This is a genomic window from Streptomyces sp. cg40 (assembly GCF_050320165.1).
Taxonomy (GTDB): Bacteria; Actinomycetota; Actinomycetes; order Streptomycetales; family Streptomycetaceae; genus Streptomyces; species Streptomyces hokutonensis.
Map to the genome: position 1 here is coordinate 4804283 of NZ_CP190128.1, position 55897 is coordinate 4860179.

Genomic DNA, 55897 nt, shown 5'->3' on the forward strand with positions numbered 1-55897 from the left:
CAGGACGCGCAGGAGGGCGTGGCGAGCTTCGTGGAGCGACGGAGTCCGGAGTACCAGGGACGCTGACGCCCGCGCCGCGCACCTTGGTCTCTACGCTGTGTCGATGCTGTCGTACGAGGAAATGACCCCGCCCGAACGGGAGTTGTGGAACGCCTTCCCCGAAGGCCGCCTGGTGGACCTGCGCGTGGGCGCACCGGACGAGAACGATCCGGCGGAGGGGGCGGGCTGGGGGCCCGAGCGCACGCTTCGGGCCGCCGTCGTGACGGCACTGGCGCGGGGAGCCAACGCCGCACCGCCTGGGGCGGTCACCGCGCTGCGGGTCATCGGCGCGCGCATCACCGGCCAACTCGACCTGGCCGACGCGGAGATCGGGCACACGCTGCGGTTCGAGGGCTGCTGGTTCGAGGAGGGGCCGAGTCTCTACGGGGCCGCCACCCGGTCGATCGGGATCGTCGGCTGCCAAGTGCCCGGCATCGACGCCGCGTTGGCCTCCGTCGAGGGCACCCTCGACCTGAGGCGTTCGGTCGTGCACGGCAGGCTCTCGCTCATGCGGGCGCGGATCGCGGGTGAACTTCAGCTGGGCGGGGCGGTGTTGTCGGACCCGGAGGGCTGGGCGCTGTTCGCCGGCGGTCTGGTCATGGAGGGCGGGGTCTTCTGCCGCCGGGGATTCACCGCCCACGGGGGGATCCGTCTGCTGGGAGCCCACCTGCCCGGCGGTCTCTTCATGGAGGGCGCCCGGCTGGACAATCCCGACGGCCCCGCGCTCGTCGCGGACAACGCGGTGGGCCAGACCCTGGTCTTCTCGGAGGGGTTCACCGCCACGGGGACCGTCCAGTTGCGCGGCGCGCAGATATCCGACCGACTCACCTTCGACGGCGCCTTCTTGAGCGGCAACGACGTGGCGCTGGACTGCTCGCGGATGCAGGCGGGGGAACTCCATCTCACACCCGCCGTACCCCCTTCCGGCGCGGTGGACCTGCGCGGGGCGCACGTCTCGGTGCTGCACGACGGCGAGGACAGCTGGCCGGACGTCGTACGACTCCAGGGGTTCGGCTACGCCTCCATCCAGTCCGAGGACGGTCTGCGCGGCTACGACGTGGCCCGCCGCGTCGAGTGGGTCCGCCGCGAGCCCGGCTACGCCCCGCAGCCGTACGAGCAGTTGGCGGGCTGGTACCGGCAGGTCGGCCACGAGGACGACGCGCGCAGGGTGCTGCTGGCCAAGCAGCGCCACCGGCGCGGCACTCTGCATCCGGTGGGCCGGCTGTGGGGGCACCTGCTCGACGCCCTGGTCGGCTACGGCTACCGCCCCTGGCTGGCCGGGGTGTGGATCCTGGCGCTGACCGTCCTCGGCACGGTCGTCTTCCGCGGCGAGTCGCCGAAACCGGTCCAGGCCGGCCAGGGCCCGCGGTTCAACGCCTTCGTCTACACCCTCGACCTGCTGATCCCGATCGGCGGCCTCGGTCAGCGCTCCGCCTGGTACTGGCCGGACGGAAGCCTCGCGCAATGGCTCTCCTACGCCCTGATCGCGGCCGGCTGGGTGCTGACGACGGCGGTGGTCGCGGGCGTCACCCGGTCACTGAACAAGAGCTGACCAGGACCGGGCGAGCCTCGGCGCTCGTCAGTCCAACAGACCGTCGTAGTCCGGGAGCTTGTACGTCGTGTCGGCGTAACCGCCCGTCAGGTCGGTCGTGTTGTTGCCGATGTTGGCGATGATGTCGTAGCCGTTCGCCTCGATCGCCTCGCGCTGGGAGGTCTTGAAGTCGGCGACGGACTCGGTCACCAACTGCGCGACGGTGCGGGCGTAGAGGCCGTCGACCGTGTAGCCGACCTTCTTCAGGTTGTACTTGGTGACCACGTTGAACAGGTTGCTGCGGGCACTGATGAAGAAGACGCTGATCCCCTTGGCGTGGGCGTCCTGCGCCAGGGCGAGCACCGGCGGGGTGGCGGGGGTGCTGGTGCCGGCGCCCTCGAAGTAGGTCTCCAGCGAGGTGTTGTCGATGTCGAGGACGATCGCCTGCTTGGCACCCGTGGTGTTGGCGGCGGCACGGGAGTCGATGTAGGACTGCGCCGGGCCGGTGACGGCGGCGACGTCGGTCAGCCACTGGGACTCGGTGACGGTCGAGTCGGCGGCCTGCGCGGGCAGGGCCGCGGCGAACGTCAGCGCGACGCCGGCCACTACGGCCACGGCGCCGGCGCGTGCGGTGAGACGGTTCATCGTGTGGGTGCTCCTCAGATCACGGCAGCCAGCAGTGAGGTACCGGTGGCAGTCGTTCCGCAACACTGCTGAGGGCGGGTGTGCCGGAGGTGACTCCAAGGGGTCCGTTCGGCGACATATCTCCCATGATCCGCCCGGGAGTCTGTGAATGAGCCGTGAGAACCCGCACGCCCCGTCCCCGTTCCCGACGGCCTGCACCCCTTCCTATCTGATGACCCGTCAGCTTCAATGGGTGTGTGATGGGACACGCAGGGGCGGCTGCCGCCGCCGTCCGCTACCTCAGGTCGTCCGGAAGCGCTCCGGCCGCGCAGCCTGTCGAGGCGCTGCCGCGGCCGGAGCTCCGCTGCGTCGCGGACGACGAGCGCGCACCGGTCGACCACGGCGAATTCCGGCGCGTGCTGGGCCACTTCGCGACCGGCGTGACGGTGATCACCGCCCCCGCGGCGACCGGCGAGCCCGGTCCCGCCGGCTTCGCCTGCCAGTCGTTCTCCGCGCTCTCCCTCGACCCGCCGCTCGTCGTCTTCATGGTCGGCCGTACGTCCACGACCTGGCCCCGCATCGCCCGCGCCGGCGTCTTCTGCGTCAACGTACTCGGCGCCCGCCAGGGCGAGTTGTGCCGCGGCTTCGCGATCAGCGGCACGGACAAGTTCGCGGGCGTGCCGTACGACGCGTCCCCCGTCTCCGGCTCCCCGCGCCTGACCGGCGCCGCCGCCTGGATCGACTGCACGATCCACGCGGTGCACACCGGGGGCGACCATCTGATCGTGGTGGGCCGGGTGGACGCGCTGGGCACCGAGGTCCCCGACGAAGCACCGTTGCTGTTCCACCGGGGCCGGTTCGTCTGAGTTCCCCTGAGTAACCCGTGCTCCGATTCTGAGTCGGCGTACTCATGAAGGTCCCTCTCCCCTCCGGCAGCCTTGCTCTCGGAACGATTCGAGCATTCGACCGGGGGGACCCAACCATGAGCAAGCGCACGCGCGTCGCCGTTCTCACCGCCGCCGTGATATCCACCGCCGGACTGCTGTCCGCCTGTTCGTTCAGCACGGCGGACGCCATGTGCAGTTCGGGCGAGTACCCGGTGCTGGTCCCGGGCAGCACCATGCGCGGCGCCTGCGTGACGAACGGCGACGCCCCGCCGAGCGGCTACGTGCGGTACCCGAAGGGCAAGGTGCCCCAGCACGTCGACGACAAGTGGGACACGTACTGGCAGACCCACACCGTGGACACGAAGGGGCACATCACCGCCGCCCCGTAGCCGTCACGCGAGGGCCACCCGTACCGGCCCCGCGACCGGCCGCCGCCGGATCACCAGCGCCATCAGCGCCGCCACCGCGCACAGCGCCCCGGACACGTACCAGACCATGTCGTACGAGCCGAACGCGTCCCGTGCGACCCCGCCCAGGAAGGCCACCAGCGCCGCGCCGATCTGGTGCGAGGCGAGGACCCAGCCGAAGACGATCGCGCTGTCCTCGCCGTACTGCTCGCGGCACAGGGCGAGGGTCGGGGGGACCGTGGCGACCCAGTCGAGGCCGTAGAAGACGATGAAGAAGATCATGGGCGGGTGGACCGTGGGGGCCAGCAGCATGGGGAGGAAGAGGAGGGAGATGCCGCGCAGGGCGTAGTAGACGGCGAGCAGGCGGCGGGGTTCGAAGCGGTCGGTGAACCAGCCGGAGGCGATCGTGCCGACGACGTCGAAGACGCCGATCACCGCGAGCAGCGAGGCCGCGGCCGTGATGGGCATGCCGTGGTCGTGGGCCGCGGGCACGAAGTGGGTCTGGATCAGGCCGTTGGTGGAGGCTCCGCAGATCGCGAAGGTGCCGGCCAGCAGCCAGAAGGGTCCGGTGCGGACCGCCTTGAAGAGCACGGAGACCGTACGGCGGGCCGCGCCCGTCACCGGTTCCGGCTTGGGCACGAACTCGACCGCGCCGTACGGCTTCGCACCCACGTCCGCCGGGTGGTCGCGCAGGAGCAGCCAGACGAACGGGACGACGGCGAGGGCCGCGAGGGAGACGGTCACGGCCGCCGGGCGCCAGCTGTGCTCCTCGACGATCCAGGACAGCAGCGGCAGGAAGATCAGCTGGCCGGAGGCCGAGGCGGCGGTGAGGATGCCGGTGACCAGGCCCTTGCGTGCGGTGAACCAGCGGTTGGTGACCGTCGCGGCGAACGCCAGCGCCATCGAACCGCTGCCCAGACCCACCAACAGGCCCCAGCACAGCAGGAGTTGCCAGGGGGCGGTCATCCACACCGTCAGACCGGAGCCGAGCGCGATCACGGTCAGCGCGACCGCGACGACGCGCCGGATGCCGAAGCGGTCCATCAGCGCCGCCGCGAAGGGGGCCGTCAGCCCGTACAGCGCGAGGTTGATGGAGGCCGCGGCCCCGATCGTCCCGCGCGACCAGCCGAACTCCTGGTGCAGCGGATCGATCAGCAGCCCCGGCAGCGACCGGAAGGCCGCCGCGCCGATGATCGTCACGAAGGTGACGGCCGCGACGAACCAGGCGCGGTGGATGCGGACACGTGAGGTGGGCCGGGCTTCGGTCGGAGCGACGGTCGGTTCGGTTGTCTGGGTCACGCCATACAGCTTCCGGCCTGCGGCCCATCCGGGCGACTGGCCCGAAGGACAGCATTCGCTAGGATCGGGCCATCACCAACGGGCGGCACGAACAAGCATCGTGCCCACGGCCCTGCCCTCCGGCGGGTCGATCAGAGAGACGCGCACGTCGGAGAAACCGTGCCCCGTCAGGATGCGATCCCAGTCGTCCGGGGTGCGGTCGTACCGAAGCCCGGTTTTGGCGGGTTTGAGGCCTTCGCCGCCGGGAGGCAGGTGCGAGAAGGCCAGAGTGCCGCCCGGCGTCATGCGCGAGTGGACCAATGGAAGCAGGGCATCCGGATCGACGAACCACACAGCACCGAAGATCGAGAGCACCACATCGAACGTCTCGGCCGTCTCGTTCAGGAACGCCGCCGCCTCCGCCGTACGGAACTCAATGCCCGGCAGATCACCCCAGCGCTCTCGCGCGACCGGCTTGCGTGCGGGGGCGACGTCCACCCCGAGACCAGTTGCGCCCAGGGTCACCAGATGGGCCAGATTGCTGCCGCTCCCCGACCCGAGTTCCAGTACACGGCGTCCGGCCACGGAACCCAGAACGCTCTCGTCCGGCCCGTGATCGGCGTACTGCGTCCAGTTCAGCCAGGTCGTCTCACCCCTGGCGTTCACGGTCCTGCGCGGCACACTCCCGACCGCGTATTTGTCCCAGGACTCGGCCAATGACATGCGGTGATCCTTCCTGACAAGAGGGGCCCACCCCCAACGTACGAGGGCAGGCCCCAACTCACCCGCGGCTCACTGCTACTTGGGCGAGTCGTGACACCCGGCGTGACACTGGTTGCAGTCGGCCGCATCCTCCATGCCCCACAGGTCCGGGTCGATCTCGAACCCGGCCGCCCTGATGGCCTTGATCGTCTGCCCAAGGACGAGCGGGCCGCCGGTCTCGGGGTCGCGCCCGTCCCGTGTCGTCCTGTCGTCGCTGACGCGCTGGACCTCGGTCCTCGCCCCCGGATGCTCCGGGACATGGTGGATGTACCGGCCGAAGTGCCGGTCGGTGAAGTGGTGGTAAGGGATCGAGTCGAGCATGAACGAGTGCCAGGCCTCGTCAACTTGCTCGGAGGGACCCAGGAGAAGGTCCGGGTTCTCACCGCACGTGACCAGGTAGGCGATGGCCTGTCCGAACTTGGCCTCTGCCAGTTCACGCGTATTCTCCGGGTTGCGGAGAAGGAGGGCCACCTCCCGCTCCCACACGTCCGGGGTGACGTACGCCTTCGGGTCTCGGATCACTACTGCCGTACTCATGCTCGCTTGCCTCCACGTAGTTGGGGTTCCGTGGTGCTCCGGTTGCGCCGGCCGCCCGCACATCGGGAACACAGGCACGGCGGCATGAGGCCGGTTGTGAGAGGTTCCCCGCCCTCACCCTCGTACAGGGTTCGTGACTTGGTCCGAGTGCCGTCGGCCTGCACCGTGTAAGCGCTGATGCGGATGGACATGCCGACCATGTTCCGGATCGGGCGCGACCATCGCGGCGACGTTCGAGGCGCCCCTCGGGCGTTGCGTCGACGTCACCTCCAGGGCGTCAAACCGGTGTCATTGGAGGCATGACGTGGCTACCCTCGGATCATGACGACTACGGCAGAGCGTGTGCGAATCCCCAACGACGTGCTGGCTTCCGTACGCAAGTCGATGAACCTGAGCCAAGACGAGTTCGCCCAGGGCCTGCGCGGTGCGGGCGAAGAACTGGGAGAACCGAACGACGCCTCCAAGCGACTGGTGCAACGCTGGGAGTCGGGTGAGACCAGGACGTGCCGCCCGCTGTACGCACGGGCACTGAAGCAGTTCACCGGTCGCACCCCTGAGTCGCTGGGGTTCGCGATCCCGATGGCACGCGTCCACTCGGACAAGGCAGGAGGCCACGACATGGAGGCTGGTGAAGTCGGCACGGTCGGCGACGTCGGCACGGGCTCGGAGCCGGAGCCGCAGAGCGAGTACTCGGGCATCTGGTTGTCCCGTTACGAGTTCTACTCGTCCAGCCGAGACGAGACGTTCGACTGCAAGCATCACGTCGTGATCGTCCAGCACGGCAACCGGCTGACAGCCCAGAGCCTGCCCGGAGCGTCGACCAACCCGGACAGCCCGTTGTCTCTGGATCTCACCGTTGACCGGAACGTCGTCACCGGCACGTGGACCGAGCAGACAGCGGCCAACGGGTACTACCAGGGCGCCAGGTACCACGGCGCCGTTCAACTGCTCACCGAGCCCACGGGACGGCGCATGACAGGCAAGTGGGTCGGGTTCGGCAAGGACTTCGACGTGAACACGGGCCCGTGGGAGCTGCGCCTGCTCGACCGATCGACGGGCCGCGCGAGTATCGAGCGGTATTCGACGACACCGCAGTGAGCAGTGCACCACCCTGGCCCGAACGACAGCATTCGCTAGGATCGGGCCATACAATCGGGTCATGGCCACAGTCACCGCGACCGCCGCAGCCACCGCCACCGACGGTTTCCGCCCGCACCGTGTCGTCGTGCTCGCGCTCGACGGGCTGCTCCCCTTCGAGCTGGGCATTCCGCACCGGATCTTCGGCCGCCCCAGGGACGCCGAGGGGCGGCTGCTGTACGAGGTCGTGACGTGTTCGGTCCGGCCGCCCGGCCCCGTCGACACCGACGCCGACTTCGCCATCCAGGTCCCGAACGGGCCGGAGGCGCTGGCCACCGCCGACACGGTGATCGTCCCGGCGTCGTACGAACTCGGCCCGGTCTTCGAGGAGGGCGTCCTCACCCCCGAACTCGCCGCCGCCTTCGCCCACATCCGCCCCGGCACCCGGCTCGCGTCGATCTGCACGGGCGTCTACGTCCTCGCCGCCGCGGGTCTCCTCGACGGGCGCCCGGCGACCACGCACTGGGCGGACGCCGAGCGGTTCCAGCAGCTCTTCCCGCGGATCGAGGTCGACGCGGACGTGCTGTTCATCGACGACGGCGACGTGCTGACCTCGGCGGGTGTCGCGGCCGGGATCGATCTGTGCCTGCACATGGTCCGCCGGGACTTCGGCACGGCGGTCGCCAACGACGTGGCCCGCCGCACCGTCGTACCGCCGCACCGCGACGGCGGGCAGGCGCAGTACATCCACCGGCCGGTCCCCGACCCGCAGTTGGCGACCACGACCGCCGCCCGCGCCTGGGCGCTGGGCCGGCTGCACGAGCCGATCCAGCTGCGCGACATGGCGGAGCAGGAGGCGATGTCCGTGCGCACCTTCACCCGCCGCTTCCGCGAGGAGGTCGGGGTCAGCCCGGGCCAGTGGCTCACCCAGCAGCGCGTCGAACGCGCCCGGCACCTCCTGGAGTCCACCGACCTGTCCATGGACCAGGTGGCCACGGACGCGGGCTTCGGCACCGCCCAGTCGATGCGCCAGCACTTGCAGACGGCGCTCGGGGTGACCCCTACGACGTACCGCCGGACGTTTCGCACCGGCGGCGGTGGTGGTGGCCGGGGCAGCGGGTCCGAGAGGTACGGCGGTGTCGGCGCCGCGCCCTGAACCCGTGCGCCGACTCCGCCGAAGCGCTTCACGAACCCTGCCAACTCCCCTTCGCAACAAGCGACTTCAGGGACCGAGCGGTCTGGCCCGGTCCCCGCCGTCGGCCACCGTCCCGCCGCCGGCACCCCCGTCCGCCACGGCGACATCGGCTCCCTCCGACACCCGGCCCGCCCGGCCCTCCCCCGCCACCCGGCCCGCGCGCCGCGTCTCGCCCCACCACCCGGTCACCGTGAGCAGTCCGGTGAGGCCCACACCCGCCAGGATCGCCGTCGACGGCGCCGTCACCCTGAGCAGCGCCCCGGCCAGCGACCCCGTCGCCGCGTAACCCGCCCCCGCCGCCGCGTACATGACCGAGTAACCGGCGGCCAGGGCGCCGGGCGGCAGCACCTCGCGCAGGGACAGGTTGCGGGTGATCATCGCGCCCGACTGGAGCGTGCCGCCCACCACGAGCGCGACCGCGATCCCGGGCGTGCCCGGTATCAGCGCGGCGAGGGTCACACACGCCGAGGTCCCGGCCATCAGCACGAGGCTGCGGGTGCGCAACAGCCCCGGCCAGCGGCGAAGGCCGTAGAGGAAGGCGCCGAGGCCGCCGCCCACCGCCATCCCGGCCAGCAGCGGACCGGACCAGCCGACACCGATGCCGCGCTGTTCGAGCAGGGCGGGCAGGACGAGTTCGGACAGGCCGAGCAGGGTCATGCTGGCCGCGCCCGTGACATAGACCGGCCAGGCACCGGCCAGCACCCGGAGCGGCGGAGCGCCGGTCCCGCCGGCCGCGCCCGCCCCGTCCGTGCCGCCCGCGCCCCATCCCGTCGGCAGCAGCCACAGCCCCGCGACCGAGGACGCCATCAGACCGGCCGCGAGCAGCAGCGGAACGCGCGGCGCGACGCCGAGCGCCAGCCCGGCCACGGCGGCCGGGGACAGCGCCCAGACCCCCGCCGTGAGTATCGACTCGACGGACAGCGCCTGGGCCACGGACCGCTCCGGCACCAGGGAGCTGAGCAGGGTGCGCAGCGCACCGGTCGCTGCGGACGGGGCTGCCCCGGCGAGACACGCGAACCCGGCGAGGACGACGGGATGCGCGCCCGGAAACGACCCGAGGCCCAGGAAGCCCGCCGCGCCGAGCCCGAGCCCGACCGCCAGTTGCCCCCGGGCCCGCTCGGGCCGCAGCCGCATCCCGAGCACCGGGGCGCCGACGATCTCCCCGAGCACGTACGCCGCCGCGATGATCGCGCCCAGCGAGTAACCGCCCGGCCGCTCGCGCACCAGGAAGACCAGGGCGAGCGGGGCCATGGCCACGGGCATACGGGCGCCGACGGCGGTGCAGGCCCAGGTCAGGACCCGTCGGGAGACAACGTCGCGGTAGGTCATGCCAGCACGCTACGGGCCGTCACCGACAACGCCCCACGGGATTTTCCCCACCTGTGGACAACTCCCGCCATGCCACCGTCGAACGCGGGCACGTACGGTCGTCAGAACGTCAGAACCCCGCGCGCGACCCGCCCCGCCTCCAGGTCCCCCACCGCCTTCTCGAAGTCCTCCACCGGATACGTCCTGGTGACCAACTCGTCGAGCAGCAGCCGCCCTTGGCGGTAGAGCTGGGTGTACAGCGGGATGTCCCGCTGGGGTCGTGACGATCCGTACCGGCAGCCGAGGATCGACTTGTCCAGGAACATCGACGAGACGAGGAAGGACGCCTCGGCCGTCGCGGGTGCCGTGCCGAGCAGGATCGCCTGGCCGTGGCGGTCGAGGAGGTCGACGGCCTGCCGGACCAGTTCGACCCGCCCGACGCACTCGAAGACGTGGTCCGCTCCCGTGGGCAGCAGATCCCGCACCCCTTCCGTGGACCTCAGGAAGTCGGTCGCGCCGAACGTCCGCGCCGTCTCCTCCTTCGCCGGGTTCGCGTCGACCGCGACGATCCGCGACGCCCCCGCGATCCGGGCCCCTTGGATGACATTGAGCCCGATCCCTCCGGTCCCGATGACGACGACACTCTCCCCCCGATCGACCCGCGCCCGGTTCAGCACGGCGCCGACCCCCGTCAGCACCCCGCACCCGATGAGCGCGGCGGACGGCATCGGGATGTCCTTGGGTATCCGCACGGCCTGCACGGCTTTGACCACGGTCCGTTCGGCGAAGGCGGAGTTGGAGGCGAACTGGTGGACCGGCTGCCCGCCCCGCGTGAACGGTTTCCCCGGCCGCCCGATGGCCTGCCGGCACATGGTCGGCCGCCCCCGGTCGCACTCGGCGCAGGTCCCGCAGTTGGCGAGCGTGGACAGAGCCACATGATCTCCGGGCGCCACATGGGTGACGCCCACACCCACGGCCTCCACCACTCCCGCACCCTCATGCCCCAACACCACAGGAACGGGGAAAGGGATGGTCCCGTCCACCACAGACAGATCGCTGTGACACAGCCCGGCCGCCGAGATGGCGACCAACACTTCCCCCGCCCCGGGCTCCCGCACCTCCAAGTCGTCCACGACCTGGATCTGCTTGCCGTCGAAGACCACACCGCGCATCAGACGACCCCCTTGGGTTCCCTGGGCAGACCGAGCACCCGCTCGGCGATGATCGTGCGCTGAACCTGGTCCGAGCCGCCGTAGATGGTGTCGGCCCGCGAGAAGAGGAACAGGTGCTGAAGCACGTCGAGTTCGTACGAGACGCTCGGCGACCAGTCGACCGGCCCCACCGCCGCCGCGGCCCCCCGCACCGACATCGCCAGCTCCCCGAGCCGCTGGTGCCACCCGCCCCACAGCAGCTTGGCCACACTGGGCGCCCCGGCGTCCCCGGCCCGCCCCAGCGTCCGCAGGGCGTTCCACCGCATGGTCCGCAACTCGGCCCACTGCCGCACGAGTCGATCACGTACGACGGGATCGAGCACGGCACCGGAAGCGACAGCGGCTTCAACGACCCGCCCCAACTCCCGTGCGAACCCGACCTGTTGGGCAAGGGTGGACACCCCCCGCTCGAACCCGAGCAGACTCATGGCAACGCTCCAGCCGCCCCCCTCACCCCCCACAAGATGCTCGCCCCGCGCCAACGCCCCGTCGAAGAACACCTCGTTGAACTCACTGGTCCCGGTCAACTGCCGGATGGGCCGCACCTCGACCCGCCCCGGCTGATCCATGGGCACCAGCAGAAAACTCAGCCCGTGATGCCGCCGCGACCCCGCCTCGGTCCGCGCCAGCACAAAACACCAGTCGGCCTCATGCGCGAGCGAGGTCCAGATCTTCTGCCCGGTGATCCGATACCCGTCCGCCTCCCGTACGGCCGCGGTCCGCACCCCGGCCAGATCGGACCCCGCCCCCGGCTCGCTGTACCCCTGACACCACAACTCGTCCCCGGCGGCGATGGCAGGCAGAAAACGTGATTTCTGCGCGTCACTGCCGTGCGCGATGAGGGTGGGCGCGAGCAGGTTCTCACCTATGTGCCCGGAACGCGGAGGAGCGGAAGACCGGGCGTATTCCTCGGCCCAGGCGACCTGTTGAGTGAGCGTGGCACTGCGATTCCCGTACCCGGACTCGGGCCAACCCAGCCCGATCCAGCCGCTTTTGCCGAGAGTGCGTTCCCAAGTCCGACGGTCCTGGCCGCAATCGGCGTGCGAATGGAGCCATTCCCTGGCCTCCCCGCGAAACACCTCATCGACGGCACTGAATCCATAATCCACAGGGCTCCCCTAAGAACACCGTCCAGGCCAACTCCCTGAAGGGGCGCGGGGAACTGCGCGACCAGCCCCCACGCACCCGCACCCGCCACACAACGCACCGCCCCCACCCCCTTAGGCGTTGGGCCGACTCCCTTCCCGCGCAGCCCTCTCCATCTCCTGCAACCGAGACAGCATCGGCATCGGGTCCACCCCCACAGACCCCGGCAAGAACTCCGCGATCTTGTCAACGGTCCACCCACCGGACGCGTACGCCGACCGCAGTTCCCGAGGCTGAGCCCACACTGCGATCTTCGGCCCGGCAACGGTATAGACCTGCCCGGTGATACCGACCTCGCGAGCGGCATCCGACAGCAAATACACCACCAGCGCGGCAACATCCTCCGGCGACCCGATCTCCGCCAACTCCATGGGAACGTTCGCCGACATCCGCGTACGAGCAACAGGCGCCACCGCGTTGGCGGTCACCCCGTACTTGTTCAGGCCCAGCGCGGCGCTCCGCACGAGCGAGATGATCCCGCCCTTCGCCGCGCTGTAATTCGCCTGCGAAACGGACCCTTGATGATTTCCACTGGTGAACCCGATCAACGTCCCGCCCCGCTGCTTCCGCATGACGGCCGACGCAGCCCGAAAAACAGTGAACGTCCCCTTCAGGTGCGTGGCTAGAACGGGATCCCACTCCTCCTCGGACATGTTGAAGAGCATCCGCTCCCTCAGAATCCCGGCAACGCACACCACACCGTCGAGCCGCCCGTACGAGGACAGCGCCACATCAACAACCCGCTGCCCACCAGCCATGGTCGAGATGTCGTCGGCAACGGCGACGGCCTCCCCGCCCACCGCCAGGATCTCCTTGACGACCCCCTCGGCGATCTCGCTCGTCGGCGACGCGCCGTCCATCGAGACGCCGTAGTCGTTCACGACGACCCGCGCCCCCTCGGCCGCCGCGGCGAGCGCGACCGCACGGCCGATGCCCCGGCCCGCGCCCGTGACGGCGACGACCTTGCCTGCCAAGAAGTTCCCCATGTCCGGCCCCTCCCGCAGTTTCTGACGGTCCGTTAGATTCGACTCAGATTCTACGACCCGTCAGATGCCTGAGGACAAGCCCCGGGGAGCCCCCGATGTCACTGCCGCCGTCACCGACGTCACCGCCGTCACTTGGTCCGGAGTTCCACGACATCGCCAAGCGCGTGAACAGCTGGGGCCGTTGGGGACCGGACGACGAGATCGGCACGCTGAACCTGATCACCGACGAGGTGGTCCGCGAGGCGGCCGCCGAGATCCGGACCGGCCGCCGTATCCCGCTGGCCCTCCCCCTCCAGGCCGACGGCGTGCAGACGGGGATGATCCCGGGCCGGGTCAACCCGCTGCACGCGATGGTGCAGATCAACCAGGAGCTGTTCGGCCCGGGCACGGTGGCGTGCAGCGACGACGTGGTGACGATGGGGCTCCAGGCGGGCACGCACTGGGACGCGCTGACCCATGTCTCGCACTCGGGGAAGCTCTACAACGGCCGCCCGGCCGGCACCGTGACGCCGCACGGGGGCGCCGAGTTCAGCGGGATCGACAAGGCGCGGCACATCGTCTCGCGCGGGGTCCTGCTGGACGTGGCACGGGCACGCGGCGTCGACCGTCTCGAAGGCGGGCACGCGGTGACCCCGGAGGACCTGGAGGCCGCCGAGCAACTCGCCGGCACCCAGGTCCGCGCGGGAGACATCGTGCTCGTACGGACCGGGCAGGTGCAGGTGTACCTGTCCGGCGACAAGCACGGGTACGGCTACCCCTCGCCCGGTCTCTCGATCCGTACGCCGGAGTGGTTCCACACGCGGGATGTCGCGGCGGTCGCCAACGACACCCTGACCTTCGAGATATTTCCGCCGGAGATCGAGGACCTGTGGCTGCCGGTGCACGCCCTCGACCTGGTCGAGATGGGGATGCTGCAAGGCCAGAACTGGAATCTCGAAGAGTTGTCCACAGCTTGTGGACAAGAGAACCGCTTCACGTTCTTCCTGTCCGCGATGCCCGAACCTTTCGTGGGCGCCACGGGAACCCCGGTGGCCCCGATCGCCATCCTCTAGGGCAGTCCGGTTTTGACGAGGGCCGGACTTACGGTCGGATGGCGGCGCGCTGCTGCCCGCCCCGAGCACGGCACCGCGCTGCCGCCATCCGACTCCGGCGCACCCGTCCCGGCCCCCGGCCCCGAGGGAACCCACGCCGAACACGACCCACACTCGCCGAGGGCCCCCGTCACCGAAGCCCTCGTCGTCCCCTCGCGGCGAATCGCTGCCCACAAGCGTGACCAAACGGTCACGTCGCGTCAACGCCCATTCGGGGATATGTTCCTTAAGTGCCATTTTGCCGCAGGGCGCGCACGGAAGCACAGCCCGGCGCATCTCCGCCGGGCACTTGCAGACAGCACCTACACGGCTTCGTACGCGAAGCCTTCGAAACCGTCGAAGCCCCCGTACGCCGTCACACCGCCCCCGAACGCGGCGGCCGCGTCCCGGGGTTGGCTGCCCCGGTCCAGCTCGCACCAGATGCGCTTGCCGGTGCCCTCGGCGCTCCAGCCCCAGCGGTCGGCGAGGCCGTCCACCAGCGCCAGTCCGCGACCGCCGGTCTCGTCACCGTCCGCGCAACGCGGCACGGGAGCCGTACAGCTGGTGTCGGCGACCTCGAGGCGGACCGTGGCTGACTCGTCCGCCTCGTCCGGCAGGGAGAGCCGCAGCACGGCCGGACAACCGGTGTGCACCACCGCGTTGGTGACGAGCTCGGAGACCAGCAGGATCAGCGTCTCCGCGAGCGGTTCGTCTGCTTCTATCCCGGACCCGGCGAGCCGGGAGCGCGCCCATCTCCTGGCCCGCCCCACCTCTGCGGGGTCGGGCCGGATCTCCAGCTGCACTTGAAGCACCTGCACCGCTCACACCATCCGAACCGGCGGACACATAGCCTCGCGCCTCACGAGGGCCACGATCGTAGCCATTTTCTGCATGGCCAGAACAACGACCGCAGCCAGGGTCACGGAACGTGAATCCCTTGCGAGACAGCATGATTGACGTTCCGTCACCCCAACAAGCGCTTCGGGCATATTCCAGCGCGAAGGAGTACGCGTGCGGGATACTGTGCGACGCTCATTGCGGGGAGTCGAACAGGCAGGGGTGAAAGCCCGTTCTGCCATACGAACTGCGGAGCGCACCGCCCGATCCGGAGCCGCCCCACGGGCAACTCCGGCATGGCTCGTACCTTGAACCACTCGCATCCCACACAAGGTACCGGAGCCCCGAGGCGACTCCGGGCCGTGACGAGTCACGCATAGGACACAACCCGATATCAACGCTGCGTGATTCCGACATGCCACGATCCGTGACACCGTTGTCGGAGCCGTTCCGATCTCCGCAGGCAGGCGCCCCATTACACCGCTCCGCCCACCAGGTCGGCCGCGAGCAGCTCCTCACTCTCCGTAGCACCGCCACCACGCTGGGCCCGCACCCACGCCCGTTTCAGATGCAGATGCACCTCGGACTCCCAGGTGAAGCCCATGCCGCCATGCACCTGAAGACAGTCCCGGGCCCCGCGCACGGCAGCCTCGTCGGCCAGCAACCTGGCCGCAGCGATGTCCACCGGATCCCCGGTCACAGCCGCCGCGTACACGGCGGCCCGCGCCACCTCGGCCCGCACCAGCAGCTGCGCGCACAGATGCTTGACGGCCTGAAACGCCCCGATCGGCTGCCCGAACTGCTCCCGCGTCCGGGCGTGTTGCACCGCGAGCCCACACACCCGCCCGGCCGTACCGAGCTGCTCGGCAGCGGTAAGAAGCACGGCGACAGGCTCGACACGCGCAGGCGCCGGCACCCGGTGCAACGGCGTCAACGGATCAACGGACCGCAGCGCTACGGCCCCCTCGGCCCCCGGCAACACGACATCGGCCTCGTCCAGCCACTCCACGAGCCGACCGTCGGCAGCGGCGACCACGGTCTCCCCGGTGGCGGCCCCCGGAACCACCCCGGCCGCAAGATGCGTAGCGACCAACGGCCCCGGCACCAGCGCCGCCCCGACCTCTTCGAACGCCAACACGGCTTCGGGCAGGCCGAGTCCGGCACCTCCGTCAGCTTCGGCCAACCGCAGGGAAAAGAGCCCAAGATCACCGAGGACCCGCCACAAACCCCGGTCCAGCGGAGGAGCGCCCCTTAGGGGCGCGGGGAACTGCGCGACCAGCCCCCACACACCCGCAGACGAAACACGACCAATCACATCCCTCATAGCCGCCTGCAAGGCCCTTTGATCATCCGTAAGTTGAAAGCGCATCAGCGACCCTTCGGCAACCCGAGAATCCGCTCGGCCACGATGTTCTGCTGAATCTGCGAGGTCCCCGCAGCGATGGTGTACGACAGCGACGACAACCGGTCGAGAACCCAAGGCCGTTCAAGGTCGAGAGAGTCAGGACCAAGCACATCCGCCGCCACGTCATACAGCTCCTGACGGGCATGCGAGTACCGGAGTTTGAAGACCGACCCACCCACACCCGGAACGCCCCCGGAGGCCTCCGCCTCGCTCACGTTCCACTGAGTCAGCCGCCACAACGCCCGGAACTCAGCGTTCAACCGCCCCAGTTGCCGCCGGAGCACGGGATCGTCCCACCGCCCGTTCCGCCGCGCCTCGCGAGCCAGCTCGCCCAACACCCGCCGACAGGCGACGACCTCACCCACAAAAGCCGTACCGCGCTCGAAGGACAGCGTCACCATCGTCACGCGCCAACCGTCGTTCTCGTCCCCCACCCGGTTGCCGACAGGCACCCGCACCTCGTCGAGGAACACCTCGGCGAACTCCGCGGTCCCGGCGAGCGTCCGCAGCGGCCGTACGGTGATGCCGGGCGCGTCCATCGGCATGGCGAGCCAACTGATCCCCCGGTGCTTCGGGGCATCCGCATCCGTCCGCACCAACAGCTCGCACCAGTCGGCGACTTCGGCGTGCGAGGTCCAGATCTTGGAACCGGTCACCACATAGTCGTCGCCGTCCCGCCACGCGCGCGTGCGCAACGACGCGAGGTCGGAACCGGCCTCGGGTTCACTGAACCCCTGGCACCACACCTCGTCACCACGCAGCACGGGCGGCAGCCACCGCTCCCGCTGCTCAGCACTCCCCTCCGCGGCTATCGTCGGCCCCGCGTGCAACAGCCCCACGAAATTGGCCCCCACGTAGGGCGCGCCCGCCTCCTCCGTCTCCTCCAGGAAGATCAGCCGGGTGGTCGGAGACGCGTCCCAGTGCACATCGCCGTACCCGGCGTCGTACAACATCCGCTGCCAGCCGAGGTCGTAGACGCGCCTGCCCGGCCAGTCGTCCGGAGACGGCTTCGGAGGCAGCGTGGGAAGGACCTTGGCCAGCCACTCCCGCAGTCGGGCCCGGTACTCGTCCTGTTCGGCCGTGTACGAGAGGTCCATTACCGGTCGAGGTCCAGGCCCAGCATGCGGATCGCGTTGCCCCGCATGAGCTTGTAGACCGTCTCGTCGTCGAGGCCCTTGACGTGGTCGAGGGCGACTTCCTTGGTGTGCGGGAAGGTCGAGTCGACGTGCGGGTAGTCGGTCTCGAAGGTCGCGTTGTCCCGGCCGACCACGTCCAGCGAGGCGACCCCGTGCTTGTCGCGGAAGAAGCAGCAGAACATCTGGCGGTAGTAGTACGTGGACGGCGGGTCGGGGATGAGGTCCCGCACCCCGCCCCACGCGCGGTGTTCCTCCCACACGTCGTCGGCGCGCTCCAGGGCGTACGGGATCCAGCCCATCTGCCCTTCGCTGTAGGCGAGTTTGAGGGTCGGGAACTTCACCAGGACCCCGCTGAAGAGGAAGTCCATCATCGAGGCCATGGCGTTGTTGAACGAGAGGGAGGCCTGTACGGCGGGGGGTGCGTCCGGCGATGCGGCGGGCATCTGGGAGCTGCTGCCGATGTGCATGTTGACGACCGTCCCCGTCTCCTGGCAGGCCGCGAAGAACGGGTCCCAGTAGCCGGAGTGGATGGACGGCAGCCCGAGGTAGGTGGGGATCTCGGAGAAGGTGACCGCGCGGACGCCCCGTGCCGCGTTGCGCCTGATCTCCTCGACCGCCAACTCGACGTCCCACAAAGGGATCAGGCACAGCGGGATGAGCCGGCCTCCGCTGTCGCCGCACCACTCCTCGACCATCCAGTCGTTGTAGGCGCGCACGCAGGCGAGCGCGACCTCCTTGTCGTGCGCCTCGGCGAAGGTCTGGCCGCAGAAGCGCGGGAAGGTCGGGAAGCAGAGCGAGCCCTCGACATGGTTGAGGTCCATGTCCGCGAGCCGCGCCTTGGGGTCCCAGCAGCCGCGGCGCATCTGCTCGCGGGTGATGCCCTCCAGGGTCATCTCGTCGCGGTCGAAGCCGACGGCGGCGATGTTGCGCTTGTACGGGAACTTGAGGTCCTCGTAGATCCACCAGTCGGTGGGCGGGCCGTCCGGGTCCATCGTGATCTGGTACTTGCCCGCCACGTAGGCGAGTTCACCGATCCCGGCGGTGAGCGGCTGGGGGCCGCGCTCGCGGTACTTCGCCGGCAGCCAGGTCTCGAAGAGGTGCGCGGGTTCGATCACGTGGTCGTCGACGCTGATGATGCGGGGCAGTTCGGTGGTCATGGGTTCCCCTCCGCCGGACGGTACTTATCTGATGACCCGTCAGATAGCATGTCACCTGACGAGTCGTCAGCCAAGGAGGGGGCACCATGAACGAGACGCCGCACTCCCTGAGTTCCGCCCGCACGCTGTGGGAACTGGTCGTCCGCCGCGCCAAGTCGACCCCTGACCGGCCGGTTTTCCTCCAGGACGACCGCGCCCTGACCTTCGGCGAGTTGCACGACCGCTCGGAGCGGGTGGCGGCGGGCCTGTACGGCATGGGTGTGCGCCCCGGCACGGTCGTCGCGTGGCAACTGCCCACCCGGATCGAGACCGCCCTGCTCTCCTTCGCGCTGGCCCGCCTGGGCGCGGTACAGACGCCGGTGATCCCCTTCTACCGCGACCGCGAAGTCGGCTTCGCGCTGCGGGAGTCGAAGGCGGAGTACTTCGCCGTACCGGGCACCTGGCGCGGCTTCGACCACACGGAGATGGCCCGGCGGCTCGGCGCGCGGGGGATCTTCGAGGCGTACGACGACGCTCAACTCCCGGACGGGGAGCCGTCCTTGCTCCCCGCGCCGCCCACCGACGGCACCTCGGTGCGCTGGATCTACTGGACCTCCGGCACCACCTCCGACCCCAAGGGCGTGCTGCACACCGACCGTTCGCTGATCGCGGGCGGCTCGTGCCTCGCGCACGCCCTGCGGCTGACGGCGGAGGACGTGGGCTCGATGGCCTTCCCGTACGCGCACATCGCGGGGCCCGACTACACGGTGATGCTGCTGCTGTACGGCTTCCCGGCGGTGATGTTCGAGCAGTTCGCGCTGCCGGACGCGCTGGAGGGCTATCGCAAGCACGGGGTGACGGTGGCCGGCGGGTCGACCGCCTTCTATTCCATGTTCCTTGCCGAGCAGCGCAAGCAGCCCGACCGGAAGGTGATTCCCTCGCTACGGCTGCTCGCGGGCGGCGGGGCGCCCAAGCCGCCGGAGGTGTACCACTCCGTCGTACGGGAGATGGGGGTCCAGCTCACCCACGGCTACGGCATGACCGAGGTGCCGATGATCACCATGGGCGACCCGGAGGACACCACCGAGAACCTCGCCACGACCGAGGGACGGCCCCCCGAGGGGATGGAGATACGGATCGCCGAGGGCGGGGAGGTGCGGCTGCGCGGGGAGGCCGTGTGCCAGGGGTACTTGGACCCGGCGCAGACGGCGGAGGCCTTCGACGCGGAGGGGTTTCTGCGCACCGGGGACCTGGGGGTCGTCACCGACAGCGGGCATCTCATCCTCACCGGGCGGCTCAAGGACGTGATCATCCGCAAGGGCGAGAACATCTCCGCGAAGGAGATCGAGGATCTGCTCGCCGCGCATCCGGACGTCGGTGACGTGGCCGTCGTAGGACTGCCGGACGCGGAGCGCGGGGAGCGGGTGTGCGCGGTGGTCGAACAGCCGCCGGGGGCCGGTGAGTTGACGTTGTCGGCGGTCACGGACTACCTGCGCGCGGAAGGGCTGTCCGTGCACAAACTGCCGGAGCAGCTGGAGATCGTGGACGCCCTTCCGCGCAACGAGACGCTGCGCAAGGTGCTCAAGTACAGGCTGCGGGAGCGCTATTCGGATCCCGGGACGGATCCCGGGACTACTCGGGCACCGTGAAGTAGCGGGCGAAGGCGGAGACGATCTCCGCCTCGCCGACCTTGCCGTCGCTGTCCGTGTCGAGGGCGTCGGCCGCCATGGCGGCGATGTCGTCGGGCACCCCGAGGGCCTTGAGGACGCGCACGGTGTCCGCGATGGTGGCCGAGCCGTCGCCGTCCGGGTCCGCGACGTCGAGGGCGGCGTGCAGGAAGGGGCGGCCGATCTCGGCGAAGCGCTCCGGGTTGTCGCGCAGCCGCTTGACCGCGCCGCCCACGAACTCCTCCCGGCTGACCCGCTGGTCGCCGTCCCGGTCCGCGATGCCCGCCATGCCCTGCCAGAACGCCTCCGCGCCGATGTACAGGGCCTGGCCCTTGTCGGAGCGGGCCGCCGTGCCGAACTCCGCGAGGAGCGCCTTGGCCGCCGAGTTGAAGTCCTCGCGGTCGATGAAGCCGTTGCCGTCCTGGTCGAAGGTGGCGAACCGGGCGGCGATGCGTCGCTCGTACTCGGTGCTGACCATGTCTTTCGGGCCGCCTTACTCATGTGGGGTGCGCTTGGCTGGAGCGTACGACGCCGGGACGGGTCCGGGAGCCGAAAACGTCGCTTGTACCAAGACCGGGGAAATTCCGAAACAACGGCGTCACCCCGGAAACCGACGCGTCACGCCGAGAGGGGGTCCGCCTCCTCTTCGGGGTCCTCTTCTGTGGCCGTCATCACATCGGGGTAGACGTCGAAGAGGCGGCGCACTCCGAGGGCGCCGAGAACCCGGTTGACGTGCGAGCCGTCGACGGCGCCCTGGGCCGGCAGGATCAGCCGCAGCTGCCCCTGGCAGGAGCGGATCAGCCGGCGGGCGGCGATCAGCACGCCGACTCCGCTGGAGTCGCAGAACAGGACCTCGGAGAGGTCCACGACCAGGCTGTGGTGACCGTCCGCCACCACGTCGTGCACCCGCTGGCGCAGCACCGGCGAGGTCACCAGGTCCAGTTCGCCGGACACGAGGAGCACGGACCAGCCGCCGCGCTCGCCGTCGTTCACTTTGAAGGCCACCATCGCGCCTTTCGCTAGCCGGAACTCCCGGAAACCGTCCGGAAACGGAAGCCGTACCTACGCTTCCTTGCAGCGCGGCTGCCCAGCGGCCGTTCCCTGAAACACGGCAACAGAAACGGAAACCGGTCCGAAGAGGCTTGTTTTAGTCGCCTTCGATCCTGTTCGATCAGTTGTGGACCGGGTAGGCGCACGTCCGCTACCACCCGCGCCCCCTCGGGGGCGTGCGATTGCACGAAGGGGCGTGCGCTGTCCGAGGTGCCGACTACATTCGAAGAGAAGGTGGGCGCACGCTTGACTCGGGCACGGACACGGTGAGGGGGCCGCATGGCGACGAAGGACGCACCGCCCCGATGGGACCGCAAGATGCAGCAGCGGCTGGCCCGCGGCGAGGCAGCGGCCCTCGGTGAGCTCTACGACCGCTTCGCCTCCCTCGTGCACGCCCTCGCCCACCGCGTCCTCGGCGACGAGCGCGCCGCCGACGGCATCACCCGCGAGGTCTTCGCCCACGTGTGGGAACACCCCGACGCCTACGACCCCAAGCAGGGCCCGCTGCGCTCCTGGGTGGCCGCGCTGACCGCCCGCCTCGCCGTGCAGCGGCTGCGCGCCACCGAGACCGCCGCCCTCGCCCAGGGCGGCCAGGGCTCCACCGAGGAACTGGAGCGCAAGGTCCGCCGCGCCTCCGTCGCCGCCCGCGCGGACTACATCGTCACGTCCATGCCCGCCCCGCTGCGGGCCGCCCTGGAGCTGGCGTACTTCCAGCGCCGCGACTACCGCCAGACCGCCGTCGACCTCGGCGTCACCGAGGACGAGGCCCGCCGCCGGCTGCGCCTGGGCCTCCAACTCCTGTCCACCGCCCACGACACCGGCGCACCGCCGGAACCAGCGGGACCCGGGGGTGCGGTGTGAGCGACGCGAACGACGAGCACGAGGCGTACGAGGGCGCTGCGGTGCCGCCGCGCATTCCCATGCCCCGGGCCTCCGTGGAGGACGGCGGGCAGCCGTTGCCCGAGCTCGACGAGTCCGCGTCCCGGCCCGCGCCGCTGGTACTGGAGCACCCGGTACTGAAGGCGCTGCTCGGCGCGTGGGCGCTGGCCGCGTGCTCGGCGGCCGAGACGGCGGCAGTGGAGGAGCACCTCGGCGAGTGCGGCGCCTGCGCGGACGAGGCGCTGCGGCTGCGCGGCGCGGTCGGCCTCCTCCACCCCGTCGAACCCCTCGACCTCGACCCCGGCCTGCGCACCCGCGTCCTCACCGGCTCCTTCGACCGCCGGCCGCCACGCATCCCGGTACCCGAGTGGGCGACGCCGTACGACGCCGAGACCGCGCGCCTGGACGCCCTGCTCCAGGACATAGGCGACGCCGAGTGGCACGCGCCCGTGCGGCTGCGCTGGTTCGACGGCCAGGCCCCGACGAGCCGTCGTACGACCGTCGCCGGGGTCATCGCGCACCTGCTGACCGTCGACGGCCTGGTCGCCACGGCGCTGGGCCTCGACGACCCGCTGACCGGCGAGACGGCCGACAAGGCCGCGAACCCCGCCGCGCGCACCGAGGCGTACTGGCGCGCCTCGTACTTCCCGCCCACCCGCTCCATCCGCGCACCCTGGCGCGAACAGAGCCACACCATCGTCCGCACGGTCTCCTTCACCGGCACCACCACCGGCAAACGGGCCGTCTCCTACGGCGACTTCGAGCTCCCCCTGCACGACGCGATGCTCGACCGGGCCTTCGAGTGCTGGGTCCACGCGGAGGACATCGCGGACGCGGTCGACTATCCCTACGAGCCGCCGGCCCCGCGCAGCCTCAACCGGATGATCGACCTCGCGGCCCGCATGCTCCCCGCGGTGCTGGCGGAGCGCCGGCGCCACGGGTTGGCCGCACCGGCCGAGGGCCGGCACCTGGTCCCGGCCGGAGACCCCGGCCGCAGCCTCCGCCTGGAGATCGAGGGGCACGGCGGGGGCGAGTGGCTGATCCCGCTCGACTCACCCGGGGCGGTGGGGTCGGCCGAGCGTGAAGTGGCCCATATCGCCCTGGACGGGGTGGAGTTCTGCCATCTGGCGGCGGGGCATGTGTCGCCGGAGGACGCGGCGGCGGGGCAGTTGGGGGATCGGGAGGCGATCAGGGATGTTCTGTTCGCGACGGCGAGCTTGAGCCGGATGTAGGCGGGCGGGTGCGGGTGCGTTGGGGCTGGCCGCGCAGTTCCCCGCGCCCCTAAAAGACGAAACTCAGCCCGAGTCAAGAAGGGGCGCGGGGCTGTGTCGATTTGCGGCTACGCCGCGTGGGCGCGAACGGCCCCCACCGGCCCGCAGCCGCCCACGCACCCGCCCTCCCCCGAGCTCCTAGGCGAACACAACCGTCCGGCGCCCGTTGAGCAGAATCCGGCGCTCGGCGTGCCATTTGACCGCCCGCGCCAGCGCCTGGCACTCCACGTCCCGGCCGATCGCCACCAGCTGGTCCGGAGTGACATCGTGACCCACCCGCTCGACCTCCTGCTCGATGATCGGGCCCTCGTCGAGGTCGGCGGTCACATAGTGGGCCGTCGCGCCGATGAGCTTGACGCCCCGCGCGTGTGCCTGGTGGTACGGCTTCGCGCCCTTGAAGCTCGGCAGGAAGGAGTGGTGGATGTTGATGATCCGGCCGTTGAGGGCCTTGCAGAAGTCGTCGGAGAGGACCTGCATGTAGCGGGCGAGGACGACGAGTTCGACGTTCTCCTCGCGGACGAGGTCCAGGACCCGCGCCTCGGCCTCGGCCTTGTTGTCCTTCGTCACCGGGATGTGGTGGAAGGGGATGTGGTACGAGTCCACCAGCTCGGCGAAGTCGGTGTGGTTGGAGACCACCGCCGCGATCTCCACGGGCAGCGCCCCGATCCGCGCGCGGAACAGCAGGTCGTTCAGGCAGTGGCCGAACTTGCTGACCATGAGGACGATGCGCATCTTCTCGTCGGCCCGGTTGATCTGCCAGTCCATGTGGAATGAGTCACCGATCGCCGCGAAGCTCGCGCGCAGCTTGTCCACGGTCACCGGCGGCTCCGCCGAGAAGTGGACGCGCATGAAGAACAGTCCCGTGTCGTGGTCGCCGAACTGCTGGCTGTCCTCGATGTTGCAGCCGGTCATGAAGAGGTAGCTCGACACGGCGTGCACGATGCCCTGCTTGTCGGGGCAGGACAGGGTCAGGACGTACTGGTCGGCGGGCGCCGCGGCTCGGGTGGACTGCGCGTTCATGCAGGACAGCGTCCCATATCCCCCCGAGAGGGGGGACCGGCGTCCGCCACCCGGACCGACGGCAACCGGGCGGCCGTGGCCGAGCCGCCCCGCGCCGACTCGCGGTCTACGCCGACCGCGTCATGATCTGCAGCACTTCCAGCGTGCGTGGCGGCGCGTCCGGGTCCTCTCCGTCGCTGGACGCCATCCGCACGTGCGCGTCGCGGGCCGCCCGCACCGCCTCGGGCCAGGCCTGGTGGTCGACGTACGCGGAGACCGGGGCGTCGGGTCCGACCTGGTGCATGATCCGCAGCACGCGCAGGACGGCGGAGTCGACGAGGGCCGCCTCCTGGGAGTCGCGGAAGATCGTGCCGACGTATTTCTCGGCGGACCAGTTGTCCAGCCAGGTGTCCTCGACGAGGCGGTAGACGGCGTCGGTGACGTCCCCGTACCCGTCGACCCCGGCCAGCCAGACGTTCTGCTGGAACACCGGATCGGAGAGCATGTGCAGCGCGGAACGCACGTTGCTGCGCCAGCGCCACCACGGCATGTCGTTCAGTGGCATGCCGCCCATGGTGGAGGAGCGACGGGGGCGACGGGAAGAGTTCTCCGGAGCTTGCACGGTCATCGATCGTACGTTCCTTGTCACACACACAGGAACGCCCCCCGTAATTCACCTCCAGGTCACCACTCGTTGACCCCGAGTCACTCCCGGGTTAGTGGTGTGGCGGAAGCGTGTGTGTACATGACCGGCAGTCGGCGCAACCGCAGCACCTTCCTCCCCACGATCACCCGGCGCGTCAGAGCCACCGCCATGTCGGCGGCGGCGCTGGTGGCATGCTCGTCGCTCGCGGCCGGCTGCGGGGTCATCCCCGGCACCGCGGGCTCCGCGGACGCCCCGATCACCGTCATGACCTGGGCGCCCTGGGACACCAACGCGACCAACAAACCCGGCATGCCCGCCATGGCGACGGCGTACGCGAAGTGGATCAACAAGCACGGCGGGCTCAACGGCCGCAAGCTCAAGGTCCTGACCTGCAACGACCACAACACCAGCGTCGCCGCGGCGCAGTGCGCCCGGCAGGCCGTCAAGGAGAACGTCGTCGCGGTCGTCGGCTCCTACAGCGAGTTCAGCGACTCGTTCTTCGCCCCGCTGGAGGGCGCCGGCATCCCGTACATCGGCGGCTACGGCGTGACGAGCGAGGAGTTCACCCGCGCCCTGTCCTACCCCGTCAACGGCGGCCAGCCCGCGCTGCTGGCCGGTCTCGGCAAGCAACTCGCCCCCGGCTGCGGCACGGTCACCCTGGTGCGGCCCGACTCCATCGCCGGCGACGACCTGCCTCCGCTGCTGAACGCGGGGCTCAAGGCGGGCGGGCACGCGGCGGCCAACGACCAGCTCGCGGCCGACAACCTCACCGAGTACTCCAGCCAGGCCACGCACGCGCTGGAGAACGCGTCCGGCGGCACCTCGTCGAGGGAGGGGTGCGTGGTGCCCTCGCTCGGGGACCGCACCGACACCTTCATGGACTCCTTCCGGCGGGCGCGCGCGGACTATCCCACCGTACGCACCGCGACCGTGCTCGGCAGCGTCGACCAGACCGAGATCAACGCGACGGGCGGGGCGTCCGGGCCGTACGAGGGGTCGTACATCACCGGCTGGTACCCGGTCGCGGGGGACCCGCGCTGGGACCCGATGAAGAAGGCCGTCAACGAGGTGGCCTTCGGCGACAACCGCATCGACCCGGCGGACGCGGGGGTGGAGACGACCTGGATCGCCTACACCGCGTTCAAGACGGTCGTGAACTCGCTCGGCAACGGCGAGGTGACCGCCGACACCGTACGGCGGGCCCTCGACGACGGCGTGAAGGTCACCACGGGCGGGCTCACGCCGACGCTCCGGTGGAGCTCCACCGACGAGGACGATCTCGCCTCCGTGGGCCTGTCCCGCCTGGTCAACGCCTCGGTGACCCTTCAGGTCGTACGCAAGGGCATTCTGGTGTCGGCGAAGAAAGGCTTCTTCGACATGACGGGCACCCTGGAGAGCGCGAACCTCGACTGAGGTCCGCGCCGTCCGTTCCTCCGCCTCAGAGCTGGGTCGGCTGGCGCTGGGTCAGGCCGTAGGTCTTCGCGATCGTGTTCCAGAGCGCGGCGGCCTTGGTCTTCTGGTTGCTGGCGACCCCGCTCGCCGCGTTCCCGGCGGCGGTCTGGCCGGTGGTGCGGGCCTGGCCCTTCTTGCAGCCGTGCTTGCCGGCGGCCTGGTCGGCCCAGGCCGCGTAGTGGTTGTCGGCCGAGGCGGACGCCTTCCACGCGTTGGTGAGCGCGGTCGTCAGGGCCGCGTTGTCCGGCAGCTTGTCCACTGTCAACTGCGAGAGTTTCGTGACCAGTTCGGTGCGCTGCGTGGCCGCGTCCCGCAGGTCGGAGGCGGAGCCGTCGAGGTTGTTGCAGGCCTTCACATTGCCGACGGCACTGATCACCGAGGCACGGCTGCTGCCGCTGTCGGCCAGCAACTTGTCGAGTGCGACGGCCTGTTCCTTCGCCGCGTCGGTACCCGCCGCCGAGGAACCCCCGGTCGCGGCCGACGTCGCGGCGACCGTCTTGTTGCCGTCGCTCTTGCTCCCGCCACCGCTGAGCAGCGCCCCGGCACCGACCCCGAGGACCGCGATGACGATCCCGACCCCGGCGATCAGCGGCACCCGCGAACGGCGCCCGCCCCGGCCGCCGTCGTCGTCCTGCCCGGGCGGGGCGTACGACGGATCGGCGTAGCCGGGCTGGGCGTACGACGGCTGCGCGTAGCCCTGCTGCCCGTGGCCCTGCTGTCCGTGGCCCTGTTGCCCGTAGCCCGGCTGCTCGGCCCGCGGCGGCTGCTGGAAGCGCGGCAGCTGCTGCGTGGACCCGGCCGGTGCCTCGCCGGTGCGGAAGAGGTTGTCGAACTCGGCGGGCGGCTGGCGGTCCTCCGCCCCGCCCGGCCGTCCCCCGTACCCGGGAGCGCCGCCCTGCGCGGGCACCGGCGGGAGGAACTGCGTGGGCTGCGCGTCGGGATGCGCGGCCGGCGGCATCGGCCCGGCACCGCCGGACACCTCGGGCGGCAGCGCCCCGGGCAGCACCGGCGGGATGAACTGCGTCGCCCCCTCGTCCATCGGCGCGGCCGGGACCGGCGGCAGGAACTGGGTGGCACCCTCGTCGCCGGGAAGGTTGACCACCGGCGGGATGAACTGCGTCGCGCCCTCGTCGGCGGGCGGCAGCGGGGCGCTCGGAAACGCGGACGAGGAGGAGGCCGTGGAGGCGGCGGGGGGCAGGGGCGCTCCGCCCGAACCGGAAGCTCCGTATCCGTAGCCGTAGTCCTGTGCGCCCGGTCCGTAGCCCGGTGCGCCCGCCCCGTACCCGGCGGGCTGCTCCGGGGCGTATCCCGGTGCCGACGAGTACTCCTGGGCGTACGACTGCTGCTGCACGCCGTAGGCCGCGTGCTGGGCGCTCTCCTGGGGCAGGGCCCCCGGCTGGCTCGGGATGCCCTCCTGGGCACCCCACGGGGACGGCTGCTCGGGGGCGGCGCCCCACTGCTGCGGCTGCTGCGCGTCGCCCCAGCCCTGGCCCGGCGGCGGGGCCGGCGTCCGGTGCTGCGGGTCGTGCCCCTGGTCCGGGCCCCACGACCCGCCCCAGGCCTGACCGCCCGGGGGTGTGCTCGGCGGCTGCCCTGCCGACTGCTGGTCACCGCGTCCGCCCGTCATACCCGGAAGGAGGGGTTCACCTCCGTCGGAGGGCAGCACGATGCCTTCGCGCGCGAGCCGCGCCGAGGGCTCCTCGCCCTGTCCACTCTGCGTCACCGGGACTCCTACGAATGGGGGACCTTCGGGATCGTCGGTTCACGCTACCGGGTACCCCGAGCCCGGTGCCACGCAGCACTGGACTGGACCTCTCCACTTGTGACCTCGGTAACAACTCCGGCCCCTCATCCGCGCCAAATCCCGTTCTACGCCCTCCTTTCACCACGGGATCACCACCGGAGGCTTCCTTCACTCCCTGTTCACGCGGCGGCCTGCAACTCCATCCGCGCCCCGAACTCCCGCACCACCGGCTCGTCCCGGTACGGCTCCAGGCGCTGCTGGAGGTCCTCCAGGTACTCGGCGCCCCGGTTGGAGCGCAGCGAACCGAGCAACTCCACCGCTTTCAGGCCCGTGTTGCAGGCCTGCTCGACCTCGCGCTGCTGCACCTGCGCGCTCGCCAGCAGGACGTAGCCGATGGCCCGGCGGCGGGCCCGCGACTCCGGGTGCCCGTCCAGGGACTCCTGCGCGCACCTGGCCGCCGCCTCGGCCTGCCCGAGATCGCGGTGGCAGTGCGCCAACTCGTCGGCGAGATACGCCTCGTCGAAGTGCCCGATCCACGCCGGGTCGTCCCCGGACGAGGGATCCGCCGCGTCCAGCGCGCTCACCGCGCGCCCCGACGCCAGCTGCGCCGACCGCGCGTCACCCATCAGGGCGTGCCCGCGCGCCTCCGCCGCGTGGAACATCGCCTCGGCCCGCGGGGTCACGCGCCCGCGCGCCCCCTCCTGCGCCGCCCGCGCCAACTGCGCGATCTCACGCGGGTTCCCGAGCTGCGCGGCGAGATGGCTCATGGAGGCCGCCAGGACATACCCGCCGTACCCCCTGTCCCCCGCCGCCTGCGCGAGACGCAGCGCCTGGATGTAGTACCGCTGCGCCAGGCCGGGTTGACCGGTGTCGACGGCCATGTAGCCGGCGAGTTCCGTCAACCGGGCGACGGCGGCGAACAGTTCACGCCCCACGGCCTCGCGGTACGAGCCCGCCAGCAGCCCGGAGACGACGCTGTTGAGGTAGTGCACGACGACCGGGCGGACATGCCCGCTGCCGTACTGGTGGTCCAACTCGCCGAGCGCCTGCGTCATCGCGCGCACGGCCGCCACGTCGGAGGGGCCCACCCTCGGTCCCGCCGCGCGCGCGACCTGCGAGTCCGGCGAGGAGATCAGCCAGTCGCGGCTCGGCTCCACCAGCGCGGACGCGGCGACCGACGAACCGGACAGGAAGTCCCGCCGCCCCACGTCACTGCGCCACAGCTCACACACCTGCTCGATGGCCCCGAGGACGGTCGGCGAGAACTGAAGACCCACACCCGACGCGAGGTTCTTGCCGTTGGCCATGCCGATCTCGTCGATCGTGACCGTACGGCCCAGCTTGCGGCCGAGCGCCTCGGCGATGACCGCCGGAGCGCGCCCGCGCGGCTGCTGTCCCCGCAGCCAGCGGGCCACGGACGTCTTGTCGTAGCGCAGGTCGAGACCGTGCTCGGCGCCGCACATGTTGACCCGGCGGGCCAGCCCGGCGTTCGAGCACCCCGCCTCCTGGATGAGCGCCTGCAGCCGTTCGTTCGGCTGCCGCGCGACAAGTGGCCTTGCGGCCATGGCGTACCCCCTGGGAACAACCCCTGAAGCGAAAAGATCCGGCCGAGAAGATCAATGCCCAGCGAACATGGCGAAAATGCGAAGCATGCGAGGAATGCCGGGGTAAAGGCTCGCGCCCGCCCCTCACGTGGCTACCCCGATACCGCCCTCGGTCCTCCCGCGCGCCCCCGCACATGCATCCATGCGCCCCAGTTGCGGAATCGATGCTCCTCCCCCGCGCGCGCTACAGCCGTAACCCGAGGTGGGTGCGGGAGTTGTGTTGGGCGTGGAAGAGACGATCGCGGGCACCGAAGCCGCTCAGATTCCGAAGCAGCGCGGGGAATCGCTGCTGGAGACAGCCGTACGCTACGCCGAGGAGCGCCACTGGGACGTCTTCCCCGGCACCTGGCTGGAAGCCGTCGACGGGGTGCAGCGCTGCTCGTGCGAGGACCCCGCGTGCGCCGCACCCGGCGCACATCCGGCGCGTGAGGACTGGGCGACGCAGGCGACGGGCAGTGCGACGGTCGCGCGGCGGATGTGGCAGAAGCAGCCAGGGGCATCGATTCTGCTGCCCACCGGGCGGACGTTCGACGCGATCTCCGTCCCGGAGACCGCCGGGTTCCTCGCGCTGGCGCGGATGGAACGCATGGAGTTGACGCTGGGTCCTGTCACGTTGACGCCGTCGCGGCGGATGGAGTTCTTCGTTCTGCCGGGGGCTTCGGTGAAGGTGCCGGATCTGGTGCGGAAGATCGGGTGGTCGCCCGCCACTCTTGATCTCGTGGTGCTGGGTGAAGGTGCGTATGTGGCTGCGCCGCCCACGCGGTTCGGGTCTCGGGGGGCTGTGCAGTGGGCCTGTCGGCCGACCGCTGCGAATCGGTGGTTGCCGGATGCGGAGGAGTTGATCTCGCCGCTCGCGTATGCGTGTGGGCGGGATCGGTAGCGTTGGCGGGTGCGGGTCCGCTGTGGCTGGGCGCGCCCCGCGGCGGAGCCGCATATCGACACTGTCCCGCGCCCCTTAGGTAGGACCCCTGACCGTAGGCTGCAAGGTATGACGTCTGCTGCCGTGCGTGTGCGTGGGCTCTGGAAGCGGTTTGGGCAACAGATTGCCGTGGCCGGGATTGATCTGGAGTTGCCCGCAGGCAAGTTCATCGGGCTTGTCGGGCCGAACGGGGCCGGGAAGACCACCACCCTCTCCATGGTGACCGGGTTGCTGCGGCCCGATCAGGGGACGGTCGAGGTCGTCGGGCACGACGTATGGGCCGACCCCGTGGCCGTCAAAGCGCGGATCGGGGTATTGCCGGAAGGTCTACGACTGTTCGAACGACTCTCTGGACGTGAACTCCTCGGCTACAGCGGACGGTTGCGGGGGCTGCCCGGTGCCGAGGTCGACAAGCGGGCCACTCAGCTGCTGGACGTGCTCGATCTGGCGGGGGCGCAGCACAAGCTCGTCGTCGACTACTCCACCGGTATGCGCAAGAAGATCGGGCTCGCCGCCGCTCTCCTCCACAATCCCGAAGTCCTGTTCCTGGACGAGCCGTTCGAGGGTGTCGACCCGGTCTCCGCGCAGACCATCCGGGGCGTCCTGGAGCGGTACACCGCCTCCGGCGCCACCGTCGTCTTCTCCTCCCACGTCATGGAACTCGTCGAGTCCCTCTGCGACTGGGTGGCCGTGATGGCCGCCGGCCGCATCCGCGCCCAGGGCACCCTGGCCGAGGTGCGCGGCGAATCCCCCACCCTCCAGCAGGCGTTCCTCGAACTCGTCGGCGCGGGCGCCCGCGACCACGGCTCCGACCTCGACTGGCTGGGCGGCGGCACCCGATGACCGACACGATCACGCCCCCGGCCTCGATCACTCCGGTCGTCGTACGCCTGAAGCTGTCGTTGCTGCGCAACGGTCTACGGCAGTCCGGTGGGCGGCGGGCCGCGTATGTCGCGTCGGCGGTCGTGGCGCTGCTGTTCGCGGCGCTGCAACTGCTCGGGCTGATCGCGCTGCGCGGGGACGCGCACGCGCACTCCGTGGTCGTCATCCTGGTGGCGGTGCTGGGGCTGGGCTGGGCGGTGATGCCGCTGTTCTTCCCGACCGGCGACGAGACCCTCGACCCGACCCGCCTGGTGATGCTGCCGCTGCGGCCGCAGCAGCTCGTACGGGCGCTGCTGGCGGCCTCGTTGGTCGGTATCGGGCCGCTGTTCACGCTGGTGCTGCTGCTCGGTTCGGTGATCGCGGTCGCGCACGGCGCCGCCGCGTACGTCACGGCGGTCCTGGCGCTCCCGCTCTCCCTGCTGGTCTGTGTGGCCCTCGCGCGGGCCGTCGCCGCCGCCAACATCCGCCTGCTGACCAGCCGCAAGGGCCGGGACCTCGCGGTGCTGAGCGGGCTGGTGATCGCGGTCGGGGCGCAGTTGGTCAACTTCGGTGCGCAGCGCCTGGGTTCGTCCGGGCTGTCCCAACTCGACCCGGCGGCGGAGGTGTTGCGCTGGGTGCCGCCCGCGTCGGCGGTCGGCGCGGTGGACTCGGTGAGCAAGGGTTCGTACGGCCCGGCGACCGTCCAACTGGCCCTGTCGGTAGGCGCTTTGGCGACCCTTCTCTCCCTCTGGTCGCGCAGCCTCACCAAGTTGATGACCTCGCCCGACGGCTCCACCCTCCAGTCCGCCGAACCGGCCGCGAGGGACAAGGCGTCCGCCGACGGCCTGGCCCGCCTCCTCCCGGCCGGCCGCACCGGAACGGTCATGGAACGCAGCCTGCGCTATGTCTGGCGCGACCCCAAGACCAAGGCGGCGTGGGTGACTTCACTGGCAATCGGTCTGATCGTGCCGGTGTTCAACGCGTTGCAGGGCACCGGCTCGGTCTACTTCGCGTGCTTCGCCGCCGGGATGCTCGGCATCCAGATGTACAACCAGTTCGGGCAGGACACCTCGGCGTTCTGGATGGTCGCGACGACGATCTCCACGACCAGGGACGCCTACGTCGAACTCCGCGCCCGTGCAATGGCGTTGCTGCTGATCACCGTGCCGTACGCGGCGCTGGTGACCGTCCTCACGACGGCGATGCTCGGCAACTGGCACCGGCTCCCGGAGGTCCTCGGCCTCTCCTTCGCCCTCCTCGGCGCGATGCTCGCCACCGGCGCCTGGACCTCGGCCCGCTTCCCCTACTCCATCCCCCAGGGCGGCCACAAGAACGTCGCCCCCGGCCAGGCCGGCCTCGCCTGGATCTCCATCTTCGGCGGCATGATCTCGGCGGCCCTGCTCTGCTCCCCCGTCATCGTCCTCACGATCTGGGCCAACGTCAGCGCGGGCGGCGATCAGTGGAGCTGGGTGCTGCTGCCGGTGGGGGCGGGGTACGGGGCGGCGATCACGTATGCGGGGCTGCGCTTGGCGGCACCGGGGACGGCGAGGCGGTTGCCGGAGATCCTGGCGGCGGTCAGCAAGGGGTGACTTACGGCTTTTGTCTTGTGTCTTTTATCTTTAGGGGCGCGGGGAACTGCGCGACCAGCCACAACGCACCCGCACCCGCCAATCAACCGAACTCCCCACCCCCGTAAGCGATCTCACACCAGCACCCCATCAAGAAACGGCTCAATAGCCGCCCGCCAGGCCTCAGGCTGGTCGTAGAAGACAAGATGCCCCGCGTCACTCACCTCGGCGTACTCCCCCCTGGGAAGGACCCGCACCATCTCCTGCGCCTCCGCCCGCCCCAGCTCCCCGTCCAGCCCCCGCACCACCAGCGCGGGACACTGCACCTGAGCCAGTTCCTCCCAGTGCGCGTCGTACACCCACGTCTCCCGCGACTTCAGCATCTGCTCCGGCTCGAACACCGGCCGCCACCCGTCGGGAGACTCGTGCATGACCTCGGCGTAGAACTCCCCCCGGGACGGGTTCGGCCGCTCGACCCACGGGTCGTCCTCGCCGAACCACTTGCGGACGTCCGCGAGCGTGGCGAAGGGCACGGGCCAGGACTTGAACCAGTCGGACCACTCCCGCTGCGAGGCCGCACCCAGCGCGGACGCCCGCATGTCGCAGATGATCAGCCCCCGCACCAGATCGGGGCGCTTCGCGGCGAGCTGCCACGCGGTCAGCGCGCCCATCGCGTGGCCGATGAGGACGACCGGGGCGAGCCCCAGCTGTTCGAGCGCGGCCTCCGCGTCCTCGACGTAGGCCTCACGGGTGAACGCCGCCTGCGGCGGCTTGTCGCTCTGGCCGTGGCCGCGCTGGTCGAGTGCGACCGCGCGGTGCCGCTCGGAGAGCCAGCGGGCGGTGGACGCCCAGTGCGAGGCGCGGCCCATCAGGCCGTGCAGTAAGAGAACTCCGGGTGCCCGCTCGATCTCCCCCAGCTTGGGAGGGTCCGCGAACTCCCATGCGGCCAGGCGTACGCCGCCTGCTCCGGTCACGTCGATGCGCCGCGCCATTGGTCCTGGCACCCCCCTAGCCACGCTCTGCCGCTTGTGCCGTTCGTTCTTGCTTCCGTCTCTTCTCTTGCTCGTCTCTTCCTACAGGTCACGCCCCGCGCGTTTCATCACCCACAGGTTATCGAATACAGATTCGAAAATGCGGTCCCCGGCCGCAACACCCCTCGTTCGAGTGACCCGGCTCAAGGAATGATCGCCGCCGCCGAGGGGAGATCTTCACCGGGAGGCGGACCGCTCGGGGAAACCGGTCCGAAGGGGATGACCTTGAGAGCTCGGGGCTCCGGGTCAGCACAGGGGAGGACAGGCCCCGGCGCCGCACGGCGCCGGGGCCACCCCCACGTTTGCGGCACATCCTCCCGCCCCCTCACGGTCATATGCCTCTCGCGACAGCCTGGCACGCGAAGCGTCCCAGCGCTGCGATTCAGCGCACTGAATCTTGGAAACTCAGCGACCGGCGGAACGCCACAACAGCCGCTCCAGCCCCACGAGTTGACGGCCCCTTGACGCCCCCGCCGCGCTCAGGACGTGGTCAGCGCTTGGCGACGAACACATGCGAGGCGATGTCCGAGTCCAGCTCGGCCGCCTCGCCACCGCTGCCCACCAGCACCCCGCCGGCCGACTCCGTCACGCTCACCACCGAGCCGGGCTGCACGCCCGCGCGGCGCAGCGTGTACATCAGCTGGGCGTCGGTCTGGATGGGCTCGCCGATCCGGCGCACCACGACCGTCTTGCCGTCCAGGCCCGGGTCCAGCTCGGCCAGCGACACCATGCCCTCGTCGAGGAACGGGTCGGCCCCGTCCTTCTCGCCCAGCTCCTCGAGACCGGGGATCGGATTGCCGTACGGCGACTCCGTGGGGTGGCGCAGCAGCTCCAGGACCCGCCGCTCCACGGCCTCGCTCATCACGTGCTCCCAGCGGCAGGCCTCGGCGTGCACCTGCTCCCACTCCAGGCCGATGACGTCGACGAGCAGACACTCGGCGAGCCGGTGCTTGCGCATCACGCGCGTGGCGAGCCGGCGGCCCTCGTCCGTCAGCTCCAGATGGCGGTCGCTGGCGACGGCCACCAGGCCGTCGCGCTCCATGCGCGCCACCGTCTGGCTCACCGTCGGGCCGCTCTGGTCGAGCCGCTCGGCGATGCGGGCGCGCATGGGGACCACACCTTCCTCCTCCAGCTCGAGGATGGTGCGGAGATACATCTCCGTGGTGTCGATCAGTCCGGACATACGTGCCCCTCGATTACCTCTGCCCGAAGCTCGGCGGCTCCGCGGCGCGTGCGCTGGCCCTGGACTCAATTCTGACGCATCGCACTGACAACCGTGCCGCGCCGTTGAAACCAGCCGGTTACGGCGGTCCGCACAGCCCCTCTCCGCCCGCTCCGCAGCGGACCGGATCGCCCTCGACGCCGTATTGACATCCACTTGGTCCAGACCGCACGGTGATCCGCGACACAAACTCACCGAGGGGGCTCCCGCATGAGCGACCGTACGCCGGCCGGCCAGTTCTTCGACGCCGCGATCACCCTGCTCCAGCGGGTCAGCGACGAAGAGGCCGACTCCGTCGGGGCGGCCGGCACGCTCCTCGCGGACACCGTGGCCGACGGCGGGCGCCTCTTCGCGTTCGGCGCCGGGCACTCCTCGCTCGCCGCGCAGGACCTCGTCTACCGCGCGGGCGGCCTCGCCCTGATGAACCTCCTCGTGGTCCCCGGAGTTCTCGGCGTCGACGTCATGCCGGCCACGCTGGGCTCCGCCCTTGAGCGCGTCGACGGCCTCGCGGGCGTGGTCCTGGAAACGTCACCGCTGCGCTCCGGCGACGCCCTGGTGATCATCTCGCTGTCGGGCCGCAACGCGTTGCCCGTGGAGATGGCCATGAAGGCCCGCGCCCTCGGCGTGCGCGTCATCGGCGTCACCTCGGTGGCGTACGCCTCGGAGACGACGTCACGGCACTCCTCGGGGACGTACCTCAAGGACCACTGCGACGTCGTACTCGACTCGAAGATCGCGATCGGCGACGCGGAACTCACCCACGACGCCATCCCCGCCCCGTTCGCCCCCGCCTCCACGGTCGTCACCGCGGCCCTCCTCCAGGCCGTCATGGCGACGGCCGCGGCGACCCTGGCCGACCGCGGCATCGAGCCGCCGCTGCTGCGCTCCGGGAACGTCGACGGCGGCCACGAGTGGAACGGCCGGGTCTTCGAGGAGTACCGGGACCGGATCTTCTACCAGTACTGAGGCGCCCGAGTACTGGTGCATCCCTAGGGCTTCTCGCCCGCTTCCGCCGCCAGGTCCAGCGCCGCCGCGATCCGTACGGCCACGTCCTCGGCGTAGATCGAGTCGGACCGTTCGAACTGGCTGCGGCCCGCCCCGCGCAGGAACGTCACCACACCCAGCGTCCGCCCCCGGCTGCGCAGCACCGCGCACAGCGCGTGCACGGCGTCCAGGGGCCACTGGCGGGCCCGGGCCCACTCCCGGGCCTGTTCGGGCGGGACGGCGCCGATACTGGCCCGCACGGAGCCGACGCGTTCGACGCACTGGAGGGCGGGGTGCCCCTCTCCGTAGCGCACGGGCAGCCCGGCCGCGCCGGTGAGCAGGCTGGGCCCCGGCGCCCCCGTAGGAGTGGCGGCGACCCGGACGAGCCGTACGACCGCTGCTGCCGCACCGTCGGAATCGTTCAACGATCCACCCACGACCCGGTCGACGAGCGCGTGGTCGGCGAAGCCGGCGAGGGCGAAGTCGAGGTGGACGGTGGCCGCGTCGCGCGGGTCCTCGCACTCGGCGGCGGCACGCGCGGCCCGGTGCAGCTGCTGGGCGCGGAAGCGCAGCAGGGAGGCCTCCTGCTCGATCTGCTTGGCCTCGGTGACGTCCTGGAAGAGCCAGCCGACACCGAGCGGCACCGGTTCCTCGGTGAGCGGCGAGGCCAGCCGCAGGAACCCGCTCCGCCAGCAGCGCCGCAGCTGCCCCTCGGGCGTCCGTACGCTCACCCAGATCTCGGCCGGCGCGGGCGGCGCGCCCTCGGCCAGCACATGCGTGAGCGCGGCCTCCAACTCCTCGACACCTTGCGCCAGCAGCTCACCGAGAGGCCGTCCGAGGACGGAGGTGCGCCCGGTACCGAGCGCCCGCGCGGCATGCGCGTTGACGACGGCGGGCCGCAGATCGGCGTCGACGAGCACGACCCCCCAGGAGGCGTCCTCGAAGAGGGCCTCGCTCAACGCGATCGACCGCTCCAGGTCGATCTGGGCGTGCACCTCACTGAAGGCGCAGTAGACGCCGGCCGGCTTCCCGTCGGGCCCGCGCACGGCGGCGGACTGCGTCCGCACCAGCACGCGCCCACCGTCCTTGGTGAGGAGGGCGAACTCGTTCACCTGCCGCCCGGGAGCCTGCATGGCGGACATGAGCCGCCCCTCGACCTCCTCGGCGTCCGCGCTCCGCACGGCCCACCCGGCGAGCCCGTGCCGTCCGACGGCCTCGGCGGCGGTCCAGCCGAGGATGCGCTCGGCCTCGCGGTTCCAGTGGGTCAGCACGCCGTCGGCGTCGAAGGCACACAGTGCCGCGTCCATCCCGTCCAGCAGGGCAGCCAGCAGATCGGACGAGGCGGGTCCCTCGGGACCACCGTCCCGCTCGGGCTCGTCGGGACCCAACTCGTCGGTGGTCCCACTACGCCGGGAAGCACTCACCTGGACCCCCTGCAGGCTGCGTCCGCGGACACGGAGCGTCGGTTCACTCACTCACCATCATTCAACTCGAACGTGACGCAGCACACACCGCGTTCCCAAAGATTGAGGGAATCGTTGTACGGCACCGCTTCCGGCACCGGCACACTCGACCGATGCCCGCCCGCCTCCCCCTCGACGAACAGCTCACCGCGCTGCGGACGACGCTGTCCCGCAACCGGACCCTCCTGGAAGTCCTCGACCGCACCGCGGCCCTCGGCCTCCCCGACTGGTACCTGACCGCGGGCTGCCTCTTCCAAACGATCTGGAACACGGTCACCGGCCGTCCCCCCACCCACGGCATCAAGGACTACGACGTCTTCTACTACGACGCCACGGACCTCTCCTGGGAGGCGGAGGACAGGGCGATCCGCGCAGGACGCGAAACCTTCGCCGGCCTCCCGGCCGACGTGGAGATCCGCAACGAGGCCCGAGTCCACCTCTGGTACGAGCGGAAGTTCGGCACCCCGTGCCCGCCCTACGACTCCGTCGAGTCCGCGATCGACTCCTTCGCGTCGACCACCTGCTGCCTCGCGGTACGCCTCAAGGAGGACGGCACCTGGCGCGTCTACGAGACGAAGACGGCCCGCTGGCGGAAGTCCTGGCCGGAGCTGACGGTGCTGCCGTGGCCCATGCCGTCCGCGAAAAGCGGTTGATCCGTCGGCAGGGGGTTCTTAGGGTGGCGAGTACTTCGGAAAGGAGGTGGTTCGGCAGATGTATGGATACCGGACGGAAGAGGTGACTGCGGGCTAGTGGCCCGCCGTCGTACTCGGTTCGGCGCCGGGCCAGCGCGTGCGAGTTGCGCGCAACCGGCCTAACCCAACGCAGTCACCCGACCCGCGAGCTCGCCGGTACGTCCGGCCGGCTCCCCCGCCGCGAGGCGGAGGGACCTGAGCTCGCGGGTCGCCTGCGTTTGCGGGCCCCCGCGGGTCAGGGGCTCAGGCGCTCCAGCCGCCAGCCGCCGTCCTGTTCGGCGGTGTAGCGGAGGCGGTCGTGGAGGCGGTTCTCCCGGCCCTGCCAGAACTCGACCGTCTGCGGGGCGATGCGGAAACCGCCCCAGTGGGGTGGGACCGGGACCTGTTCGCCCTCGGGGTAGCGGGCGGTCAACTCGGCGTAGGACGACTCCAGTTCGGCACGGGAGGCGATCACCGAGGACTGGGCGCTGGCCCACGCGCCGAGCTGGGAGCCGTGCGGGCGGGTGCGGAAGTACGCGGCGGTCTCGTCGCGGCCGGTGCGGCGGGCGGTGCCGGTGACCAGGACCTGGCGGGCCATCGGGTGCCAGGGGAAGAGCAGGGAGACGTACGGGTTGGCGGCGAGTTCGCGGGCCTTGCGGGACTCGTAGTTCGTGTAGAAGACGAAGCCCTGTTCGTCGTAGTCCTTGAGGAGGACGGTGCGGGAGCTGGGGCGGCCCTCGGGGTCGGCGGTGGAGACGACCATGGCGTTGGGCTCGTAGACGAGGTCCTGGAGTGCCGCCTCCTCGAACCAGCGGCCGAACTGCGTCATGGGGCCGGGCGCCAGGTCCTTCTCGTCGAGGCCCGCCGCCCGGTACTGCCTTCGCATCGCGGCGGGGTCGAGGCGGGGATCACGGGCGGCGGAATCGCGGGCGGTGGCTTCACCGTCGGTGGGTTCGCGGTCGGTCACGGCGGTCATCCTGCCGTACGGCGGGTACGGCCACGAGTTCGGGTGGCACTCAGTGCCGCATACCCTCCCCTTGGGTGGCACCCGGCGTTATGGTGCTGCTGTCTCTGTCTTCGGCCCGCGAGTCCCCGGTGACCGTGGAGCCACAGCTTGAGGAGCCGCCCGATGTCCGACCCCGGCTTTGTACCTGGACTCGAGGGAGTCGTCGCGTTCGAGACGGAGATCGCCGAACCGGACAAGGAAGGCGGTGCCCTGCGGTACCGGGGCGTCGACATCGAGGACCTGGTCGGTCACGTCTCGTTCGGCAACGTCTGGGGACTGCTCGTCGACGGCGCCTTCAACCCCGGGCTGCCGCCCGCCGAGCCGTTCCCGATCCCGGTGCACTCCGGGGACATCCGCGTCGACGTACAGTCCGCGCTGGCCATGCTCGCGCCCGTGTGGGGCCTCAAGCCGCTCCTCGACATCGACGAGGAGCAGGCCCGCGACGACCTCGCCCGCGCGGCCGTCATGGCGCTGTCCTACGTCGCCCAGTCCGCCCGTGGGCAGGGCAACGCGATGGTGCCGCAGCGCGAGATCGACAAGGCGCAGTCCGTCGTCGAGCGGTTCATGATCCGGTGGCGGGGCGAGCCGGATCCGAAGCACGTCGCCGCGGTGGACGCGTACTGGACGTCCGCCGCCGAGCACGGCATGAACGCGTCGACGTTCACGGCTCGGGTCATCGCGTCGACCGGGGCGGATGTGGCCGCCGCGCTGTCGGGGGCCGTGGGCGCCATGTCCGGGCCGCTGCACGGAGGTGCGCCGTCCCGGGTGCTCGGGATGATCGAGGAGATCGAGCGGACCGGGGACGCCGAGGCGTATGTGCGGCAGGCGCTGGACAAGGGTGAGCGGTTGATGGGGTTCGGGCACCGGGTGTACCGGGCCGAGGACCCTCGGGCGCGTGTACTGCGGCGCACGGCGCGGGAGTTGGGGGCGCCGCGGTTCGAGATCGCGGAGGCCTTGGAGAAGGCCGCGCTCGCGGAGCTGCACGCTCGGCGTCCCGACCGGGTGCTGGCGACCAACGTCGAGTTCTGGGCGGCGATCGTGCTCGACTTCGCCGAGGTGCCGGCGCACATGTTCACGTCGATGTTCACGTGTGCGCGGACCGCGGGATGGTCGGCGCACATTCTTGAGCAGAAGCGGACGGGGCGGTTGGTGCGGCCGTCTGCTCGGTATGTGGGGCCCGCCTCGCGGGGGCCTGAGGCGATCGAGGGGTTCGGGGATATCGCCCACTGAAGGGAGACCTGAGGAGCGTTGGCGAGTGCGGGTGCGTGGGGGCTGGTCGCGCAGTTCCCCGCGCCCCTAAAAAGCCTCCTCCAGCAGGCTTGTCCATTGGGCGACGACCCTTTCCCTCCTGCCTCTGTCGTCTGTGAGCAGGTTCGCCAGGCCCAGGCCCCTCGCCATGTCCAGGAGGCCCTGGACCGTTTCCCGTACGCCCGGTCTCGACTCGTCCGCGCCCAGCAGGTCGACCGCGATGCGGTGGGTCTCTCGGCCCACTCTCGCCTCCAACTCCGTTACCCGGGGCCGGAGTTGGTCCTCGTTCGACGCGGCTACCCATAGGTGCAGGGCGGCTCGGAACAGGGGACCCGTGTAGAGGTCGACCAGGGCCTCGACCACCACTCGGCGGTCCTCCGCGCCCTCCGGGAACAGGGCGCGGAGGGCCGTGGAGCGTTCCTCGGCCACGTACTCCACGGCCGCCGTGAAGAGGTCCTCGCGGGTGGGGAAGTGGTGTTGGGCGGCGCCTCGGGAGACGCCGGCGCGTTCGGCCACGACGGCTACCGTGGAGCCCGCCCAGCCGTGTTCGGCGAGGCAGGACACGGCGGCTTCCAGGAGGCGCTGCCGGGTGGCCCGGCTGCGGTCCTGCTTGGGTCTGCGGTCGACCGTGCCCGGCGCGGGCGCCGCGCTCACACCAGCCATGCGGGATCCCGTCGTTCGAGGAAGGCCGTCATCCCCTCGCGGGCCTGCGCGGAGGCGAACAGCCGTGCCGAGAGCGCGGTCAGGTCGGCCGCGTCCCGGTCGAAGGTCTCCAGCACCCTAGCCGTGAGCAGCCGTTTCGTCTCGGCCAGGGCCTCGGGGGCGGAGCGGCGCAGGCCGTCGAGGACGGGGGCGAGGGAGTCGTCGACGTCCTCTCCCGCCGTTGTCAGCAGGCCGATGCGGGCCGCTTCCGGCGCGTCGAAGCGTTCGCCGGTGAGGTAGTAGCGGGCCAGGGCGCGGGGGTCCGTGCGGGGCAGCAGCGGGAGGGAGATCACCGCCGGGGCGACCCCGATCCGTACCTCCGTGAACGCGAACGTGGCCTCCCCGGACGCCGCCGCGATGTCGCAGGCCGCGAGGAGGCCCAGGCCGCCCGCCCGTACGTGGCCCGTCACGCGGGCGACGACCGGTTTGGGCGTCTCCACTATCTGGCGGAGTACGGCCACCAGCGCGTCCGGGGGCGGTGGGTTCCGCAGGTCCGCGCCCGCGCAGAACGTGTTCCCCGTGTGCGTGAGGACGATCGCGCGTACGTCCGTGTCCTTGGCGCAGTCGGTCAGCGCGTCCGCCAACTCGGCCACCAGGGGCGCCGACAGCGCGTTGCGGGTGTCCGGCGAGTCCAGGCTCAGGGTCTCGATGCCGCGTTCGCGGGACCGGCCGATCAGGGTCATGAGCGGCCTCGGAGTTCGCGGCGCAGGATCTTGCCGGAGGCGGCGCGCGGGACGGCGTCGATGAAGGTGACCCGGCGGACCCGCTTGTAGGGGGCGACGCGTTCGGCGACGTACATCATGACCTCGCCTTCGGAGAGTTCGGAGGGGTCCACGGCCGCCTTCTGGCGGACCACGTACGCGTGCGGGACCTCGTTGTTGTCCTCGTTGTACTCGCCGACCACGGCCGCGTCGGCGATGCCCGGGTGGGTGAGCAGGAGGGCCTCCAGTTCGGCGGGGGCCACCTGGAAGCCCTTGTACTTGATGAGTTCCTTGACCCGGTCGACGACGAACGTCCAGCCGTCGGCGTCCACATGGCCGACGTCCCCGGTGTGCAGCCAGCCGTCCTCGTCGATCATCGCGGCGGTGTCGTCGGGGCGGCCGAGGTAGCCCTTCATCACCTGGGGGCCGCGGATGAGGAGTTCGCCGGCCTCCCCGATGCCGAGGTCCTTGTCGGGGTCGTCGAGGGAGACGATCCGCATCTCGGTGCCGGCGATGAGTCTGCCGACCGTGCCGGGGGGTGCCGTGGGCATGTCCCGTACGGGGACCACGTGGGTGCCCGGGGACAGTTCGGTCATGCCGTACGCCTGGCCCACGGGCGGCAGGCCCAGGCGCTGCGAGCAGGCGGCGGCGAGCTTCGCGTCGAGGGGTGCGGCGGCGCTGATGATGTACTTCAGCGACGAGAGGTCGTACTGCGCGACCGCCGGGTGCTTGGCCAGGGCCAGCACGATGGGCGGGGCGACGTAGAGGCCGGTGATGCGGTGGTTCTCGATGGCCGCGAGGAAGGTTTCGAGGTCGAAGCGCGGGAGGACGACGACCGCGGCGCCCTTGCGCAGGGGTGCGTTCATCAGGGCCGTGAGGCCGTAGATGTGGAAGAACGGCAGGACGGCGAGGATGCGGTCGCCGGGCCCGGTGGGCACCGCGGGCTCCAACTGGGCCAAATTCGTGGCTATTTGCCGGTGCGTCAGCATCACGCCCTTGGGGACACCGGTCGTTCCCGAGGAGTACGGGAGGGCCGCGACGTCCTCCACGGGGTCGATGTCGACCACCGGCTCGGGGGCCGTCGAGGCGAGCATGTCGGCCAGCGAACGGTGTCCGGGCGCGCTGTCGCAGACGAAGATCTCCTCGACGCCGCCCGCGAGTTCGGCCGCCCGGCGGGCCGACTCCAGCAGCGGTGACACCGTGACGATCCAGCGGGCCGCCGAGTCCCGCAGCTGCTTGGCGAACTCCTCCGGCGTGGCGAGCGGGTGCACCGTCGTGACGGAGGCACCCGCGCGCGTGGCCGCGTAGAACGCCAGCGGGAAGGCGACCGTGTTCGGGCTGTGCAGCGCGAGGACGTCCCCCTTGCCCACGCCCGCCTCCGCGAGCCCGGCCGCGACACTGCGGTGGAACCTGTCCACCTGGGCGTACGTGAGGGTCGTCCCGTCCGTGCCGTCGATCAGCGCGGGCTCGTCCGCGAACTCCGCGGCCCCGGCCAACACCGCGTCGTGGATGGGGAGTTCTACGGCCGGAACGTCTGCGTACTCGCTGCGGAACATGGTTCCTCCTGGCACGAACGGGCAGGGGCCGCCGAGTGGCTAGTACGACTTGGGCAGGCCCAGGGTCTGGTGGGAGACGTAGTTGAGAATCATCTCCCGGCTCACGGGAGCAATACGAGCCACGCGCGCGGCAGTTATCAACGAGGCGAGCCCGAACTCGCGCGTGAGGCCGTTCCCCCCGAGCGTGTGCACCGACTGGTCCACGGCCCGCACGCACGCCTCCCCCGCCGCGTACTTGGCCATGTTCGCCGCCTCGCCCGCGCCGACGTCGTCCCCCGCGTCGTACAGATACGCCGCCTTCTGCATCATCAGCCGGGCCAGTTCGAGGTCGATGTGCGCCTGGGCGAGCGGGTGCGCAATGGCCTGGTGGGCGCCGATGGGGGCGTCCCACACGGTGCGGTCGCGCGCGTACTCGATCGCGCGGGCGAGCGCGTAGCGGCCCATGCCGATCGCGAAGGCCGCCGTCATGATGCGTTCGGGGTTGAGGCCGGCGAAGAGTTGGAGCAGGCCCGCGTCCTCGTCTCCGACGAGCGCGTCGGCCGGCAGCCGTACGTCGTCGAGGGTCAGCTCGAACTGCTTCTCCGCCGCCGTGAGTTCCATGTCTATCTGGCGTCGGGTGAAGCCGTCCGCGTCCCGCGGGACGATGAACAGGCAGGGCTTGAGGCGGCCTGTTCGGGAGTCCTCGGTACGGCCCACTATGAGGGTCGCGTCCGCCAGGTCCACGCCGGAGATGAAGACCTTGCGGCCGGTGAGCAGCCAGTCCGTGCCGTCCCTGCGGGCGGTGGTGGTGATGCGGTGGCTGTTGGAGCCGGCGTCGGGTTCGGTGATGCCGAAGGCCATGGTGCGGGTGCCTTCGGCGATTCCGGGGAGCCAGTCACGTTTCTGTTCTGCTGTGCCGAAGCGGGCGATCACCGTGCCGCAGATCGCCGGGGACACGACCATCATGAGGAGGGGGCAGCCTGCGGCTCCCAACTCCTCCAGGACGATGGAGAGTTCGGAGATGCCGCCGCCTCCGCCTCCGTATTCCTCGGGGAGGTTGACGCCCAGGTAGCCGAGTTTGGCCGCCTCGGACCAGAGTTGCTCGCGGTCGTAGTCGCGGCCGTGTCGTTTGCCGAGGGCGGATACGGCTTCACGCAGGGTTTTGTGTTCGGTCGTTTCGGTCGTGGGCATGTGACTCCCTCGTTGTGGCTGGTCGCGCAGTTCCCCGCGCCCCTTCAGGTGGGTTGAACTATCGCCAATAGAGCGGCGAGGGGCACTTGTTGGCCAGGTACCGCGTTCAGGGCCGTCAACGTGCCTGTGACCGGAGCTGTGATCTTGTGCTCCATCTTCATTGCCTCCAGCCAGAGAAGAGGATCTCCGGCCTTCACCGATGCCCCTACGGTCAAGCCCTCCGCGACCCTCACCACCGTGCCCGGCATCGGTGCCAGCAAGGAGCCGGGGGCCAGTTGGGCTGTCGGGTCGGGGAAGCGAGGCAGGGCCGTCAAGGTCGTCGCGTTCACGTACACCTGGTCGGTGTCGTAGCTCGCTACCTCGAACTTCCTTTGCACGCCGTCCACTTCGAGTACGACCAGGCCGGCGTCCGCGTGGATGACGCGTACCCCTTCTGCCGTCAGGCCGTCCCTCGTGTGGTGGTAGTGGACCTCGTGTTCCTCACCCGCCATGGCGTAGCGCTTGGTCTGGGGCTGGGAGGGGAGGTTGCGCCAGGCTCCGCCGAAGCGGGAGCGGCCGTGTGCGTCGGCGAGGGCCGCAGCCAGGGGGGCGTACGGCTCCGGGGTCGGCTCGGTGAGTTCGGCGAGGTGGCGGTCGTAGAAGCCCGTGTCCATCGTGCCGTTCGTGAACTCCTTGTGGCGCAGGGAGCGTACGAGGAGGTCGCGGTTGGTGAGGGGGCCGTGGATCGTCGCCCGGTCCAGGGCTCTGGCCAGTTTACGGACGGCCTCCGCTCGGGTGGGGGCGTGGGCGACGACCTTGGCGAGCATCGGGTCGTAGTGGACGCCTATGTCGTCGCCGTCGGTGTAGCCGGTGTCCAGGCGGACGCCGTCCGGGACCGCGAGGCGGTGCAGGGTGCCGGTCTGGGGGGTCCAGTCGGTCGCCGGGTCCTCGGCGTAGAGGCGGGCCTCGATGGCGTGGCCTTGGGGGTGGGGAGGGGCGGGCTCCAGGGGTCCGCCCTCCGCGATCCGTAGTTGCAGGGCCACCAGGTCGACGCCGAACACGGCCTCCGTGACAGGGTGTTCGACCTGGAGGCGGGTGTTCATTTCGAGGAAGTGGGGCCTGCCGTCGGGGGAGATGAGGAACTCGACCGTTCCTGCGCCCTCGTAGGCGACCGCGCGGGCGGCGCGTACGGCCAACTCGGCCATTTCCTGGGTGAGTTCTTCGGTGAGGCCCGGTGCCGGGGACTCCTCGATCACCTTCTGGTGGCGGCGTTGGAGGGAGCAGTCGCGAGTGCCGAGGGCCCAGACCGTGCCGTGGGTGTCGGCGAGGATCTGTACCTCGACGTGCCGGCCGCCCTCGACGTAGGGCTCGACGAAGACCTCGCCGTCGCCGAAGGCGCTGGCGGCCTCGGCTCGGGCGGCGGTCAACTCGGCGTCGAGGTCGGCGAGTTGGCGTACGACGCGCATGCCGCGTCCGCCGCCGCCCGTCGCCGCCTTCACCAGGACGGGGAGGTCGGTCTCGGTGACCGTGCCGAGGGGTGCGATGCCCATCAGCTCCTTGGCACGGGTCTTTGACGCCATGGCCTCGATCGCCTCGGGCGGGGGGCCGATCCACACCAGGCCGGCGTCCAGGACGGCGCGGGCGAAGTCGGCGTTCTCGGAGAGGAAGCCGTAGCCGGGGTGGACCGCGTCCGCGCCCGCCGCGACGGCCGCCTTCACGATCAACTCGCCGCGCAGGTACGTCTCTTGGGGGGTCGCCCCGGGCAGCCGTACTGTCGTGTCGGCCTCGCGCGCGTGGAGCGCGTGCTCGTCGGCGTCGGAGTGCACGGCCACGGTCCGGATGCCGAGTTCGCGGCAGGTGCGGAAGACCCGGCAGGCGATCTCGCCCCGGTTGGCGACCAGTACTGTCGAAATCACGCGATCCCTCATGTCGGTCATGGGCCTCACATCCGGAAGACGCCGAAGCCACCGCGCGCGCCCTCGAAGGGCGCCGTGTGGAGGGCGGACAGGCACAGGCCGAGGACGGTGCGGGTGTCGCGCGGGTCGATGACACCGTCGTCGTACAGCCGCCCCGACAGGAACATCGGCAGGGACTCGGACTCGATCTGCTGCTCCACCATGGCGCGCAGCGCCGCGTCCGCCTCCTCGTCGTAGGGCTGCCCCTTGGCCACGGCGGACTGGCGGGCGACGATCGACAGGACGCCGGCGAGCTGCTGGGGACCCATGACGGCGGACTTGGCGCTGGGCCAGGCGAAGAGGAAGCGGGGGTCGTAGGCGCGGCCGCACATGCCGTAGTGGCCTGCGCCGTACGAGGCGCCCATGAGGACGGACAGGTGCGGTACGCGGCTGTTGCTGACGGCGTTGATCATCATCGCGCCGTGTTTGATGATGCCGCCCTGCTCGTACTCCTTGCCGACCATGTAGCCGGTGGTGTTGTGCAGGAAGAGGAGGGGGATGTCACGCTGGTTGGCCAACTGGATGAATTGCGCGGCCTTTTGGGACTCCTGGCTGAAGAGGACTCCTTGGGCGTTGGCGAGGATGCCGATCGGATAGCCGTGCAGGGTGGCCCAGCCCGTCACCAGGCTCGTGCCGTAGAGGGGCTTGAACTCGTCGAAGTCGGAGGCGTCGACGAGACGGGCTACGACCTCGCGCGGGTCGAAGGGGGTTTTGAGGTCCCCCGGGACGATGCCCAGCAGCTCGTCCTCGGCGTACTTGGGGGGTGCGGCCGGGCCCGGATCGCCGTACGCCTTGCGGTGGTTGAGGCGGGCGACGACGCGGCGGGCCTGCCGCAGCGCGTCCTGCTCGTCGACGGCGAAGTGGTCGGCGAGTCCCGACACGCGGGCGTGCATCTCGGCGCCGCCGAGCGACTCGTCGTCGCTCTCCTCACCGGTCGCCATCTTCACGAGCGGCGGCCCGCCGAGGAACACCTTCGCGCGCTCCTTGACCATGATCACGTGGTCGGACATGCCGGGGATGTACGCGCCGCCGGCGGTCGAGTTGCCGAAGACGACCGCGATGGTGGGGATACCGGCGGCCGAAAGCCGGGTCAGATCACGGAAGATGGCGCCGCCCGGGATGAAGATCTCCTTCTGCGACGGCAGGTCGGCTCCTCCGGACTCCACGAGGCTGATGCAGGGGAGCCGGTTGGCGAGCGCGATGTCGTTCGCGCGCAGGGCCTTCTTCAGCGACCAGGGATTGCTCGCGCCGCCGCGCACGGTCGGGTCGTTGGCGGTGATCAGGCACTCCACACCCTCGACGACACCGATGCCCGTGACGAGGGCTGCACCCACCGCGTAGTCGCTGCCCCAGGCGGCGAGCGGCGACAGTTCGAGGAAGGGGGTGTCGGGGTCGAGCAGCAGCTCGATGCGCTCGCGGGCGAGCAACTTGCCGCGTTTACGGTGCCGTTCGACGTACTTCGGCCCGCCGCCCGCGAGCGCCTTCGCGTGCTCGGCGTCCAGCTCGGTGAGCTTGGCGAGCATGGCCTCGCGGTTGGCCCGGTAGTCGGGACCGTTGATGTCCAGGGCGGACGGAAGGACGGTCACAGCAGGGCCTCCGGAATGTCCAGTCGACGGGAACGCAGCCACTCGCCCAGGGCCTTGGCCTGCGGATCGAAACGGTGCTGGGCGGCGACACCCTCGCCGAGAATGCCCTCGACGACGAAGTTGAGCGCACGAAGGTTGGGCAGCACGTGTCGCGTAACCGCCAACTCAGCGGTCTCCGGCAGGAGTTGGCGGAACCTCTCGACGGTCAGCGCATGGGCGAGCCAGCGCCACGCCTCATCCGTACGCGCCCACACCCCCACGTTGGCGTTCCCTCCCTTGTCGCCGCTACGGGCCCCCGCGACCACGCCAAGGGCCGCCCGCGCCGTGGGCCCGTCCGGCGGAGGCTCGGGGAGGGCAGGCTGTGGAACGTCGTCCAGTACGAGGGTGTCGTGGGCCGGGGCCATAGCAACCCGGCGCCCGTCGTGGAGGACGGCCACATGGTCGACGGCGCCATGGGGGACATACACATCATCGAAGACGCCATAGGGCGCGCCCTTTCCAGGTGGGGTCAGCACATGGAAGCCCGGGTAGCTGGCCAACGCGAGTTCGACGGCAGCCGCACTCAGCGCCCGCCCGACGACCTCCTGATCGGCATCCCGGACGACAAGCCGAAGCAGCGCGCTGGCGGTCTCCTCGGTCGGCGCGTCGGCGTGATCCGTACGGGCGAGATCCCAACGAAGTTCAGCGGGCCGGGACTTGGCGTTGCTGAACGCGAGGTCCATCTGCTCCCGCACGAGAGCGGCCTTGCGCTCGATGTCGAGCCCGGTGAGCACGAAGGTGACCTCGTTGCGGAAGCCCCCCAGCCGGTTGAGACCGACCTTGAGCGTCGGCGGCGGGGCCTCCCCCCGCACCCCCTCGATCCGCACCCGGTCGGGCCCGTCGTGGCCCAGCCGAACCGTGTCGAGGCGGGCGGTGACATCGGGACCGGCGTACCGCGCGCCCTGCGTCTCGTAGAGAAGCTGCGCGGTGACGGTACCGACGTCGACGACTCCGCCCGTGCCGGGATGCTTGGTGATGACGGACGAACCGTCCGCGTGGATCTCGGCGAGCGGAAAGCCGGGTCGGCGGAGCCTGTCGATCGGCTGGTCGGTGAAGAAGGCGTAGTTGCCGCCGGTGGCCTGGGTCCCGCACTCCAGCACATGTCCGGCGACCACGGCACCCGCGAGCCGGTCGTGGTCGCCGGGTCCCCAACCGAAGTGGGCGGCAGCAGGCCCGGTGACCAGGGCCGCGTCGGTGACCCGCCCGGTGACCACGACGTCGGCCCCCGCGCGCAGACAGGCGGCGATACCGAAGCCACCCAGATAGGCATGGGCGGCAAGTGACCCCGGATACCGGGCGACGAGATCGTCCCCCTCGACGTGCGCGACCCGCACGGCTGTCCCCAGCCGGTCGGCCAACTTCCTTACGGCAGCGGCTAGTCCGGCCGGATTGAGCCCGCCGGCGTTGGTGACGATCCGCACCCCGCGCTCATGGGCGAGGCCGAGGCACTCCTCCAACTGCTTCAGGAACGTACGGGCATACCCGGCGCCCGGATCCTTGAGCCGGTCCCGCCCCAGGATGAGCATGGTGAGCTCGGCGAGATAGTCACCGGTGAGGACGTCGAGCTGTCCGCCGGTGAGCATCTCGCGCAGGGCGTCGAAACGGTCGCCGTAGAAGCCGGAGGCGTTGCCTATTCGGAGGGGGGCGGGGTGGGGGTTCATTGGTCGGCCCCCTCCGATTTCGGTTTCGACGGTCGCCCGGGGCCGGGTGGTCCCGCGAAGGCCTGGGCGATGTCGAGCCATCGATCCGCATCGGGTCCTACGGCGTTCACCGCGAGGTCGGCGCGGTGGGCTCGCTGGGTGACGAGAAGGCAGAAGTCGAGGGCGGGACCGGTGACGCGCTGCGGGGCGTCGTCGGGACCGTAGGTCCACAACTCACCGGAGGGAGCGACGAGTTCGACCCGGAACTCCTCGCTCGGCGGTGTCAGCCCATGCACACCGAAGGCGAAGTCACGTGCCCGTACGCCGATGCGCACCACATGCCGGAGCCGGTCCGTAGGTGTCCTGACCACACCGACCGCGTCCGCCACATCCTGGCCGTGGGCCCAGGTCTCCATGAGGCGGCCGGTGGCCATGGAGGCGGCCGACATGGGTGGGCCGTACCAGGGGAAGCGGGTCTTTGCGGGTGCGGCGTACAGGGCAGCCAACAGGGCCGTCCGGCCGGCCCGCCACTCGGCAAGAAGCTGAGCGGGAGGCTTCGTGGCGCCCTCCTCCGCGCCCTGGTCCACGAACGACTCGGGGGCGGCGAGCGCCTTCTCCACCAGCGCACCGAACGCGTCCTCGTCCGTCACGGCGAGCAACGCCGAGTGGTCGGTCCAGGCCAGGTGGGCGATCTGGTGGGCGACGGTCCAGCGGGCGGCGGGAGTCGCGATCGCCCAGCCCTCCGGGCTCAACTCGGCTACTAGCCGGTCGAGTTCTTCGCTTTCCTCACACAGGTCGTCGAACACGTGCGTCGGATCGGACATGGGGGGAGCATGGCAGGGTCACTAGAAACAATCAAGCGTGCTTGCATTATTTGGGTGGGGTGGTGTTTGCGTGTGTTGTGAAGTTGCTGTTGGGCCACTCGCTTCTTTGCCAGTGTCGGGCTTCCACGGACCGAGTAAAGGGCGCTGCGCTGCGCTCCGCGTCGGCTTCGCCGATGGCCCTGCGGGCCACCCTTGACTAGGTCCGCGGAAGCCCGTTGGAGAAGCGAGCGAGTGGCCGGGAGGAGTGGGGGGCCGGGGCATGCCGGCCCTTACGTGGGCTGCGTTGTGGGCCGGTGTTACGGGCGCGTCCGCGTCTCGCCTGCACGCCGCCTCGGCTTAGCCGCCAACGGCCGGTGGGGCTTCCGGGACCGGCGGGGGAGGGGATGGGGGGTGCTGGAGGCTGGGGGTAAAGCTAACCACTGACGTACACGGTGACTGGTTAGAAATGACCCCAGCCTCCAGAGGGGACAGGCCCGGCCGGGGCGAGGGCTGGGGGATGTGACGCCCATCGGCCTCCGGTCGACTGCCGCATTTCTGCTTTCTGCCGACTGCCGCACCTCGGCCACGCAGCCCAGCCCAGTCCGGCTCATCCCGGCCCAGGCCGGACCGGTCCGGAGTCGTCTGCCGTCTGGGGAAGTCCCCACTCGGGGTTGGCCGCTGAGCCAGCCCGGCGTGCTGGCGAGGCGCGGGTGCGCATCCACTCCGCTGGTTGCGGACGCAGCCCACCTGGCGGGCTGACGTACCTGGGACCCCCGTTCCTCCCGGCCGCTCGCTCGCTTCTCAGACGGGCTGGAGCGGACCTAGTCAAGGGTGGCCCGCAGGGCCATCGGCGAAGCCGACGCGGAGCGCAGCGCAGCGCCCTTTACTCGGTCCGCGGAAGCCCGACACTGGCAAAGAAGCGAGTGGCCCAACGTTCACCTACGCCTGAGGACCAACCCCAGCAGCTTCTTGAGCCGCCTCCCGCCTGACCTTCCCCCGCCCCACCTGAGTCCGCACAGCCCCCATACTCGCCCCGATAACCAACCCAATGGCCAGGGCTTCAGTGACAGACAGTGCCTGGTGAAGGATCAGGAAGCCCGCCGTCGCAGCGATGGCAGGCTCCAGGCTCATCAGGATGGCGAAGGTGGAAGCAGGCAGCCGTCGTAGCGCCAGAAGTTCGAGCGTGTAGGGAAGAACGGACGAGAGAACCGCCACCGCCGATCCGAGCGCGATGGTCACAGGGTTCAAGAGCCTCGTACCCGACTCCGCAATGCCGAGCGGCAGAAACGCGACCGCCGCCACGACCATCGCCAGCGCCAACCCGTCGGCCTGCGGAAAGCGGCGACCGGTACGCGCGCTGAAGACGATGTACGTCGCCCACATGGAGCCGGCGCCCAGCGCGAAGGCCACACCTACAGGGTCCAGGCTGCTGAAGCCGCTCCCGCCGAGCAGGAACACACCTGCCACGGCCAGGCCCGCCCACACCGCGTTCACCGCGCGCCGGGAAGTCAGCACGGACAGGGCGAGTGGGCCCAGCACCTCCAGGGTGACCGCCGGTCCCAGCGGGATGCGGGCGAGCGACTGGTAGAAGAGCCCGTTCATCGCGGCCATGGTGAGGCCGAAGGCGACGACCGTGCCCCAGTCGGTGCGTGAGTGACCGCGCAGGCTCGGGCGGCAGACGACGAGCAGTATCACCGCCGCCACCAGGAGGCGGAGGGTCACCACTCCCAGCGATCCCGCCCGGGGAATCATCGTCACTGCCAGCGCCCCACCGAACTGCACCGAGATCCCCCCGGCCAGCACGAGTCCCACCGGACCGAACCGACGAGGGGCGGCAACCGAGGTCGGGCTCGCCGCCACGGGGGCGGTCGTAGACGTACTGGGGATGCTCACGGCGCTTCCAGGGGATCAGCTCGGGGTTCGTCCATCACGGTGCACTGCTCAGTCCATGGTAATGGACTGAGTCAGGTGTGAGAACCCTTTATGCAACTGTCCTGATGCTGTCCCGCCGGATGGTCAGTGACTCAGATGCCGCTCCAGGGAACCTCGTCGCGGAACAGCGGACGGCCGTCGGGGAGGGTGGCGGGCATCGGTCCGAAGAGCGGGTCGGAGGTGTACTCGGCCTCGACGTACGCAGGTTGATACAGCTGCTGCGCCTGTTGTGCTTGCTGTGCCGGATACGCCTGGTATCCCTGCGGCTGCGGCGCCCAGCTCTCCACGAAGACGGGAGGCGCGGCGTACTGAACCCCCGCCGGCACCCCCGCCGCTGCACCCGCCTCGGCGAACAGCGGCAACCGCAGCTCCCCGGTGTCCATCACCGCGTTGTTCTGCGAACGGTGCAGCCGCGCGTACGCCCCGCCCCGCGCCATCAGCTCGTCGTGCCGTCCCGTCTCCACGATCCGGCCCCGGTCGACGACCAGGATCCGGTCGGCGTCGGGGGCGAGGTTGAGGTCGTGGGTGATCATGATCGTCGTACGGCCGGCCATCAGTCGCCGTAGCGGCTTCACGACCCGGCGGGCGGCCATGGAGTCCAGCCCGGTGGTCGGTTCGTCGAGGACGAGGACCGGGGCGTCGCGGAGGATCGCGCGGGCGATCGCCAGGCGCTGGAGCTGACCGCCGGACAGGCGGGCCGAGTTGGGGTCGACCTTCGTGTCGTAGCCGTCGGGGAGGCGGAGGATGAACTCGTGGGCGTCGGCCGCGATCGCCGCGTCCATGATCGCTTGTTCGCTCGCGCCGGGCCGGCCGCAGGCGATGTTCGCGCGGACGGTGTCGTGCAGGACGAGGGTCTCCTGCGGGAGCAGGGTGACGTACTCGCGCAGGCGGGCGAGGGGCAGGTCACCGAGCGGGACGCCGTCGAGGAGGACTTCGCCGGCGTCGGGGTCGTAGAAGCGGAGCAGCATCTTGGAGACCGTGGACTTGCCGGCGCCGCTGGGGCCGGTGACGATCACCAGTTCGCCGGGGTTGACGGTGAAGGAGAGGCCTTCCAGGGCGGGGCGGTCCGCGCCGGGGTAGCTGAAGGAGATGTCGCGGAGTTCCACCGTGCCGTCGGGGCGGCCGAACTCCGTGCCGTGGCTGGGGTCGGCGACCGACGGCCGTACGTCGAGGATCTCGATCAGGCGCTCGGCGCCCGCGGTGGCGGCGGTGATGGTGAGGCCGAGTTGGGCCAGGCCGCGGACGGGCGGGTAGAGATAGCCCAGGAAGGCGGAGAATGCGAGGAGTTGGCCGAGGGTCATACGGCCGGTGGAGATCTCCCAGGCGCCGATGCCGATGACGGCGAGCACGCACACGGTCTCGATGACGCTGACGAGTTGCTCGTAGGCCTCGTTGAGGCGGGTCGAGCGGACGGAGGCGCGGAACCAGGCGCTCGCCTCCTCGTTCAGGCGCCGGCGTTCGGCGTCGCGGCGGCCGTAGGCCTGGGTGAGGACGATGTTGCCGAGGGACTCCTCGACGACGGAGGTGATCGCGCCGTCGGCGACCCGTCCCGCGCGCGAGACGTCCTTGATGGAGCCGGAGAAGCGGCGGGCGGCCAGCCAGAAGAGGGGCGCGAGGACGAAGGTGGCCGCGGCGAGGTCCCAGCGCAGCCAGAACGCGGCGGCGGCGTAGAAGAGGGCGGAGAAGACGGCCGAGGCCGTACCTACGACGCCGGAGACGACGAGGGTCTCGATCGCCTCGACATCACTGGTGAGGCGGGACAACAGGTCGCCCTGGCGGTGCCGTTGGAAGAAGTGCGGGGGCAACTGCTGTACGTGGTCGAAGACATGCTCGCGCAGTCTCATCACGAAGCGTTCGGTGGCCCAGGCGGCGAGGGAGTTGCCGGCGTAGGCAACGACCGCGCCGACGAGCGCGACGCCCAGCCATTTGACGGCCGGGCTCCAGAACGCGGCGAGCGATCCCTTCGCCAGGGCGCGGTCGGTGAGGTCGCTGAAGAGGAGGATCGACTCGGTCTCGGCGAGTGCGGCGACCACCGTGCACACCCAGACGAGGATCAGCCAGCGTCTGAGACCCACCGTGAGCGGCCAGAAACGGCGGAAAGCCGTGCGGGCGGGAATGGTCGGGGTTTCGTCGTCCTCATATTCGAGGTCTTCCTCTTCCACATCCATGTCCACGACGCCCTCCACTTTCCGTCATCAGAATTCTTTGGATTTTCGAATTCAGGAAAGAAAAGAGGGCCGACTGCGTGGGTCGGCCCTCCTCCTACTGCCGGATCAGCTGTCCTGGCCGGGCAGCGGCTTCGGCAGGGGCTTCGGCTCGTGCTTCTTGCGGGGCTTCGGGGGCGGCGGGGGCGGCAGCTGCTGCTTCTTGGGCTTGGGCAGCGGGGCGAGCTTGTTGAGGCCCATTCCGAACTCCTAGGTTGTGCAGAGGAATTTGTGCGTCAAAGTCGAGCGTTTTACCGCCCGGGGAATTCCCGACACCGAGAAACTTACACGCCCCCGACGCCAAGAAGCAGCAAAGTAGGCAAGCGAACGGCAAGCAGGCCCTGTGAATACCTTTGTGAATCCTGAGTGAGGTCCGCGAACCTGAGAGTTCTCTAATAAACCTGAGAGCAGCCTTAACGAACCTGTGCTTCCGCCCTCAGCCAGTGGCTGTCGATGGTCCACTGTGTGGTCTTGGCATCGTCGATGTGCGGGGGATCTATGAAGCGGGTGCTGTGCAGGGCGGAGACGTCGCTGCTGGCGGCGGTCCTGAGAGCCGAGCGGTCTCTCGGTATGGGCGGGAGATACCGGCCTCCGGCGCCCGTCGCGGTTCGCGTCGCCGGCCGCCCGCTGCGCTCCGCGGCCGTGCTGACCGTGCCGCTCGCGGCGCTGGGCGGCTCGACCTTCGGGGCGTTCGGCGATGGGACGCGTTTCCTTCAGGCGGTCTGTTTGGGCGTCGGGATGACGCTGTTCTTCGCACTGCTCCTGCGGATGGA

General features: G+C 70.4%; 51 protein-coding genes (2 of these 51 cut by a window edge). 18 read left to right on the forward strand and 33 right to left on the reverse strand.

Translation table 11 applies throughout. The annotated features are described in order from the left end of the window. Together ACQHII_RS21110 and ACQHII_RS21115 are read left to right on the forward strand one after the other, a co-directional pair. On the forward strand, window positions 1-66 hold the end of the coding sequence (locus ACQHII_RS21110) for an enoyl-CoA hydratase/isomerase family protein (RefSeq protein WP_427920766.1). It extends 723 nt beyond the left edge of the window; the window shows 66 of its 789 coding nt (coding positions 724-789); its start codon lies off the left edge, out of view; it ends in the stop codon at window positions 64-66. 37 nt (window positions 67-103) lie between these two features. Beyond that, the gene (locus ACQHII_RS21115) at window positions 104-1591 is read left to right on the forward strand and encodes an oxidoreductase (protein WP_427920767.1); all 1488 of its coding nucleotides are present in this window, start codon (window positions 104-106) and stop codon (window positions 1589-1591) included. A 27-nt stretch (window positions 1592-1618) separates the two neighbouring features. On the opposite strand, the gene ACQHII_RS21120 is transcribed toward ACQHII_RS21115, so the two are convergent. After that, complete coding sequence (locus ACQHII_RS21120) at window positions 1619-2215, reverse strand: HAD family acid phosphatase (RefSeq protein ID WP_427920768.1); 597 nt, start codon at window positions 2213-2215, stop codon at window positions 1619-1621. A gap of 239 nt (window positions 2216-2454) precedes the next feature. Here ACQHII_RS21120 and ACQHII_RS21125 point away from each other — a divergent pair, with 239 nt between their 5' ends. Together ACQHII_RS21125 and ACQHII_RS21130 are read left to right on the forward strand one after the other, a co-directional pair. Then, window positions 2455-3060, forward strand: a complete 606-nt coding sequence (locus ACQHII_RS21125; protein WP_427920769.1) for a flavin reductase family protein — start codon at window positions 2455-2457, stop codon at window positions 3058-3060. A gap of 116 nt (window positions 3061-3176) precedes the next feature. Then, window positions 3177-3470, forward strand: coding sequence for an SCO0607 family lipoprotein (locus ACQHII_RS21130; protein WP_427920770.1), 294 nt, complete (start codon window positions 3177-3179; stop codon window positions 3468-3470). 3 nt (window positions 3471-3473) lie between these two features. Here ACQHII_RS21130 and ACQHII_RS21135 read toward each other — a convergent pair whose 3' ends face one another. The 3 genes from ACQHII_RS21135 to ACQHII_RS21145 form a co-directional block, all read right to left on the reverse strand. Beyond that, complete coding sequence (locus ACQHII_RS21135; RefSeq protein WP_427920771.1) at window positions 3474-4787, reverse strand: MFS transporter; 1314 nt, start codon at window positions 4785-4787, stop codon at window positions 3474-3476. 72 nt (window positions 4788-4859) lie between these two features. Further along, the gene (locus ACQHII_RS21140) at window positions 4860-5489 is read right to left on the reverse strand and encodes a class I SAM-dependent methyltransferase (protein ID WP_427920772.1); all 630 of its coding nucleotides are present in this window, start codon (window positions 5487-5489) and stop codon (window positions 4860-4862) included. Window positions 5490-5564: 75 nt separating this feature from the next. Then, window positions 5565-6065 (reverse strand): glycine-rich domain-containing protein, encoded by a 501-nt coding sequence (locus tag ACQHII_RS21145; protein ID WP_427920773.1) that lies wholly within the window; start codon window positions 6063-6065, stop codon window positions 5565-5567. Window positions 6066-6386: 321 nt separating this feature from the next. Between ACQHII_RS21145 and ACQHII_RS21150 the strand changes: the two genes are divergently transcribed. After that, the gene (locus ACQHII_RS21150; RefSeq protein WP_427920774.1) at window positions 6387-7163 is read left to right on the forward strand and encodes a helix-turn-helix domain-containing protein; all 777 of its coding nucleotides are present in this window, start codon (window positions 6387-6389) and stop codon (window positions 7161-7163) included. A gap of 61 nt (window positions 7164-7224) precedes the next feature. After that, the gene (locus tag ACQHII_RS21155; RefSeq protein WP_427920775.1) at window positions 7225-8298 is read left to right on the forward strand and encodes a GlxA family transcriptional regulator; all 1074 of its coding nucleotides are present in this window, start codon (window positions 7225-7227) and stop codon (window positions 8296-8298) included. A gap of 66 nt (window positions 8299-8364) precedes the next feature. Here the strand turns inward: ACQHII_RS21155 and ACQHII_RS21160 are convergent, their stop codons facing one another. The 4 genes from ACQHII_RS21160 to ACQHII_RS21175 form a co-directional block, all read right to left on the reverse strand. Next, entirely contained in the window at window positions 8365-9666 is a 1302-nt protein-coding gene (locus ACQHII_RS21160) for an MFS transporter (RefSeq protein WP_427920776.1), read from the reverse strand. A gap of 101 nt (window positions 9667-9767) precedes the next feature. Beyond that, entirely contained in the window at window positions 9768-10817 is a 1050-nt protein-coding gene (locus tag ACQHII_RS21165; protein WP_427920777.1) for a Zn-dependent alcohol dehydrogenase, read from the reverse strand. After that, complete coding sequence (locus ACQHII_RS21170) at window positions 10817-11965, reverse strand: acyl-CoA dehydrogenase family protein (protein ID WP_427920778.1); 1149 nt, start codon at window positions 11963-11965, stop codon at window positions 10817-10819. The genes ACQHII_RS21165 and ACQHII_RS21170 overlap by 1 nt, the downstream gene beginning before the upstream one ends. Before the next feature lie 111 nt (window positions 11966-12076). After that, window positions 12077-12988, reverse strand: coding sequence for an SDR family oxidoreductase (locus ACQHII_RS21175; RefSeq protein ID WP_427920779.1), 912 nt, complete (start codon window positions 12986-12988; stop codon window positions 12077-12079). A 95-nt stretch (window positions 12989-13083) separates the two neighbouring features. On the opposite strand from ACQHII_RS21175, the gene ACQHII_RS21180 reads away from it, so the two are divergent. After that, complete coding sequence (locus ACQHII_RS21180) at window positions 13084-14040, forward strand: cyclase family protein (protein WP_427920780.1); 957 nt, start codon at window positions 13084-13086, stop codon at window positions 14038-14040. 341 nt (window positions 14041-14381) lie between these two features. Here ACQHII_RS21180 and ACQHII_RS21185 read toward each other — a convergent pair whose 3' ends face one another. The 4 genes from ACQHII_RS21185 to ACQHII_RS21200 all read right to left on the reverse strand — a co-directional run bounded on the left by ACQHII_RS21185 (window position 14382) and on the right by ACQHII_RS21200 (window position 18593). Then, entirely contained in the window at window positions 14382-14861 is a 480-nt protein-coding gene (locus ACQHII_RS21185) for an ATP-binding protein (RefSeq protein WP_427925379.1), read from the reverse strand. 509 nt (window positions 14862-15370) lie between these two features. Beyond that, window positions 15371-16264 carry an acyl-CoA dehydrogenase family protein gene (locus ACQHII_RS21190; RefSeq protein ID WP_427920781.1) on the reverse strand — a complete coding sequence of 298 codons (894 nt, stop codon included), beginning with the start codon at window positions 16262-16264 and terminating at the stop codon, window positions 15371-15373. Further along, window positions 16264-17397 (reverse strand): acyl-CoA dehydrogenase family protein, encoded by a 1134-nt coding sequence (locus ACQHII_RS21195; protein WP_427920782.1) that lies wholly within the window; start codon window positions 17395-17397, stop codon window positions 16264-16266. Before ACQHII_RS21195 ends, ACQHII_RS21190 begins: the two co-directional genes overlap by 1 nt. Next, window positions 17397-18593 (reverse strand): amidohydrolase family protein, encoded by a 1197-nt coding sequence (locus tag ACQHII_RS21200; protein ID WP_093628406.1) that lies wholly within the window; start codon window positions 18591-18593, stop codon window positions 17397-17399. Before ACQHII_RS21200 ends, ACQHII_RS21195 begins: the two co-directional genes overlap by 1 nt. 86 nt (window positions 18594-18679) lie before the next feature. On the opposite strand from ACQHII_RS21200, the gene ACQHII_RS21205 reads away from it, so the two are divergent. Next, complete coding sequence (locus ACQHII_RS21205; protein WP_427920783.1) at window positions 18680-20221, forward strand: class I adenylate-forming enzyme family protein; 1542 nt, start codon at window positions 18680-18682, stop codon at window positions 20219-20221. Here the strand turns inward: ACQHII_RS21205 and ACQHII_RS21210 are convergent. Further along, the gene (locus tag ACQHII_RS21210) at window positions 20205-20717 is read right to left on the reverse strand and encodes an EF-hand domain-containing protein (protein WP_019075570.1); all 513 of its coding nucleotides are present in this window, start codon (window positions 20715-20717) and stop codon (window positions 20205-20207) included. The genes ACQHII_RS21205 and ACQHII_RS21210 overlap by 17 nt on opposite strands. Before the next feature lie 140 nt (window positions 20718-20857). Then, the gene (locus ACQHII_RS21215) at window positions 20858-21247 is read right to left on the reverse strand and encodes an STAS domain-containing protein (protein ID WP_427920784.1); all 390 of its coding nucleotides are present in this window, start codon (window positions 21245-21247) and stop codon (window positions 20858-20860) included. Window positions 21248-21568: 321 nt separating this feature from the next. Here ACQHII_RS21215 and ACQHII_RS21220 point away from each other — a divergent pair, with 321 nt between their 5' ends. Both ACQHII_RS21220 and ACQHII_RS21225 read left to right on the forward strand, forming a co-directional pair. Then, complete coding sequence (locus tag ACQHII_RS21220) at window positions 21569-22150, forward strand: sigma-70 family RNA polymerase sigma factor (protein WP_019075572.1); 582 nt, start codon at window positions 21569-21571, stop codon at window positions 22148-22150. 59 nt (window positions 22151-22209) lie between these two features. Further along, window positions 22210-23400, forward strand: a complete 1191-nt coding sequence (locus ACQHII_RS21225; RefSeq protein ID WP_427925380.1) for a maleylpyruvate isomerase N-terminal domain-containing protein — start codon at window positions 22210-22212, stop codon at window positions 23398-23400. A 177-nt stretch (window positions 23401-23577) separates the two neighbouring features. On the opposite strand, the gene purU is transcribed toward ACQHII_RS21225, so the two are convergent. Beyond that, complete coding sequence (gene purU, locus ACQHII_RS21230) at window positions 23578-24459, reverse strand: formyltetrahydrofolate deformylase (protein WP_427920785.1); 882 nt, start codon at window positions 24457-24459, stop codon at window positions 23578-23580. 106 nt (window positions 24460-24565) lie between these two features. After that, window positions 24566-25066 (reverse strand): SCO4402 family protein, encoded by a 501-nt coding sequence (locus ACQHII_RS21235; RefSeq protein WP_026179576.1) that lies wholly within the window; start codon window positions 25064-25066, stop codon window positions 24566-24568. Between the two features lie 117 nt (window positions 25067-25183). Here ACQHII_RS21235 and ACQHII_RS21240 point away from each other — a divergent pair, with 117 nt between their 5' ends. Continuing rightward, window positions 25184-26497, forward strand: coding sequence for an ABC transporter substrate-binding protein (locus tag ACQHII_RS21240; protein ID WP_427920786.1), 1314 nt, complete (start codon window positions 25184-25186; stop codon window positions 26495-26497). Window positions 26498-26522: 25 nt separating this feature from the next. On the opposite strand, the gene ACQHII_RS21245 is transcribed toward ACQHII_RS21240, so the two are convergent. Together ACQHII_RS21245 and ACQHII_RS21250 are read right to left on the reverse strand one after the other, a co-directional pair. Next, window positions 26523-28259, reverse strand: a complete 1737-nt coding sequence (locus tag ACQHII_RS21245) for a hypothetical protein (protein ID WP_427920787.1) — start codon at window positions 28257-28259, stop codon at window positions 26523-26525. Window positions 28260-28459: 200 nt separating this feature from the next. Then, the gene (locus tag ACQHII_RS21250) at window positions 28460-29845 is read right to left on the reverse strand and encodes a transcriptional regulator (RefSeq protein ID WP_427920788.1); all 1386 of its coding nucleotides are present in this window, start codon (window positions 29843-29845) and stop codon (window positions 28460-28462) included. Window positions 29846-30110: 265 nt separating this feature from the next. Here ACQHII_RS21250 and ACQHII_RS21255 point away from each other — a divergent pair, with 265 nt between their 5' ends. The 3 genes from ACQHII_RS21255 (at window position 30111) to ACQHII_RS21265 (ending at window position 33253) form a co-directional block, all read left to right on the forward strand. Continuing rightward, entirely contained in the window at window positions 30111-30764 is a 654-nt protein-coding gene (locus ACQHII_RS21255) for a bifunctional DNA primase/polymerase (protein WP_026179578.1), read from the forward strand. Window positions 30765-30872: 108 nt separating this feature from the next. After that, window positions 30873-31646: an ABC transporter ATP-binding protein gene (locus ACQHII_RS21260; RefSeq protein WP_427920789.1), complete on the forward strand. Its 774-nt coding sequence runs from the start codon at window positions 30873-30875 to the stop codon at window positions 31644-31646. Beyond that, the gene (locus ACQHII_RS21265; protein ID WP_427920790.1) at window positions 31643-33253 is read left to right on the forward strand and encodes a transporter; all 1611 of its coding nucleotides are present in this window, start codon (window positions 31643-31645) and stop codon (window positions 33251-33253) included. Before ACQHII_RS21260 ends, ACQHII_RS21265 begins: the two co-directional genes overlap by 4 nt. 113 nt (window positions 33254-33366) lie before the next feature. On the opposite strand, the gene ACQHII_RS21270 is transcribed toward ACQHII_RS21265, so the two are convergent. Further along, window positions 33367-34224: an alpha/beta fold hydrolase gene (locus tag ACQHII_RS21270; RefSeq protein WP_427920791.1), complete on the reverse strand. Its 858-nt coding sequence runs from the start codon at window positions 34222-34224 to the stop codon at window positions 33367-33369. Between the two features lie 529 nt (window positions 34225-34753). Next, on the reverse strand, window positions 34754-35446 hold the full coding sequence (locus ACQHII_RS21275) for a metal-dependent transcriptional regulator (RefSeq protein ID WP_019075666.1): 693 nt from the start codon (window positions 35444-35446) through the stop codon (window positions 34754-34756). A gap of 249 nt (window positions 35447-35695) precedes the next feature. On the opposite strand from ACQHII_RS21275, the gene ACQHII_RS21280 reads away from it, so the two are divergent. Next, the gene (locus tag ACQHII_RS21280) at window positions 35696-36451 is read left to right on the forward strand and encodes an SIS domain-containing protein (RefSeq protein ID WP_399115440.1); all 756 of its coding nucleotides are present in this window, start codon (window positions 35696-35698) and stop codon (window positions 36449-36451) included. 23 nt (window positions 36452-36474) lie between these two features. Here the strand turns inward: ACQHII_RS21280 and ACQHII_RS21285 are convergent, their stop codons facing one another. Next, entirely contained in the window at window positions 36475-37893 is a 1419-nt protein-coding gene (locus ACQHII_RS21285; RefSeq protein WP_427920792.1) for a PAS domain-containing protein, read from the reverse strand. 152 nt (window positions 37894-38045) lie between these two features. On the opposite strand from ACQHII_RS21285, the gene ACQHII_RS21290 reads away from it, so the two are divergent. Beyond that, a complete protein-coding gene (locus ACQHII_RS21290; RefSeq protein ID WP_427920793.1) occupies window positions 38046-38585 on the forward strand; it encodes a nucleotidyltransferase family protein in 540 nt (179 codons plus the stop codon). A gap of 274 nt (window positions 38586-38859) precedes the next feature. On the opposite strand, the gene pdxH is transcribed toward ACQHII_RS21290, so the two are convergent. Continuing rightward, entirely contained in the window at window positions 38860-39489 is a 630-nt protein-coding gene (pdxH, locus tag ACQHII_RS21295; RefSeq protein ID WP_427925381.1) for a pyridoxamine 5'-phosphate oxidase, read from the reverse strand. 243 nt (window positions 39490-39732) lie between these two features. Here pdxH and ACQHII_RS21300 point away from each other — a divergent pair, with 243 nt between their 5' ends. Continuing rightward, window positions 39733-40839 (forward strand): citrate synthase 2, encoded by a 1107-nt coding sequence (locus ACQHII_RS21300; RefSeq protein ID WP_427920794.1) that lies wholly within the window; start codon window positions 39733-39735, stop codon window positions 40837-40839. A gap of 66 nt (window positions 40840-40905) precedes the next feature. Here the strand turns inward: ACQHII_RS21300 and ACQHII_RS21305 are convergent, their stop codons facing one another. The 11 genes from ACQHII_RS21305 to ACQHII_RS21355 all read right to left on the reverse strand — a co-directional run bounded on the left by ACQHII_RS21305 (window position 40906) and on the right by ACQHII_RS21355 (window position 55325). Next, window positions 40906-41520, reverse strand: coding sequence for a TetR/AcrR family transcriptional regulator (locus ACQHII_RS21305; RefSeq protein WP_427920795.1), 615 nt, complete (start codon window positions 41518-41520; stop codon window positions 40906-40908). Then, entirely contained in the window at window positions 41508-42242 is a 735-nt protein-coding gene (locus ACQHII_RS21310) for an enoyl-CoA hydratase family protein (RefSeq protein ID WP_427920796.1), read from the reverse strand. The genes ACQHII_RS21305 and ACQHII_RS21310 overlap by 13 nt, the downstream gene beginning before the upstream one ends. Next, window positions 42239-43816, reverse strand: coding sequence for a 4-coumarate--CoA ligase family protein (locus tag ACQHII_RS21315; RefSeq protein ID WP_427920797.1), 1578 nt, complete (start codon window positions 43814-43816; stop codon window positions 42239-42241). The genes ACQHII_RS21310 and ACQHII_RS21315 overlap by 4 nt, the downstream gene beginning before the upstream one ends. Before the next feature lie 39 nt (window positions 43817-43855). After that, on the reverse strand, window positions 43856-44986 hold the full coding sequence (locus tag ACQHII_RS21320; protein ID WP_427920798.1) for an acyl-CoA dehydrogenase family protein: 1131 nt from the start codon (window positions 44984-44986) through the stop codon (window positions 43856-43858). A 44-nt stretch (window positions 44987-45030) separates the two neighbouring features. Beyond that, window positions 45031-46881, reverse strand: a complete 1851-nt coding sequence (locus ACQHII_RS21325) for an acetyl/propionyl/methylcrotonyl-CoA carboxylase subunit alpha (RefSeq protein WP_427920799.1) — start codon at window positions 46879-46881, stop codon at window positions 45031-45033. Window positions 46882-46907: 26 nt separating this feature from the next. Further along, window positions 46908-48506 carry an acyl-CoA carboxylase subunit beta gene (locus ACQHII_RS21330; protein WP_427920800.1) on the reverse strand — a complete coding sequence of 533 codons (1599 nt, stop codon included), beginning with the start codon at window positions 48504-48506 and terminating at the stop codon, window positions 46908-46910. Further along, window positions 48503-50206 carry an acyclic terpene utilization AtuA family protein gene (locus ACQHII_RS21335; protein ID WP_427920801.1) on the reverse strand — a complete coding sequence of 568 codons (1704 nt, stop codon included), beginning with the start codon at window positions 50204-50206 and terminating at the stop codon, window positions 48503-48505. The genes ACQHII_RS21330 and ACQHII_RS21335 overlap by 4 nt, the downstream gene beginning before the upstream one ends. Next, window positions 50203-51009, reverse strand: a complete 807-nt coding sequence (locus ACQHII_RS21340) for a TIGR03084 family metal-binding protein (protein ID WP_427920802.1) — start codon at window positions 51007-51009, stop codon at window positions 50203-50205. Before ACQHII_RS21340 ends, ACQHII_RS21335 begins: the two co-directional genes overlap by 4 nt. A gap of 918 nt (window positions 51010-51927) precedes the next feature. Then, a complete protein-coding gene (locus ACQHII_RS21345; protein WP_427925382.1) occupies window positions 51928-52791 on the reverse strand; it encodes an EamA family transporter in 864 nt (287 codons plus the stop codon). Between the two features lie 221 nt (window positions 52792-53012). Continuing rightward, complete coding sequence (locus tag ACQHII_RS21350; RefSeq protein WP_427925383.1) at window positions 53013-55088, reverse strand: ABC transporter ATP-binding protein; 2076 nt, start codon at window positions 55086-55088, stop codon at window positions 53013-53015. A 105-nt stretch (window positions 55089-55193) separates the two neighbouring features. After that, entirely contained in the window at window positions 55194-55325 is a 132-nt protein-coding gene (locus ACQHII_RS21355) for a hypothetical protein (protein ID WP_019072556.1), read from the reverse strand. A 297-nt stretch (window positions 55326-55622) separates the two neighbouring features. Here ACQHII_RS21355 and ACQHII_RS21360 point away from each other — a divergent pair, with 297 nt between their 5' ends. Further along, window positions 55623-55897: the 5' portion of a hypothetical protein gene (locus ACQHII_RS21360; RefSeq protein ID WP_427920803.1), read on the forward strand. It continues 229 nt past the right edge of the window; the window shows 275 of its 504 coding nt (coding positions 1-275); the start codon lies at window positions 55623-55625; its stop codon lies beyond the right edge, outside the window.

Excerpts from the sequence above, each read along its gene's own strand:
- ACQHII_RS21335 (WP_427920801.1), bottom strand. The coding sequence starts at position 50,206 with ATGAACCCCCACCCCGCCCCCCTCCGAATAGGCAACGCCTCCGGCTTC.
- ACQHII_RS21180 (WP_427920780.1), top strand. The coding sequence starts at position 13,084 with ATGTCACTGCCGCCGTCACCGACGTCACCGCCGTCACTTGGTCCGGAG.
- ACQHII_RS21220 (WP_019075572.1), top strand. The coding sequence starts at position 21,569 with ATGGCGACGAAGGACGCACCGCCCCGATGGGACCGCAAGATGCAGCAG.
- ACQHII_RS21355 (WP_019072556.1), bottom strand. The coding sequence starts at position 55,325 with ATGGGCCTCAACAAGCTCGCCCCGCTGCCCAAGCCCAAGAAGCAGCAG.
- ACQHII_RS21205 (WP_427920783.1), top strand. The coding sequence starts at position 18,680 with ATGAACGAGACGCCGCACTCCCTGAGTTCCGCCCGCACGCTGTGGGAA.
- ACQHII_RS21300 (WP_427920794.1), top strand. The coding sequence starts at position 39,733 with ATGTCCGACCCCGGCTTTGTACCTGGACTCGAGGGAGTCGTCGCGTTC.
- ACQHII_RS21190 (WP_427920781.1), bottom strand. The coding sequence starts at position 16,264 with ATGCGCTTTCAACTTACGGATGATCAAAGGGCCTTGCAGGCGGCTATG.
- ACQHII_RS21140 (WP_427920772.1), bottom strand. The coding sequence starts at position 5,489 with ATGTCATTGGCCGAGTCCTGGGACAAATACGCGGTCGGGAGTGTGCCG.
- ACQHII_RS21150 (WP_427920774.1), top strand. The coding sequence starts at position 6,387 with ATGACGACTACGGCAGAGCGTGTGCGAATCCCCAACGACGTGCTGGCT.
- ACQHII_RS21310 (WP_427920796.1), bottom strand. The coding sequence starts at position 42,242 with ATGACCCTGATCGGCCGGTCCCGCGAACGCGGCATCGAGACCCTGAGC.
- ACQHII_RS21290 (WP_427920793.1), top strand. The coding sequence starts at position 38,046 with ATGCCCGCCCGCCTCCCCCTCGACGAACAGCTCACCGCGCTGCGGACG.
- ACQHII_RS21240 (WP_427920786.1), top strand. The coding sequence starts at position 25,184 with ATGACCGGCAGTCGGCGCAACCGCAGCACCTTCCTCCCCACGATCACC.
- ACQHII_RS21215 (WP_427920784.1), bottom strand. The coding sequence starts at position 21,247 with ATGGTGGCCTTCAAAGTGAACGACGGCGAGCGCGGCGGCTGGTCCGTG.
- ACQHII_RS21200 (WP_093628406.1), bottom strand. The coding sequence starts at position 18,593 with ATGACCACCGAACTGCCCCGCATCATCAGCGTCGACGACCACGTGATC.
- ACQHII_RS21270 (WP_427920791.1), bottom strand. The coding sequence starts at position 34,224 with ATGGCGCGGCGCATCGACGTGACCGGAGCAGGCGGCGTACGCCTGGCC.
- purU (WP_427920785.1), bottom strand. The coding sequence starts at position 24,459 with ATGAACGCGCAGTCCACCCGAGCCGCGGCGCCCGCCGACCAGTACGTC.
- ACQHII_RS21195 (WP_427920782.1), bottom strand. The coding sequence starts at position 17,397 with ATGGACCTCTCGTACACGGCCGAACAGGACGAGTACCGGGCCCGACTG.
- ACQHII_RS21235 (WP_026179576.1), bottom strand. The coding sequence starts at position 25,066 with ATGACCGTGCAAGCTCCGGAGAACTCTTCCCGTCGCCCCCGTCGCTCC.
- ACQHII_RS21160 (WP_427920776.1), bottom strand. The coding sequence starts at position 9,666 with ATGACCTACCGCGACGTTGTCTCCCGACGGGTCCTGACCTGGGCCTGC.
- ACQHII_RS21225 (WP_427925380.1), top strand. The coding sequence starts at position 22,210 with ATGCCCCGGGCCTCCGTGGAGGACGGCGGGCAGCCGTTGCCCGAGCTC.
- ACQHII_RS21275 (WP_019075666.1), bottom strand. The coding sequence starts at position 35,446 with ATGTCCGGACTGATCGACACCACGGAGATGTATCTCCGCACCATCCTC.
- ACQHII_RS21175 (WP_427920779.1), bottom strand. The coding sequence starts at position 12,988 with ATGGGGAACTTCTTGGCAGGCAAGGTCGTCGCCGTCACGGGCGCGGGC.
- ACQHII_RS21155 (WP_427920775.1), top strand. The coding sequence starts at position 7,225 with ATGGCCACAGTCACCGCGACCGCCGCAGCCACCGCCACCGACGGTTTC.
- ACQHII_RS21265 (WP_427920790.1), top strand. The coding sequence starts at position 31,643 with ATGACCGACACGATCACGCCCCCGGCCTCGATCACTCCGGTCGTCGTA.
- ACQHII_RS21320 (WP_427920798.1), bottom strand. The coding sequence starts at position 44,986 with ATGCCCACGACCGAAACGACCGAACACAAAACCCTGCGTGAAGCCGTA.
- ACQHII_RS21145 (WP_427920773.1), bottom strand. The coding sequence starts at position 6,065 with ATGAGTACGGCAGTAGTGATCCGAGACCCGAAGGCGTACGTCACCCCG.
- ACQHII_RS21280 (WP_399115440.1), top strand. The coding sequence starts at position 35,696 with ATGAGCGACCGTACGCCGGCCGGCCAGTTCTTCGACGCCGCGATCACC.
- ACQHII_RS21115 (WP_427920767.1), top strand. The coding sequence starts at position 104 with ATGCTGTCGTACGAGGAAATGACCCCGCCCGAACGGGAGTTGTGGAAC.
- ACQHII_RS21350 (WP_427925383.1), bottom strand. The coding sequence starts at position 55,088 with ATGGATGTGGAAGAGGAAGACCTCGAATATGAGGACGACGAAACCCCG.
- pdxH (WP_427925381.1), bottom strand. The coding sequence starts at position 39,489 with ATGCGAAGGCAGTACCGGGCGGCGGGCCTCGACGAGAAGGACCTGGCG.
- ACQHII_RS21250 (WP_427920788.1), bottom strand. The coding sequence starts at position 29,845 with ATGGCCGCAAGGCCACTTGTCGCGCGGCAGCCGAACGAACGGCTGCAG.
- ACQHII_RS21120 (WP_427920768.1), bottom strand. The coding sequence starts at position 2,215 with ATGAACCGTCTCACCGCACGCGCCGGCGCCGTGGCCGTAGTGGCCGGC.
- ACQHII_RS21260 (WP_427920789.1), top strand. The coding sequence starts at position 30,873 with ATGACGTCTGCTGCCGTGCGTGTGCGTGGGCTCTGGAAGCGGTTTGGG.
- ACQHII_RS21130 (WP_427920770.1), top strand. The coding sequence starts at position 3,177 with ATGAGCAAGCGCACGCGCGTCGCCGTTCTCACCGCCGCCGTGATATCC.
- ACQHII_RS21165 (WP_427920777.1), bottom strand. The coding sequence starts at position 10,817 with ATGCGCGGTGTGGTCTTCGACGGCAAGCAGATCCAGGTCGTGGACGAC.
- ACQHII_RS21125 (WP_427920769.1), top strand. The coding sequence starts at position 2,455 with ATGGGACACGCAGGGGCGGCTGCCGCCGCCGTCCGCTACCTCAGGTCG.
- ACQHII_RS21340 (WP_427920802.1), bottom strand. The coding sequence starts at position 51,009 with ATGTCCGATCCGACGCACGTGTTCGACGACCTGTGTGAGGAAAGCGAA.
- ACQHII_RS21305 (WP_427920795.1), bottom strand. The coding sequence starts at position 41,520 with ATGGCTGGTGTGAGCGCGGCGCCCGCGCCGGGCACGGTCGACCGCAGA.
- ACQHII_RS21210 (WP_019075570.1), bottom strand. The coding sequence starts at position 20,717 with ATGGTCAGCACCGAGTACGAGCGACGCATCGCCGCCCGGTTCGCCACC.
- ACQHII_RS21315 (WP_427920797.1), bottom strand. The coding sequence starts at position 43,816 with ATGTTCCGCAGCGAGTACGCAGACGTTCCGGCCGTAGAACTCCCCATC.